Below are 57,671 nucleotides of genomic sequence, written 5' to 3' on the forward strand. Positions count from 1 at the left end.
AAGGAAACTCCAAGTATTGCATTAGCTCCTAGTTTACCTTTATTTTCAGTTCCATCTAGTTTTATTAATGTTTCATCAATGTAAGTTTGTTCAAAAACATTACATCCAATCAATTCTTCAGCTATAGTTTCATTCACATTTTGAACAGCTTTAAGCACGCTCTTCCCTAAATAATTATTCTTGTCACCATCTCTAAGTTCTACAGCCTCATAAATTCCTGTTGAAGCACCTGATGGTACTGCTGCTCTTCCTATTGTTCCATCATCTAAGTACACTTCAACTTCAACTGTTGGAAAGCATCTTGAATCTAATATTTGTCTTCCTACAACATCAACAATTTCAACATAACTTTTCATAAAAGTCCCTCCTTTAATTTCTTCCATTACCTAAAATTATCTAGATATATAACAAGAATAGTATTTGTATAAATTATTTAATCTATTCTTTATTTATAATGAAATTAAGAGACAATCAAAAAATAACAAGTTAATCCGCCAGACTATTTTCCATCATCCTGTATCAACATATAGCCCTAATAGCCCACTATGAGGCCAATCTGCTTCCTTGACTAATGAAAAATATTCATGGCAAATTTGGACTTGTTATTTATTTTCATGTCCCTAAAGAAAGTAATCTTCATTATCCCTTTTATACTTTGTTTTTAACTTTTCTTTAGCCCAATACTTATCAAATTTATATCTCCATTCTTTACCTTTCTTAAGATCTATTTCATACATATAAAGGAAAAACTCATCTAGAACTTCAAGCTTCATAAGACCTTTCATTAAATGCCTAGGAAAATCTACATGCCTTGAAAAACACTTTTTGGGATCAATCATTTTTACAACATTTTTCTCTCCTACCATAACATCTTTACATCTTGTATCAATTTTTGTAAATCCTAATCGCTTAAATTCTTTTATTAATTTATATAAATTAAGAACAAGTTCCTTATTAAGCCCATATTTTTTTATGTATTTATGAAGTTCTAATCCCCCTACTTTTTCTCTAACAATATATAATGATCCTGCCTTATATACCTTCGGGAAATACTTTGAACCATTCGCTTTTAAAAGTGCTTTTGATTCATCTCTACACACTTTTTCTTCAACAAAAAGCTTTATAACCTTATTCTCAGGCAAACTATAAACAAGCCCATTATTCCCTTGTCCTAAAAAAATGGCTTCTCTAAAAAGCTCTTCTGTTTTAATATCAAAAGAAGCTGAATAACAATGATACTTCTTCATATACCTCTACCTAATTATTGCTCTCATATATTTGTATGCTTTGAAAATACAAGCTATGCAGTTATTTTGGTTCATTTTTCTGAATTGAAGAAACTAATAATAAAAGTACTACCTTTTCCCTCTTCGCTAATAAGTTTGATTTCTCCATCCATTTCTTCGACAATGCTTTTAGATAGAGATAATCCAATACCGATACTTTTAGGATTACTACTATTTTCTCCCTTATAAAACCTTTTAAATACTTTTTTCTGTAATTCTTCTGACATACCTATTCCATTGTCTTTAATATATATTTTTGTTATAAGAGGCCCCCTATAAACTTCTACTTTTATCTCTCCACCTTTATCTGTATGCTCTATAGAATTTTTTATTATATTTGACAAGGCTTCTGCTAGCCACTCTTTATCATGTATAACTTTAGCCTGAATTTCACCTTCAACTACAAGATTTTGTTCTTTCTTTCTAGCTTCCTCTAATAATGAAGAAATAGCAAGTTCAATAGTCTCCTCTAAAGGCTGCTTTTCTTTTTCAAACTTAATTGCATTTGCTTCTATTCTTCCAACTTTTAAAAGATTCATTATAAGCCATTCCATCCTTCTTAGTTGTTCTTCTGACTTATCTAAAAACTTAATTTTATCTTCATGAGGCATATTTTCATTTTCCCTTAAAAGATCATTAAACATTACTAATGATGATAATGGTGTTTTTAATTGATGAGATATATCTGATAAAAAGTCTTTTAACTTTTCTTTATCATACCTTAAAAGTTCAATTGAATTGTTTACCCTATCTCCCATATAATTAAGAGACGAAATCAATAAAGCCATTTCACCTTCTTTATAGTCACCATCAATCTCTCTATACTCCCCATTTGACATAGCTCCAGTACTTCTAACTATTTCATCTATTTTTATATAAATTCTTTTCAATTCTTTTGTAAAGCAGAGATATAATATTACTAAAAACACAACTTGGATTGGAATAAACATTAATAACATGTTTTTGAATATTCCTTCCACTATCTCATCTGAGCTTAAAGTAATATTTTCATCATATCCGTAACTACTCAAAATTTCCTTGGACTTATTTATTTCTTCTATACTTCTTTTTCTATAGAAATTTTTTATTATATCATTATCCTTTTTACCTTCTAATATATTAGATAAAATAACAGCATTTTGATTTAAAAGAGTTTTACTTATATTTTTAGTAATAGTAAAGGTTCCTAAACCAATAGAGATTGTCCCAGTAATTAAAATGATTATAAATTTAAAAGTTACCTTTCTAGCTTCTGGATTTCTATAAAATCTTAATGAATCCATTTATATCCTACTCCTCTTACAGTTTCAATGTAAGGATTATTTTTATCCTCCAAAAGCTTCTCTCTTAACCTTTTTACATAAACAGTTAGTGTTTTTTCTTCTATAAAATCCCCTTCTATATCCCAAAGTTTTTCTAAAAGTTGTTTTCTAGTTAAAACATTTCCTCTATTCTCTAATAGCAATAATAATAATTTATACTCTGCTGATGTTAAAAAAATCTTATCCTTATCTTTATAGACTTCATACTTTAAAGGAAATACTGTCAAATCTCTATCTACAATCTTTTCTTGAGGGCTAATGGCTCTTCTTCTTGCCACAGCATTAATTCTTGCAATAAGTTCTCTAACCCTAACTGGTTTAGTTAAGTAATCATCAGCTCCCATATCTAATCCTAAAACTATGTTAACTTCTTCATCACAAGCAGTTAAAAAGATTATAGGTGTTTCTTTATTGGCTCTAACCTCTTTACAGAAATTATACCCGCTTCCATCTGGCAATGTTACATCTAACAATATCATATCTATATTTGAATCATTAAATTCTTTTCTTGCACTTTTTAATGTGGATGCATGAACTACTTGAAATCCTTCATTTTTTAAAGAATATTCAATGCCCATAGCCAATGTCATATCGTCTTCTACTAATAAAATTTTCATTATAAATCCCTCCATAATTATCTAGTAATATTATACATTATTTCCATAACAAAAAAGGACCTTTAAAAAGTCCTTTCTTAATATTTTATTTATTCATCATCACTTATACCTTCAATGATTGTTAATTTTTTTAATCTTCTTAATGGAATTAATGTTGAAAGATATGTTACAGCAATAGCTGCAACTATGGAAGCTACAAAAGGAATTATCCCAAATTTATAATCAAGATCTCCAATGCCTCCTCCAAGTTTTATTAACAATCCAAGTAACAATGCTGAAGCTATTCCACCTACTATAGAAGCTATTATTCCATAGAGAGTCCCTTCAAGTATTACACTCTTTCTAAGTTGTTTTTCCATCATTCCTATAGCTTTAAGAGTTGCAAATTCCTTTTTTCTTAACAATAAATTAGTTGAAATTGTATTAAATATATTAACTATTGAAATAACTGTTATTATAATTATAAAACAATACACAAAAAATTCAGCTTGTTTAAATAATTGATTTATCTGGTTCATACTACTGCCAAGGTCAGTATAATTATACCCTTTACTATCCTTGACTTCATCAAAATATTTTATAGCTTCTTCTCTAGCCTCTTTATCTCCATCAAAGGTAAAAAATAATCCATTCGGTGAAAAATCTTTAAAATATTTATTATATGCATCTTTATGAATCATCAACTCTACTTCATCTTCAGTCAAAAATTGTCCTTGGAAAGGTTCCTTTTGTGCTATTGCTATTATAGGTACTTCATAATACTTGTTGTTTTCTATAGCTTCTTTTATTTTTTCATCACTTGCTTCTTGACTTTTATAATCATAGTTATTCAATTTTGGAATCCTTATTTTATCCCCAACCTTATAATTAGTGAATCTAACGATTTCCTTTGTCCCATCCTTATGTGTTATACTCCTACCATCAATTAGAATTATTCCACCGTTTTTTAAGCCTTCTAAATCGAATTTTCCTTCTGATATATATTTTTCTTCTATTCCAAGTTCCTTATCTCCACCTATATAAGTATTAATTCTAGATAATATATTATAATTATTTACCTCTTCATTTCCTTTATCAAATCCTGTTTTTTCTATAAAATCTTCATTTATATAATCTTTTGAAATAGCTATTTTTGTATTTTTCAAATTGAATTCATAAGTATTTTTAATAAAACTTTTACTTTCTATATCATTCACTTCATTCTTTGTAAATATTTCTTCCCCTGTCTTTCCTAGCTGGGAGTCAAAAAATATATTTCCATAAGATTGATATATATATTGCTTAGCATAATCTAAGAAACCATAAAATACATTAAACATTATAATTGATATGGTTAAAGCTACAACTGTTATTATAAATCTAACTGGTGTTCTTCTAATATTTTTATAAGCTAAGCTTCCTTCTATTCCAAATATCTTCCCTACAAGTTTTCCTCTTCTTCTCTTAACTTTACCAATCTTAATTTCATTTTTATTCCTCATGGCCTCCACTGCTGAAACTTTCCTTGCTTTTCTTGCAGGACCCAATATTGAAATCCATATTGTTACTGAAACTAATGCCACAGTAACTGCTATAATACTTGGATAAAATTGTACTTTAAAATTATCTACAAAAATTAAACTATCTCCTATAAATAACTTAACTCCTATTACAAGAGAAAAATACCCAATTAAACAACCTAATGGCAATGCAATTACTCCCATTATAGCTCCTTCTTTTAAGATAATTCTCTTTATTTGTTTAGGTGTTGCTCCAATAGCTTTAAGTATTCCAAAGTATTTTATTCTCTCTATAACTGATATATTAAATGAGTTATATATTACTGTAATTGTACAAAGCATTATTATAACTATGACAAATACAGCCATCTTATATAAGGATTCAGTAATTCCTTTTGCTGGTCCATTTCCTGTTAAATAAAGCAATTCACTGTTATTTATTTTGGTTCCATCTTTAACTTCTATATTTGCAGTTTTTATTACTTTATCAATTATTTGTTGCTTACTTTTATCTGATTTCAAATTTACATATATATAATAATTCTTACTATTATCAAAATTATCTGTATATCCAGTAAAAACTAATGGTCCATTTGAAGTATAAATCTTTTGTTCTGATATACCAACTATATTAATCTTTGTAATTTTACCTTCCTGATTAGTTAATGTAAATTCATCTCCAACTTTTGTTCTTAAAATATTTTTTACATTAACATCAATTATTACTTCTCCTTCTTTTTCTGGCTCTCTCCCTTCTAAAACTTTATTAGTATATATCTTATCAAAATAATCTTTATTCCCTTTTTCTAAAACAGTTTTTCGGTTAATTGCTGAAAGAGAATATTCTTCTCCAGATTCATATACAGAACTATCCTTAACTTCAGCATTATTTACAACCTTTTCTGCTTGCTCTGAATTTATATTTCTAACTTGAAATTCATAATCACTTTTTGCTCTCTCACTTACAATCATTGAATCTTTAAAACTAAAGAGAAATGTTCCTACTGCAAATATCAAAACTGTTGCCAAAGTAATTCCTAAAATGGTTAATGCAGTCCTCTTTTTATTTTCTTTCATATATCTATTAGATATTTCACTATAACTTTTCATAGCATTAACACCTATTTGACTACCTTTCCATCTTTAATCTTAATAATTCTATCTGTATTTTCTGCTACGGTTAAATCATGAGTTATAACTATTGCTGTTTGATTATATTTTCTAATAGATACCTTTAACATTTCCATAATCTCTTTTGAATTTTCACTATCTAAATTCCCAGTAGGCTCATCAGCCAATATTATTGCTGGTTTGTTAACTAATGCCCTAGCTATTGCAACTCTCTGTTGTTGGCCACCTGAAAGTTCTGATGGAAGATGATTTAGCCTATCCTCTAATCCAAGAGTTTTAATTAAATCTTTGTAATACTCTTCATCAACTTTTTGATGATCTAGAAGTGCAGGCATTCTTATATTTTCATCCACTGATAATACTGGAATTAAGTTAAATGATTGAAATACGAAACCTATTTTTCTTCTTCTAAAAACTGCTAGATTGCTTTCATTTAAACTATATATATCTTTGCCATCTATAATTACCTTTCCATCAGTTGGTCCATCTACTCCTCCAATTTGATGAAGAAGTGTACTTTTTCCTGATCCGCTTGCTCCTATTATGGCTACAAATTCTCCTTTTTCTATTTCTATATTTACATTATTTAATGCAATAACTTTATTATCCTTCTTGCCATAAACCTTACTTAAGTTTTCTGTTTTTATAATTATCATTACTATTTCCCCTCTCACTTCTTGGTTACTATACTTAAATAATAATCATTCAATATTACAAAAGAGTCCAATGAATTATTACAATTCTGTAATAAAACAACATATATTATATTATTTTTAGACAAAAAGAAGCCATCCTCTTTCAAGGACAGCCTCTAAAATTATAAATTATATTCTATTTAGAAATTAAACATTCTCCAGTCATTTCTGCAGGTACTTCTACCCCCATGACATTTAACATTGTTGGGGCAATATCTGCAAGCTTACCAGCTTTTAGACTTCTTCCATTAACATTGTTAGTTACCCAAACAAATGGAACTGGTTCTGTAGTATGTGCAGTAAATGGATTTCCTGTTGAGAAATCAATCATAGTTTCTGCATTTCCATGGTCAGCTGTAATAAATAATGTACCATCTTTTTCAAGAATCTTATCTACTACTTTTCCTACACACTCATCAACAGTTTCTACAGCTTTAATTGCAGCATTAACTATTCCTGTGTGTCCAACCATATCTGGATTAGCATAGTTAAGTATAATCATGTCATACTTATCTTCATCTATTCTATTTAATAACTCTTCTGTAACTTCATAAGCAGACATTTCTGGCTTAAGGTCATAAGTTGCAACCTTAGGTGATGGAATAACTTTTCTATCTTCACCTTCATTTTCCTTTTCAACTCCACCATTGAAAAAGAAAGTAACATGAGCATATTTTTCAGTTTCAGCTATTCTAAGTTGCTTTAATCCCTTTGAAGAAATGTATTCTCCTAAAGTATTAGCAAGTGTTTGTGGTTTAAATGCTACACTTACACCTTCTAAAGTCTTATCATATTGAGTCATAGTTATAAATGTAAGATTTAAAGTTTCTCTCTTAAATCCTTCAAACACCTTATCATTTATGGCTCTGGTTAATTCCCTAGCTCTATCAGGTCTAAAGTTAAAGAATATAACTGAATCTTCATTATTTATAGTTGCTATTGCTTTTCCATCCTTTGTAACTACACATGGTAATACAAATTCGTCTGTCTTGTTATCATTGTATGATTTATCTATAGCTTCAATAGCTGAAGATGCAGTTTCACCCTTACCTAATACTAATGCATTGTAAGCTAATTCAACTCTTTCCCATCTATTATCTCTATCCATTGCATAATATCTACCACTTAGTGTAGCAATTTCACCTATGCCAACTTCTTTCATAATAGCTTCAGTTTTTTCTACAAATTCTCTACCCGATGATGGAGGCACATCTCTACCATCCATAAATGCATGAACATAAACCTTTTGAAGACCCTCTTTCTTAGCAAATTCTAAAAGGCCTTTTAAATGATCAAGATGTGAATGCACTCCACCATCTGATAACAATCCCATTAAATGTAATGATGTATTGTTTTCTTTTGCATTTTTCATAGCTTTTAATAAAGCTTCATTGCTAAAGAAATCTCCCTCTGCAATTGACTTAGTAATTCTAGTAAGTTCTTGATATACTATTCTTCCTGCACCTATATTTAAATGTCCTACTTCTGAATTTCCCATTTGTCCTTCTGGAAGACCAACAGCCATTCCGCTTGCTTGAAGTTCAGAATTTGGATATTCCTTTAATAATCTATCTAAATTTGGTTTCTTTGCTAATGCTACTGCATTTCCTTCTGATTTTGGAGCTAATCCAAAACCATCCATTATCATTAACATAACTGGTTTCTTTGCCATGCCTATACCTCCATTATATTTATCTCTACACTATTATTGTTCAAATTTTAACACATTTTTATTATATTATTTTTTAAATACCTTTGCAACTTTGTAAAGGTATACCTAAATATAAAACATAGCAGAATCTATTGTACCATTTCTATATTCTTCAACTAAATCTGCAAGTGTTGTATTATCAGCTAATTTATTAAAACTTGCATCTAATTTATCCCACATATTGTTCTTTATTACATTAATCGCATTTTGATTACATTTCATACTGTTATCAAAAGTAACATTAAGCAAATTGCTATCTAATGCATTTAATATAGTTGAAAGCTTTAAATATTCTGGTTCAGTAGTTAATGTATATCCCCCTTGAGCTCCCTTTGTTCCATTTATTATTCCAGCTTGACGAAGAGGTGTTAAAATTTGTTCTAAGTAGTTTTTAGAAATTCCTTGTCTTTCTGAAATACTTATTACTGTAACAACATCTCCATTACTAGAATTTGTAGCTATATCTATTAAAGCTACTATTCCATATTCAACCTTTGTAGATATCTTCATAATATTCCTCCATATATCTAAAAGGGTTTTCTCCCTTTGATTTTTTATTAAAGTATAACATAGTTTTACTTGTTATCTCAATGGTAAAGTCTATCTTTCTTATATGAGTACTTCTATGTTTTTATAAAAAAACATGCAAACTCTTAAACATTTAAGAGCTTGCATGTTTAATTACCATAAATTTCTCAATTCTTAGAAATTTACAATTTGAGCAAAATCAGCAGCAACTAAACTTGCACCACCAACTAGAGCTCCATCTATATCAGGCATAGCCATTTGATCTTTTATAGTATTTGGTTTAACTGATCCACCATATTGGATTCTTACCTTGTTAGCAACTTCTGTACCAAACATTTCAGCTAAAACTGCTCTAATAGCAGCTATTGTTTCATTTGCTTGTTCATTAGTAGCAGTTTTACCAGTTCCTATAGCCCAAATTGGTTCATAAGCTATAACTACCTTTTCTGCTAATACTTTATCTAATCCAGCTAAATCAGCTTTAATTTGAGCTGAAATAACATCATTAGTTGTTCCATTTTCTCTTTGTTCTAAAGATTCTCCACAACAAAGCATTGGAATTAAGTTATGTTCAAATGCAGCTTTAACTTTCTTATTTAAAGCTTCATCTGTTTCATTGAAATATTCTCTTCTTTCACTGTGTCCTAAAACAACATAGTCTACACCCATTGTTTCAAGCATTCCTGGAGCAACTTCTCCTGTGAAAGCTCCTTTTTCTTCAAAGTGCATGTTTTGGGCACCAATCTTTATGTTTGATCCTTTAGCAGCTTTTATAGCAGCATCTAAGCAAACAAAAGTTGGGCAGATTACTACTTCACAAGTAGCATCCTTAACTAATGATTTTAATTCATTTATAACTTTAACAGCTTCTTCTGGAGTATAGTGCATCTTCCAGTTTCCAGCAATAACAGGTTTTCTCATTTAATTCACCTCTAAAATTTAAATTTGAATTTATTTCTTATTTATCGTTTAATGCATCGATTCCTGGTAAAACCTTACCTTCTAAGAATTCAAGAGAAGCTCCACCACCAGTTGAAATATGAGTCATCTTATCTCCAAATCCTAATATATTTACAGCAGCTGCAGAGTCTCCTCCTCCGATAACTGTTGTAGCATCTGCATCAGCCATAGCTTTAGCAACTGCAATAGTACCCTTATTGTAGTTTTCAAATTCGAATACTCCCATAGGTCCATTCCATATAACTGTCTTAGCATCCTTTATAGCATCAGCATATAAAGCATCAGTCTTAGGTCCAATATCTAGTCCCATATTTCCTGCTGGAATATTTTGATCAGCTGTAACTGTAGCTTCAACGTCCTTAAATTCAGCAGCAACTCTGTGGTCTACTGGTAGTAAGAACTTAACTCCTTTAGATTCAGCCTTTTCGATCATTTCTTTAGCATAGTCTAATCTATCTTCTTCAACTAATGAAGTTCCAATTTCATATCCTTGAGCCTTTAAGAATGTGTAAGCCATTCCTCCACCAATGATTAATGTATCAACTTTATCTAATAAGTTGTTTATTACAGCAATCTTATCTGAAACCTTAGCTCCTCCAAGTATAGCAACGAAAGGTCTAACTGGAGTATTAACAGCTTCTCCTAAGAACTTTAATTCTTTTTGAATTAAGTATCCACATACAGCTGTATCTAAGAATTCTGTAACACCTACTGTTGAGCAGTGAGCTCTGTGAGCTGTACCAAATGCATCGTTAACAAATATATCAGCTAGTGAAGCTAGTTCTTTAGAGAATTCTTGAACATTCTTAGTTTCTTCTTTTCTGCATCTTGTATTTTCTAATAATACAACATCTCCATCATTCATATCAGCAACAGCTTTTCTAGCATTTTCGCCTACAACTTCTTCATCTCTAGCGAAAACGACTTCTTTACTAAGCATTTCGCTTAATCTTTTAGCAACTGGTGCTAATGACTTAGAAGCATCTTTTCCTAAGTGTGAGCAAAGTATAACTTTAGCTCCATTTTCTATTAAATACTTTATAGTTGGTAATGCGCCGTTCAATCTATTTTCATCTGTTATAACGCCATCTTTTAAAGGTACATTAAAGTCACATCTTACTAGTACTTTTTTTCCTTTAACTTGGATGTCTTCAATACTTTTCTTATTAAAACTCATTATTTTCACCTCATAATATTTCTTTATTTTAAAACAGTCTGGCCTCATAGCCTTATACTACAAAACCAGACTGATTTTTAATGTTTAAATACTTATAACTAAGAGTCTTAAATTACTTTAAGAAGTTAGCGAAGTGCTTTATAGTTCTAACCATTTGGCTAGTATATGAATTTTCGTTGTCATACCATGCAACAGTTTGAACTTGGTATAAATCTTCTCCGATTTTAGATACCATTGTTTGAGTTGCATCGAATAAAGAACCAAATCTGATTCCAACAACATCAGAAGATACTATTTCATCTTCAGTGTAACCAAAAGATTCATTTGAAGCAGCTTTCATAGCAGCATTGATTCCTTCAACTGTAACATCTTTTCCTTTAACTACTGAAGTTAAAATTGTAGTTGATCCAGTTGGAACTGGAACTCTTTGTGCAGAACCGACTAATTTTCCGTTTAATTCTGGAATAACTAATCCAATAGCTTTTGCAGCTCCTGTTGAGTTAGGAACTATGTTTACAGCTGCAGCTCTAGCTCTTCTGAAATCACCTTTTCTATGTGGTCCATCTAATACCATTTGGTCTCCAGTATAAGCATGGATTGTAGACATTATACCAGTTTGGATTGGTGCATAATTATTAAGTGCTTGAGCCATTGGAGCTAAGCAGTTAGTTGTACAAGATGCAGCTGAAATTATGTTATCATCAGCAGTTAATATATCATGGTTTACATTGAATACAACTGTTGGAAGATCGTTACCAGCTGGAGCTGAAATAACAACTTTCTTAGCACCTGCATTGATGTGTGCTTGAGATTTTGCTTTTGATACATAGAAACCAGTACATTCAAGTACTACGTCTACTCCAATTTCTCCCCAAGGAAGTGTAGCTGCATCAGCTTGTGCATAAATTTTTATTTCTTTTCCATTAACAACGATAGAAGATTCTTTTGCTTCTACTGTTCCTTCATATCTACCTTGAGATGAATCATATTTTAATAAGTGAGCTAACATCTTAGGATCTGTTAAGTCGTTGATTGCAACAACATCAAACCCCTCTGCTCCGAACATTTGTCTGAATGCAAGACGTCCAATACGTCCAAATCCATTAATTGCTACTTTAACATTTGCCATTAAAATTACCTCCTAAAAATGTATTTATAAAAATTATTTTTTATAAACTAAATAAAATTATTCATGGTTTTCTTTAAAACATCTAAAATTTCTCGACCCGCAGCTTCATCGGTCACAAGAATCCCATTACTATTATTACGTTGAGTTGAAATTATTGACTCTACTTTATTTTTCCCACCAGCCACTGCAATATGTGTGTTAATTTTTCTTGCTTCTTTAATATTAATTCCAATTGGGGTGGTTTGAGATACAACTTCTGACTTTTTATTAAAATAACAGCCAAAAGCTTCTCCAATTGCTCCTAAATCCATGAGTCTATCAATTTCATCTTGAGATGCTCCTCTTTTTATTGCCATTTCACTAGCATTACCTATACCATACATTAATATATCTGCTTTATGAATATAATCAATTACTTCCTTAATCTCTTTTTCTTTTAGTAAAGTATCTAAAATATCTAAAGAGATATTCTCAGGAATATGGAGCATTTTGTAACTTCCATTTATCTTTTTGGCAAAGGATGCTGCCAAGGTATTTGCTTGTGTTTCTACCTTTCTTCCCATGCCTCCTCTTGCTGGAACTACTAATATATTTGAAAAGTTATTTAGCTTTGGAAAAGCTTCAACAACTTCCTTTAGCGTACTTCCTCCTGTTAAAGCTATTACATTATTATCTTTAATAATACTTTTTAGATAATTCGAACAAGCCTTACCAAGTTCTTTTAATGTTATTGGATTTTCTTCAACATCTCCTGGAACTATAATGACTCTTCTTAAATTTAACATAGATTTAATTTGATTTTCGATTTCAGACAATCCTTTAATCTCATGTATAAAATCTTTAAGTTCATTAACAACTTCTTCACCACTATCAGTCACAGTCATACCTGGAGTATTTATTTCAATAAGTCCCTGTGCTTTTAAAAGGCTGATTTCAGTTCTAACTATTCTCTCCCCAATGCATAACTCATTTGCAAGTATTCGTCTTCCAATAGGTTGATTATAGTATATAGTCCTTAGTATATTGTACCTTTTTTCTAAAACTTCTACAAGTTCAGGAACTATTTTCTTTTGAAGTCTTAATATCTCCTTCAATTCAAACACTCCTTTGGGCTAATATTGTCCCACTCTCTATTTTCTTGTCCCACATGTATTATTATAATGCAATGTCATAAATTTTAAAAGAGTTTCTGCAAACTTTTTAAAAATTCTTCTTTTGATGTATATACATTCATATATGCTTCATTCTTGGAATACTCAGAAAAATTCAGTATATAAGCCTTTTTATGCTAATATACTGAATTTCAAAATTAAATTCTTTTTCTTTTACTAGACGATCTTATTCCTAATTCTTCTCTATATTTTGCTACAGTTCTCCTTGATATATTTATGTTTTCACGATTTAAATAATCGCATATATATTGATCCGAAAATGGCTTTGTTTTATCTTCCCCATCAACAAGTTTCTTTATTCTATTTTTTATATTAGAAACTGCAATTTCATCTTCACTCTTTGATGAAGATACTCCTGTAGTAAATAACTCTTTTATCTTAACTGTTCCATATGAAGTTAAAATATATTTCTCTTTTATAGCTCTACTTACAGTTGATTCATGCATTTCAATTTCTTTAGATATATCTTTCAGTGTCATTGGTTTTAGATAATTTATTCCATATTCAAAATATTCTCTTTGCTTTTCAACTATTTTTTCTAGAACTTTATAAAGTGTACTTCTCCTTTGCTCTATGCTCTTTATTAAAAATAGTGCTTTATCTAATTTTTCTTTTACATACGAATTAACATCATCACCCTGATTTTTATTAATCACTTCCTTGTAGACTCCACTTATTGATAAGTTTGGAACCAACTTATCATTCATTATCACTAAAAACTCATTTTGAACTTTCCTTATTTCAGCATCTGGTAATATGTATTTTACTTCTTCTCCGGTATAAAATCCTCTCGATGGTTTTGGTTCTAATTTTCTTATTATATCTCCATATCTTTGTGCTTCTCTTGGTGATATATTTAATTGTGATGCTATATTTTTATATTTATTATCTGCCAAGTCCTCTAAATAATTCTCTACTATAATTTTTAATTTTTCATCATTATATCCTAGATATTTAAGTTGATTCTTTAAGCATTCTTTTATATTTCTTGCTCCTATTCCATAAGGCTCTAGGCTTTGAACTATTTCTAATCCTTCTTCTATAAGTTTCTCACTTAAATTAAGTTCTTTTGCTATCTCACTAATGCTAATCTCTAAATAACCTCTACTATCAAGATTTTCAATTATATAGTCAGCAACTTCCTTTTTTAAGTCCTCTTCTTCTATTTCCATAACTTGTTCATGTAAGTATTCCTTAAGAGATTTTTTTTGTGAAATAAAGTTAAAAGGAGATACTTCTTCATCATCATAGCTTCCATAACTTTGAGCCCCATAATTATCAAACTCTAAATATTTTATCATCTCTTTATAGTCGTGCTTGTCTAAATCTGTACTTTTTTCATTTGTGTTTGAAATGAATTCATCTTTAATTTCCAATACTGGATTCTCTTCATATTCATTGTTTATATATTCTCTTAAATCATTTGCTGACATTTGTAATACTTTAATAGATAATTGCATTTCTTGAGTTAATGCTAGTCTTTGTTCCTGTGTCAATTTATAAGAATAGTCCATCTTCATTTCCTTAACACCTCAATTTCCTTAAACTTATTTGTCCAACCACCTTATGTATACATTTTCATAATTTATATAAGCAAAGGAGCACTTATTGCTCCTTACTCTAAATTACTTTTCCTCAGAAAAGAAAAATATTCCTGTTACGTTATTCCCTGAATGAATTCCAACTGTACATCCTACATTTGCACTTATAAAATCAATTCCTTGTTCATCAAAATGTTCCTTTATAGGATCATGTACATCTACATTATTTAAGTTTAGTAATATTATTGGCATTCCTTCCAAAGGCTTATATTCTTCAAGATCTTGGAGAATTCTTTTAACAGCTTTTTTACTTCCTCTTACTTTATCTTTTACTGCCATTACGCCTTCTTTTACTTCTAATATTAATTTAATTCCTAAAACTCCAGTTACTACACTTACCGTTTTAGATATCCTTCCACCTCTAACTAAGTTATCCAAAGACTCAAAGCATAAAGAAGAACAAATACATTCTTTCTTTTCTTCTATATCTTCTATTATCTCATTAAATGTTTTTCCTGAATCTCTTAAAATAGCTGCTCTATATGCCAGAAGGGCTACTCCTGCTGTAACTGTTCTAGAATCAACAACATATATATTATCACTTTCTATAATATTCTTAGCTAAACATGCTGATTGATATGTGCCACTCATACTTGATGAAAGATTGATAGAGATTATTTTATAACCTTCACTTAAATATCTTCTATAAACTTCTTCAAATCTATTAGGTGTTACTTGAGCTGTGTTAGGAAAAACATCCCCTTTTTCTATTCTCTCAAATAACTCATCCGTACCTATCTCTACTCCATCAAGATAACTATCTTCTCCAAAATTAATAAGTAACGGTAGAACATCTATGCCTAATTTATCAAATAATTCCTTGGGTAAGTCTGCTGAACTATCAGTAATTATTTTAATTTTATCCATTCTCCTCATTCCCCTCTAACTTACTTCATGTTTGGAAATCCAATTTGTCTTAAAGCTTCATATGCAATTATAGCAACTGTATTTGATAAATTTAAACTTCTTGTGCTACTCTTAACCATAGGTACTCTTATGTTTTCAAGTGCATTATGAACCCCTTCTGGAACCCCAGATGTTTCTCTTCCAAACATAATAAAATCCCCTTTAGAGAATGAAACCTCATCATAATGTTCTCCACCATGAGTTGTTGCTAAAAATATTTTCTTATCCCCATACTTTTCCATAAACGCTTCATAGCTTTCATGTACTTCTAAATCTAGATCTTTCCAATAATCTAATCCTGCTCTTCTTAAATGTTTTTCATCTAATTCAAAACCTAAAGGTTTAATTAAATGCAACTTTGATTCCGTCAATACACAAGTTCTTGCAATATTTCCTGTGTTTTGTGGTATTTCAGGTTGATATAAAACTATATTAAAATTCAATGCTCTATCCTCCATACAACCGTCTATTTAATAATACTCAAATAATACTATATAAATATATAATTAGTCAAAACCTTTTAAATTGTAATAACTAACAAATAAATTCTTTACTTATATCATATATCAAATTCTAATCTAAAACAAACTTTCTTATAGCTTTAGAAACTCCATCATTATAATTTGTATCCGTTATATAATTAGCTATTTCTTTAAGTTTAGGTACTGCATTTCCCATAGCAACTCCAATACCTGCATATTCAATCATAGAAATATCATTTTCATTATCACCAATACACAATATCTCTTCTCTGCTAATTTTTAAATCACTGGCTAATATTTCTACTGCTTTTCCCTTTGAAATTCCATTTGAACTTATTTCAACAGAGTATTTTCCTGCTCCAAAAATAGCTAACTCTCTTTTTTCTTCTACTTCTTTTCTAAATGAAATTATCTTATTTTCATTTTTTGAATAAATAACACACTTCACTATTTCATTGCTGAATTTTTTTAAGTTTCCTATAAACCTATTATAATTAAAGTATTTCTTAACTTTTATTCCATATTGTTTATCTCTATTTGTATGTGCAGATACACTTCCTATAAAAAAGCCTAAAAAATCACTTACTATTATAATATCTTTTGTATAAAAATGTAGGGTTACTTTATGCTTTTTAGCCAACTTTATAATATCTAAACAATTATCATAACCAAGTATGTTGCAAAATATCTCTCTTTCAAATCCTCTATCCATAATTACAGCTCCATTAGCTGCTATTACTGGACAATTTACACCAATCTTTTTTGATATTTGTACCGCATTATTATATATTCTTCCAGTTGTTATTACTATTTCAACTCCTTTTTCGTTAGCTTCTTGTATAGCATTTTTACAATTTTCAGAAATAACTTTTCTTCTGTTACTAAATAAAGTTCCATCTAAATCTATGCATATCATTTTTATATTCATAAGCTATCCTCATCAATATTCTATATAAAGTTAATATTAATAATTACTTTTTCTATGTATTTAATTTTATAACATCAATACTTTACTTTTAATTATATAAGAATTTATAAAAAAATATAAGCTATTACACTTCTTAAATACACTAAATATCTTTAAAATCTAAATAATAATTATTTAAAACTATAGTACTATATCATAATATAAAAAATAGAAAGAAGCTTGTGAAAACTCCTTTCATAAGCTTCTTTATAACACTACCTTTGCTCTTCTTTTAGATGTTTCACCATCATAATCAAAAGCTTCAATACTTATTGATATACTTGTTCCACTTGGAACATTAATTTTATCTCTCTTAATTATAAATTGAGCATCACTTTCGTCTACAGTTCCTACCCATGAATTATTAACAAATAAATTGTATCCTAATAAATCAACATCAGGTACCCTATTCCAAGTCACTACTATATTTCCACCTTCTTTATTAGCTTTTAATCCTGTAACAACACTTGGTTGTATTAATAAATCAATGTTGTTTGGCCCCCAGTTCGCATCAACTGGATTTCCAACTCCCATAACATTTGCATCTTCACTATATTGCCATATTCTCCACCTAGTCCATCCTCCTCCATCATTCGGATATGGTGGATTTCCAGGAATCTTAGTATACATAGCAATCCAAAGAGGCATATTCCTTAATGGAAATCCTCTTCCTGGAACTAAAAAGTTATCATATATCTCTACAAAAGCAGATGATACATAAAGCATTAATCTTCTTCTAGTTTTTCTTTCAAATCTTTTTCTAAACCTGTCTATCCAGTTTATTAAAGCAGTGGTAGAAATTATTTTTTCTTTAGGTTCTTCAACATCAAGAACAGGAAAAAGGTCTCCATAATCTTTACTTCCAAATCCTTGTTGTAATATATTTATAAAATCATCACATTGCATATCTGCTGTATTTACATCATAAGATGGAATTCCATAATGATATGCTCCAACTGGTATTCCAAAATTTCTTGCTTCACGTGCAAACTGTAGAAATTTCTTATCTACCCTAAACCTCCCAGTTCCTGAACCTGAAGATCTTAAGTATATAAAGTCTATTCTTGTTGCTAAAGTTGTAAAGTTAACATTTTGTGAATGCTCATTAATGTCTATGCCAAATAAACTTTTCTCATTTTTATTTTGCATATATCCTCCAAAAAAATAAATTATTCCTCCTTATTAAGATATTTATTTTTTTTTAAAAGTTACCTAATTTGTATAATATTTTTCACATTCTAACTTTACATAAAAGCTTATGTCTTCACCATAACATTCAGCCCAAATTTGACCACCATGTAAATTCACTATATTTTTTGATATTGCAAGACCAAGTCCTGATCCTCCACTTTTTTCATTTCTAGATTCATCTATTCTATAAAATCTTTCAAATAATTTAGATATCTTTTCTGATGATATATTCGCCCCCTTATTTCCTATAGACACAGTAACATATCCATCTTTCTCATATACTCCAATAACAATATTACCTGGCTTATATGAATATTTTATTGCATTAGTTAATAAATTTTCAAATACCCTTAACATCTTATCTGGATCTAATTCTACTAATATCTTTTCATCTACTATACTTTTAATTATAGATAAATTATTCTCCTCAAATAATGGAGTTAATTCATCTATTAATTGAAATAGAAATTCTGTTATATTTACTCTACTTTTATTAATTTTTATTCCATCATTGTTCAATTTAGTATATTCAAATAAATCTTCAATCAAAACTTTTAATTTTTCTGCTTTATTAAATGCTATATCTAAATACTCATCTCTAGTCTTTTCATTTTCATATCTACCATCCTTAACTAGCCCTATATATCCCATAATTGAAGTTAACGGAGTTCTTAAATCGTGGGAAACATTGGTTATAAGATCCGCTTTTGTTTTCTCAGATCGTCTTTCTGATTCCATTTTCTTATTTATTTCCTTAGACATATAATTTATATTTGTTGCAATATTTCGTATTTCATCATTACCCTTTTCCTTAATTAAATAATCTAAATTTCCTCCTGCAATTTGCTTTAGACCAAGACTTATCTCATCTAAATATTTCATTTTTTTATTTGTAACAATAATAAATATAACTACAAAAACTATACAAGAAAGAATTAATGCCAAAAATGAGTTACTAGATTCATGATATTCATATCTAATATAAGATTTTGGAGCTTCTTCATATACAAAATAACATCTATCTCCACCTATATTTACTGGATATACAAACTTAAGGGATTTCCCAGAATTATCATTATAATTTACATTACTAACTCCAGACATTAGTAAAAATATATCTATTTTATCTTCTATGGCAGCAGAAGATTTTTTTAGAACATTTCCATCTAAATCTGTTAAATACGCTTTAATTCCATCACTATAATTAACTGAATAAAAAAGTTCCTTAAAAAATTCATCATTTTTCAATGTAATATTTCCATCAGATTTTTGTATCCTTTCAACATAGCTTCTAGCTGAATTCTCTACTGCTTGACAGTCATAACTAATTATTGGAACTTTACTATCACTTTTCATCATGTTATTTAGGAATCCATAAAAAATAAATGATATAAGAAAGCATATAGCTACAACCATCATAACCTCAAATCTTATACTTTTCTCTATTTTTTCTTTTAATAAATCTAAATATTTTCTTATAGGATTAAAAATTCTATTTTTATATATTTTTTTCCCAAGTTTTTTAAGAAATCCTTCCTTATACTTTTTATCATTTATCAATTTTATACCCAACTCCCCATACTGTTTTTATAAATCTAGGTTTTCTTGGATTTTCCTCTGTTTTCTCTCTAATTTTTCTTATATGAACCATAACTGTATTATCTGATTCCATAAATTCCTGATTCCAAACACTTTCATATATATTTGAAATTGAAAATACTTTACCACGATTTTTTGCTAATAATACTAAAATATCAAATTCAGTTGGAGTTAACTTAATTTCATTGCCATCTATAAATGCTTCATGAGTTTCTAAATTAATTTCTAAATCTTCTATTTGAATAGAATTATTTGCACCTTCTTGTTTTGCTAAATTAGCACTTGGGTTTAATCTATAAAATCTTCTTAGTTGTGATTTAACTCTAGCTACAAGTTCTAATGGATTAAATGGTTTAGTTAAATAATCATCAGCTCCCATATTTAATCCTAAGATTTTATCTACATCTTCTGACTTTGCAGATAACATTATTATTGGCATTTCTCTTTCTTCTCTTATTCTCAAACATGCTTCAATACCGTTTAACCTTGGCATCATTACATCTAGAATTATTAAATCAATATCTTTTTCATACTTAATAATTTCTAAAGCTTCTTCTCCATCACCACATTTTATTGTTTCATATCCTTCACTTTTTAAATATATCTCAACTAAATCTCTTATTTCTTTTTCGTCATCTACAATTAAAATTTTTTTCACTTTATATGCACTCCATTCCCCTTTTATATTCATATCATAAATATTATCAGATTGGATAATTTTATTCTACTTACAACATCTTAATATAAAGTTCTATAACTTCTTAATTTTTTCTTAACAAAAAAAGATAAGTGCTATTAAACACCTATCTTTATTTTAAAGTTATTATCTCTTTTCTTTTAATGATTCTTCTATTATTAAATCTAATAATCCACTGAATTGAATATTTCTTCCTGCAGCACTCTTTGGGAAAAGACTATTCTTAGTCATTCCTGGCAATGTGTTCACTTCAAGTATATACGGAACACCTTCTTCAGTTATTATCATATCAACTCTTGAATAAACTACACACTTTAAAGCTTTATATGTGTCTAATGCCATTTTTTCAACTTCATTATGAAGCTTTTCTTCTAATTCTATAACAAACTCACTGGCTCCATCATCTTGATATTTTGCTGTAAAGTCAAAGAATTCCGCATTAGGCTTTATTGCAAGAACTGGAAACATCTCATCTCCTAATATAGGACAAGTTATTTCATCCCCTTTAATAAATTTTTCAATCATAACTTCTGTATCCCATAAAAAAGCTTCATTCACTGATTTTTTTATTTCTTTCTCTTCTTTTACAATAAATGTTGCAACACTTGATCCTCCATGAGTTGGCTTTACAACGACAGGATATCCAAGTTTATTAATTTCTTCATAGTTTATATCGTCACCTTTTCTTAGGTTAATCCATGGTGCTGTTCTAATCCCAGCTGCCTTTAACAAATTCTTAGTCATATCCTTATCCATGCAAGCTGCACTACTTAAAGGACCGCATCCTGAATAAGGTATATCTAATGTTTGAAGAACTGATTGCACTGTACCATCTTCGCCAAACTGACCATGAAGTGCAAGTAAAGCAAAATCTATTCCCTTCACCTTTTCTACAATATCTATTTTACTATCTATAACTATAGGTACTATTTCATATTTACTTCTATCTATATTTTCAATTATTGATTCTCCACTCTTTAACGAAATTTCTCTTTCTGAAGAAATTCCTCCCATTATTACTCCAACTTTCATACTGTATCGTGCCTCCTAATTAATATCACATTTATTATTCTATATAATTATATTCAATATTTTTTAGTTAATTAAGTACCACTCTTTTATTAAATAATCTATAAGGTGGTTTACTATTTCAATTTCTTGTTATATTTACACAAATCAGCTACTGGACATAATTCACACTTTGGTTTTCTAGCTATACAGCATCTTCTACCATGAAATATTAGCAAATGATGTGCAAGGGACCATTCCTTCTTCGGAAGCTCCTTTTGAAGCTGTTTCTCTACTTCAAGTACATTTTCTGAATCTGCAAGTCCTAACCTATTTGATACCCTAAATACATGAGTATCTACAGCTATAGATGGTACTCCAAAAGCATTGGATAATACAACATTAGCTGTCTTTCTTCCAGCTCCAGCTAAAGAAGTTATACCTTCCATAGTATCTGGGACTACCCCATTGAAATTTTCTTTTAATTGATTAAACATCATTATTAAATTCTTTGCCTTGCTCCTATAAAGTCCAATTTGCTTAATACGTGCTTCTAATTCATCGCTTTCAATTTTTAGAAATGCTTCTAAATCTGGATAATCATGAAAAAGTGTTTCAGTTACTTCATTAACCTTCTTATCTGTAGTTTGAGCAGATAAAATAGTTGCAACCAATAACTGAAATGGTGTTTCATAATTTAATTCACACTTTGCATCTGGATATGTTTCTTTCAGTGTTTCTAGTATTTTTTTTGTCTTCTGTTTCATTTACTTATATACACCTCTGTAACTTTCAGGCAATAATTCCGCAATTGATTTCATAATTTTGTTTAAGCACTTCTCATCATAAAGATGCTTATCTTCATCTTTATCTCTCTTATCAAGTACAACAGGCTTTCCAAATTTGATATTTACATCTGCAGTATGCCATTTTTCACTTCCCATATTTCCTGATTCGTTAATTGGTAAAAGCTTATCTGTTCCACTCATTCCTATAGGAATAATTTTTGCTTTTGTCATTCTTGCTAATAATAGTATTCCTTTTTTTCCTTCTATCATTGCACCTGTTCTACTTCTAGTTCCTTCAGGAAATATTAAAAGATTATTTCCTGCCTTCACCGTCTTAACCATATTGGTTATAGCTTCTTTATCTGCTGAATTAGGTTTAACAGCTATATGTTTAACTATCTTTGTTCCTAAATTAGTTATAGGATCATCTGTTAATTTAATTCCTGCAACAAAAAATGGATCAAAATCTTTCTTTAAAATTTTGTTTAAAATCAATCCATCTGAATTACTAAGATGATTACAGATAAATATAATAGGCTCTTTACTAGATTTTATTTCTTCATATCCTTCTATATTTAACCTTCCATATTTCTTTATATAGTCATTCGCAATTTTTTTTGCCAATGCAATTACCAAACTTTCTGGCATCATTTTTATTAACTTAATAGCTAATGGAGATAACATCTTACACCGTCCCTTTCCATTTTAACTATTAATATTATATTCTACTTGAAAATAAAAGTCTATGGATGAACTTCGAGATATATGTCGATTGCATCTCATTTTTTTAAATTTATGGAAATTAAAGTTCGCTTAATTATATTTTTACTGTACAATTTACTCAAATAAGTTTATTTCAAAACGACTAATAAATGAATAAAAAAAACAGCAACCTCTTAAGAAGCTGCTGTTTTTTCCATTTAAATTATCATATCATTGTAAAGCTTTTGTTTTTTACCTTTTTTAGACTTAATTTCAATTATAGTGGCATCTGTCTTTACTATATTTTTAGCCGGAGCTCCAACTGCTGTGGATTTTGAAACTACATCTTTTAAAACTACAGAATTAGCTCCTATCTTTGCCCCATCTCCTACATAAATAGGACCTAACACTTTAGCTCCTGCCCCTATAACAACCTTATTTCCTATAGTGGGATGTCTCTTTCCTTTATCTTTTCCTGTCCCCCCTAAGGTTACCCCATGATATATTGTAACATCATTTCCAATCTCAGCTGTCTCACCTATTACAACTCCCATTCCATGGTCTATAAATAAACCTCTTCCAATGGTTGCTCCTGGATGTATTTCTATTCCTGTAAAAAATCTTGAAGTTTGCGAAATAATCCTAGCCAATAAAAATATCTTATGCTTATAGAAAAAATGAGAAATTCTATATGCAATTAATGCATGAATTGTTGGATATAATAAAAATACTTCTAATTTACTTCGTGCTGCTGGGTCATCTTCCAATACTCTATTTAAGTCATAGTTCAAATTTTTAAACAATGCCTACAACCCCTTTGTATCTGTATTTACTAGTCATATAGTCCCATTGATATATACTTTTCTCCACCATCTGGCGCTATTGCTAATACCTTTTTTCCTTTTCCTATCTTTTTAGCTATTTCCATTGCTGCATAAATTGCTGCTCCTGAAGAAATTCCAACTAAAATTCCTTCTTTCTCTGCAAATTCTCTAGCTACCTTAAATGCTTTTGAATCTTCTACTTGTACTACTTTATCAATATATTCACTTTCATAATTTCCTGGAATAAACCCAGCTCCAATACCTTGAATTTTATGAGCTCCTGGATTACCACCACTTAATACTGGTGATGCCGCAGGTTCAACAGCTACAGCTTTAATTTTGGATATTTTCTTTTTTAAATTCTTTGATATCCCAGTTATTGTTCCACCTGAACCCACTCCAGCAACTACATAATCAAGATCACTTATATCTTTATATATTTCTTCTGCTGTTGTTTCATAATGTTTTTCAGGATTTGCTATATTCTCAAACTGTTGTGGTATAAAATATCCTGGTTTATCTTCATATTCTAAAGCTTTATCTATAGCTCCCTTCATTCCTTTGCTTCCCTCTGTTAATATAAGTTCAGCCCCATAAGCTTTAATTAAATCTCTTCTCTCTTTACTCATAGTTTCTGGCATAACAATTATTACTTTATATCCTTTTAATCTTCCTATTAAAGCTAATCCAACTCCTGTATTTCCACTAGTAGGTTCTACAATTGTCATACCTTTTTTTAGAATCCCATCTCTCTCTGCTTTTTCTATCATCCCAAGTGCAGCTCTATCTTTCACACTACCTCCTGGATTCCACTTTTCAAGCTTTACATAAACTTCTGCACTATTTTCATCTAATAAATTCTTAATTTTTATTATTGGTGTATTTCCTACAAGTTCTAACACATCATTATATATCATTTCAATTCCTCCTAAAACTTTATTACAATTCACAATTAAGTTTGAATTTCATTCAAAACTATCAGTAATATTTAACAAAAAAACTTCCCCTCTATAAATAATTATAGAGACGAAGTGATATCCGTGGTTCCACTCTAATTGGATTATACAATAATCCCACTTTCTTCAAGTACTAAAAATACTCTTCCACTATAACGGGCGGTACCGAAAAACCTTACTTTTTAGTTCAGGCCTCAACTCCAAAGGGCACTTCACATAAATTATAGATAAAAAGTTTCCAGCTGCCTTTTCTCTCTGAAATCTTAATTAATGTTACTTTCCTTTTTCATAGTTTTTAATTTTGAGTAATTTACTATTCTTTATATATTATTATATTCTTTGTTCTTTAAATGTCAACACTTTTAATTTAAATTTAAAACTGTATTATAACACTAATTATTATTACTTTTTCTATTCTTCTTTTTCCATAGAGGGTATAATGTTTCATCAACTAAATCATGTAACTGTATTATTCCTATAATCTTATTATTGTCATCAACTACTGGTGTTAATAACAAATCATATTTTGCTGCTTGTTCTATAGCTTCTCCTATAGGTTCATCATATTTTACTGTAGTTATATTCTCCTCCATAACATCTTTAAGCTTTAATGATCCTTCGCTTAAAATCAAATCCCTTAATGTTACAAGTCCCTCTATTTTATCTTCCTCATCTGTTACATAAATATAATATAAAACATCTTCATCTGGTTTCATTTCTTTTAATATCTCTATTGTCTCTTCAACAGTTAAATTTAATCCAAAAGATATAAAATCTTTAGACATAATACTTCCAACTGTTTCATCTTCATATTTTAAAAGTTCTTCAACTTCTTCAGCATCTTCTTTTTCTAGATTGAAAAGTACTTTATCTCTTTCTTCTTCTTCTAAATCATCTAAAAGGTCAACTATTTCATCATTATCCATATTTTCTAAAAGTTCAGCAGTTTTTGTTACTGATAGATCTTTTATTATACTTCCTCTATATTCATCTTCTATTTCTTCAAAAGTATCTGCTGCCAAATCTTCATCTAAAGATTCAAATACCTGTTTTCTTGATTTATCATCAAGTTCTTCTAATATATCTGCTAAATCTGCTGGATGTAACGTTGATAACTTTTTATATGGAACAGATAATTGAAGATTATTATTAACCATTTCTACCGATTCAACATCATCCCACATTAATACTTTATCTTCATAATCCTTCTTAATAGCCTTATATATGAATTTTCCAAGCTTTGGAGTTCCCATTCTTCTAAACATAGCTGCTGGACCTGTTTCTACTGCAACAACCCTATATTCTCCTGCAAGTTCTGCTATTCTTAAATCATTAACCCTAACTACTTTTTTTCCGTTTATATCCACTATTTTTCTATCTAATAAATGTTCAGATAAAAGGTATGAGTAAGTTCTTGGAAGTATTTCTCTACTTCCAGTTGTTTTTATCTTAACCCTATTTTTATCTTCATAAAAATTTATATTTTTAAATTCATAATGAAAGGTTACACCTTCCCTTTTTACTTTATATCCTATAACCCTTGGATATCCATCATCTGTAGTTACATAAATATCCTTCAGTTCGCCAAGTACATCATTAAACTCATCATAAATCTTATTCCCCAAAATTTGAGTATAAAGAAAAACTAATAATCTTTTCATCCAAGCGTCCTCCTCTTTCCTTTTGAGGGAAGCACTTATTGTTCTACACTAAATAATGTATGGTTCCCTCTAAGAAATGTTCTATTCAAATTTTCATTCTTCAGTTTATGAGGTCCCTCATCCATTATCTACACCACCTTTTAAATTTAACCATAAAATTAGCAGACCAAGGTCTGCTTTATAAAACTTCTATATACTTACATTATATATTTATCTATAACAAAAGGCAAAGGAATTTTCATTTAGAGACATGAAAATAAATAACAAGTCCAAATTTACCATCAATATTTTTCATCATGCAAGGAAACAGATTGGTCTCATAGCAAGCTATTAGATCAATCTGCTGACACAGGGTGATAGAAAATAGTCTGACGAATTGACTTGTTATTTTTTTGATTGTCCCTTATTATATATCAAAATGCTAATAGATTTGAATATACCCCTCTTGTATGATACTATAAGATGAAACTTTCAGAATATAATATGAATGGGAGTATAAGAAAATGATTTTAGCTAAAGAATTTTTACCAATTAGTAAAGAAGATATGAAAAAACGTAATATAGATGTTCTAGACTTTATTATTGTTACTGGTGATGCATATGTAGACCATCCATCATTTGGGACTGCTATTATAGGAAGAACTTTAGAATCTCAAGGATTTACAGTTGGAATTATAGCACAACCAGATTGGCAAAGCACTGATGATTTCAAGAAATTAGGTACACCTAAATATGGATTTCTAGTTAATTCTGGAAATATTGATTCTATGGTTAACCATTATACAGCTGCAAAGAAAAAGAGACATGATGATTTATATTCACCAGGTGGCAAATCTGGATATAGACCAGATAGAGCTGTTATTGTGTATTGTAATAAAATTAGAGAAGCTTTTAAAGATATCCCAATAATAATTGGAGGGATTGAAGCTAGTCTTAGAAGATTTGCTCATTATGATTATTGGAGTAATAAAGTTCGAAGAAGTATCTTACTTGATTCAAAAGCTGACCTTTTGATATATGGAATGGGTGAAAAAACTATAATTCAAATTGCAGAATTTTTTAAGTATGGTGGTAGCATTTCAAAGATGACTTCAATTAAAGGTACATGTTTCTTAACTAAGGATATTGAAAACCTTGATAAATATATAATATGCCCATCATATGAAGATGTAGCTAACAATAAAGATGCTTATGGAGAAGCATTTAAAACTCAATATTATGAACAAGATAATATCCGTGGAAGAGGAATTATCCAAAAGCATGGAGATAGGTACTTAGTTCAAAACCCACCTCAAGATTCACTTACAAACGAAGAGATGGATTTTACATATGATATGCCATTTATGAGAACTTATCATCCGATATATGATTCTCAAGGAGGAATTCCAGCAATACAAGAAGTTAAGTTTTCTATAACTAGCCATAGAGGTTGTTATGGATCTTGTTCTTTTTGTGCTTTAACATTCCACCAAGGAAGAGTTATTCAAACAAGAAATGCTGATTCTATAGTAGATGAAGCCAGGCTTTTAACCACTTTTTCTGATTTTAAAGGTTATATTCATGATGTTGGTGGTCCTACAGCTAACTTTAGACATAGAGCTTGCAAAACTCAAGCTGAACATGGAACATGTAGAAATAAACAATGTATGTTTCCTAAACCTTGTAAAAATTTAATAATTGATCATAAAGAATATCTCTCAGTTTTAAAAAGAATTAGATCAATTAAAGGCATAAAGAAAGTATTTATTAGATCTGGTATTAGATATGATTACTTAATTCATGATAAAAACGAAGCTTTCTTCAAAGAATTATGTGAACATCATATAAGTGGTCAATTAAAAGTTGCTCCTGAGCATGTTTCTCCTAGAGTTTTAGCCCAAATGGGAAAACCTACAAGAGAAGTATATGATAGATTTGTAAATAAGTACTTTGAAATAAACAGAAAATTAGATAAGAAACAATTTTTAGTTCCTTATTTAATGTCATCTCACCCTGGTTCAGATTTAAATGCTGCAATAGAACTTGCACAATATGTAAAACATATGGGTTATACCCCAGAGCAAGTTCAAGATTTTTATCCAACACCAGGTAGTTTATCTACAACAATCTATTATATTGGTTTTAACCCTTTAACTGGTGAAAAAGTCTATACTCCTAAAACACAAGAAGAAAAAAATATGCAAAGAGCACTAATACAATTTTCAGTGCCAAAGAATTATGAAAAGGTAAAAAAAGCTTTAATTATAGCTGGAAGAGAAGACTTAATAGGAAATGGTAAAGACTGCTTAATCCAAGCTACTACTCCTAGACATAACAAAAATAAAAAGAGTTCAAATACTTCTAATTCTTCTAGTAAGACTAATAAAAATTCAAATTATAGAAAAAATTCTAGAGGAAAGAAGAGAAACTAATAAAAGCTGTTTCAAGTCAATTGCTTGAAACAGCTTTTATAGATTGTCTTTTAAAAGTATTAACTGCTAGATTCATTATTATTATAAAAATTCCATCTCCAATTATAGGATATGGAAAAAATCTAATTCCACCTAAATACAATATATTCTCAACTATTACCATAGTCAGGGCTGTGATTAAATATATCATTCCATGTCTATTATTATTAGGTTTATCAAAAAAATAGACACAAAAAACAAGTAAAAATCCTACTAAAACTAAGGATATTAAATATAACATAGCCTCATTATTTACATTAATTATATACCCATATGTAGGATTAAATATAATTTTTCCCTTAAAGAAAATCATACCTATACAATAAAAACATAAAAGTATAGTTGCAATTATATAATTAAAATTAAAATTAAGTTTATCCCATCTTAAATATACATATGATAGAGCTAGTACCATTAATGGTATTGCTAAATGGTTTAGAAATAATAAAGGTTTTAAAAGATGAACAAATGTTCCACCTTTTATCACAGATAACAAAAATAGTCCTATATATCTTAATATAAATAAAATACTAACAAATGTCATATATAATCTTATTTTTTTAGGTGATAATCTCATATTCTTTAGTATTAATAGATAAAGAAAAAAAATAATAAGTAACAAAAAAATGTAATATGCAAAATTCACAAGGAGTCCTCCAAACATACTTTATTGTTACTTATTATTATTATTATCTATTTTATTTTATTCCTAAAACTTTAATTCCACCCTTTATACATTGTATATGAAGAGGAAAATCTGGTCCTTTTTCTCCATCAATATCAGTTAAAATGTCTTCATTAGATTCAATAATTACATCATCTGTTTTAAAGTAAATTACTTTTTCAGAATCTAAGTGGTCACCTTTAAGTATTTTTATAAACAAAGGAAGTATATCACGAATTGCTACTGCCTTAATTACTATAACATCAAGATATCCATCCATTAAGTCTGCCCTATTAGCAAGTTTAAAGCTACCAGCTGTTTGTCCGTTAAACACAAGAAATAAATACATTTCACCTTCATATTCTAATTCTTTAGCCTTAAGCCTTACCTTTAATTTTCTAAAATTAGGTATTTCTTCTAGTCCCTTTAAATAATATGCTAATTTTCCTATTGTATTTTTTAAATTCACATCAGTTTTTTGAGATATATCTGTAAACAAGCCAGAACTAGCTACATTTACAAAATACTTATTATTTATTTTCCCTATATCTACTGGAGTCGGTTCTGTAGATAATATTCGTTCACAAGCTTCTGTTACATCTTGAGGTATATTTAAAAAAGTTCCGAAATCATTTGCAGTTCCAACTGGTAAAATAGCAATAGGTAAATCTAATCCCTTATTTTTCATGGCATTAACTACAGAATCTACCGTTCCATCCCCACCTGCAACTAACACATATTTATAAGATTCATCTACAATATCAAATGCCTCTAAAATATCTTTATTCTTTTGTATTCTATATGGTACTACTTGATATCCTTTTTCTTGATGTAGTCTAAAAACATTATCTAATTCATGTAAAATTATATTTTCCCCTGAATATGGGTTATATATAAATCTAACTTTTTGCATAAATTACCTCCATTATTTAATCCCTAATAAGGATTATAACATCAATATAATGTAATGTCGAGAATCTCGCTTACAACTTTATCCCAAGGTTATCCTAAAATAACATTAAGTTTATCTTAATATATATTGTAACTCTTATATTATACTAATTTCTGTGCTATAATAATTCATTGTAATAATGTTTTTAGGAGTGATTATATGAGAAAAAGTTGTATTCCTAATATCTTTACCTTTATAAATCTTTCATGTGGAGTTATATCTTTATTATATACACATCTAGGTAATTATATTTTAGCAAGTATCTTTATACTTATTGCCGGTTTAGTTGATAGATATGATGGAAGAGTGGCTAGATTTTTACAAGTATCAAGTGAATTAGGAAAAGAGCTAGATTCTTTAGCAGACTTGGTATCCTTTGGAGTTGCCCCATCACTATTATTATATTTACTTTTTGGATTAGACAAACTTGGTCCTTATGGGATATTTGGTCTTATATTATTAATAACTTTACCAATATGTGGCGCCTTTAGATTGGCTAGATTTAATACTTCATCTTTTGATGGTGTATTTACTGGTGTTCCTATAACTATTATTGGTTGCTTTTTAGCACTATTTGCACTCATATGTAGTTCTATTAATAATATTTTTGTTCCAAATCTTGTAACTGCTATTTTAATGCTTATTGGATCTTATCTAATGGTAAGTAATTTACATTTTAAAAAATTATAAAACTATATTTGAAGAAGAACTGCCTTAATCATTAGACAGTTCTTTTCTAATTAATTATGATATTCTAATTCATTATGTATTTCAGTCTTAATACTTTCCTTTTCAGTATTTTCAGAAATAACTTCATTCTTTAAGAAACAATACTTAATATATGATTCTTCACATTTTTCAATTACCTTTAATAAATCATCAATTAATTCGCCAATTTCATGAATTCTATCTACAGCATCCTTAATTTCACTCTTTTTAGCTAATTGTACAGTATTTAGCTCTGCAGCACTGCTAACTAATAATCTATACATATCAACATAATTTCTAAGAAGAGTATTTAAATTATTTAAATCTTCATAGTGACGATGTATAACTTTATCATATCCCAAATTTAATTCACCTCTTTTAATTATCTAAATTGGCACTTTGGAAAGAAAGGAGCTGCTAAATACAGCTCCTTTCAAATTAACCAATTTCATTTTTTAAATACTCATCATCAGCTTCTTTAAAAACATCTTTCTCATCTGCATCTTTTTTAAGATTATCTTCTTCCTCCATGTTATCAAAAAAATTTGATTCATGAACCTTTACTACAGGAAAGAAAAATTCTTCTGGTATTCTATAAAACATACTAGCCTCCTTAGAAATTATTCTTTACTTTCTAAAGGTTTAAAATATGCTCTTGGATATTTACATAGAGGACACGATATTGGAGCTTCTTTTCCTTCATGGATATAACCACAATTCATACATTGCCATAAAGAAACTTCATCACTTTTAAAAACAGTATCATCCTTTATTTCATTTGCTAATTTCAAAAATCTCTCTCCATGAAACTCTTCAACTTCTTGTAGTTCCTTGTAAAAATCAGCTATCTCTATAAAACCTTCATCTCTTGCTATCTCTTCAAATTCTTTATAGATTTTTTTACTTTCATCATTCTCACCCATTACAGCATCTATTAAATTTTTTTCTGTTGATGAAACTTTTTTCAAAAACCTATTATACACTTCTCTTGCATGAGCTTTTTCATTTTCTGCAGTTTCATCAAAAATTTCTCCTATCCATCTATAACCCTCACATCGCGCACGATCAGCATAGAATGAATATTTATTTCTTGCTCTTGATTCTCCTGCAAAAGTTTTATAAAGACATCTTTCTGTTTTACTTCCTTTTAGATCCATTACATTTCTCCTAAGTATTCCTTCTATCAATAAATTATTCATATATCCTATTATTTGTTACTATCTAAAATTGTTATTTTTCCCTCCTCACAATTTATTGTGAATCCCTTACCATCCTTTGATTTGCTGATTAACTTTACAGTATGCCCCCACAAACCTTGTATATGTTTTAAAGTTTCTTTTGCATAAACAAGTTCAAGTTCACGACCATCATATACATGCTCTAAAACTAGAGTATTATTTTTCTTATTTAAATCTATCACTCTAATATAAGGAATCATTCCTAATCCACTATTAAAAGATAGATTATCTCTAATTTCTTCCCATCCGTATTCATCTGAAACTTCTTGTATTACATAATCAAAGCTTCTCTTTCCATATTGAAATAGATTTAAATCTTCACACAATTCTCTTGTTAAATATCTTCTAATAAATGAAGCATCTCTTTCTATTTCTCTAACTTCAAATATCTTTTTCCTACCATATCTCTTTTCTAAATCTTGAAAAATTTTAAATCCAATATAATAAGGATTAAGACCTCCAATCATTGGAGCAACTACATCATTATGTCTTTTTAAAAATTCAATGTGCAAGTCATCAGACAAGTTTAATTCTTTTAATATAGTATAGTGCCAAAAGCTAGCCCATCCCTCATTCATAGTTTTAGTCTCAATTTGTGGTAAGAAATATTCAGCTTCTCTTTTAACTATCTTTAAAATATTTCTTTCCCAATCTTCTAAATCTCCATGCTCAATTATAAATCCTACCAGATCATCATACGGTTCAAGTGGAACCTTATCTAAATCAGGCAAATCTATAACTTTATTGGAATCCAATATTCCTCTATTATCTACTTTCCTTTTATATTCATCAATTATATCTCTTCTAATTTCAGCATCAGTTCTTTGCTTTTGTCCAATTACACGTCCAACATTCAACTTTATAGCATGAGCTGAATCTAAAATTCTCTCAACTTTCTCATATCCAATACCTGGAGTATTTATATAATTTCTTATTGTGTCTGCATCTAATTTAAATAGTTCTAATGAATATTTAGCTCTTGTTCCCTCTTTGAACAATCTATTATTCTTAAAAAAATCATTATGTCCATAAACATGCGCCATAGTTAATATCTGTAAAAGCAAAGTATTTTCTCTCATCAAATATGCCAGACATGGATCAGAATTTATTACCATCTCATAAGGCAACCCTGTTAAATTTAAAGAATATAAAGTTTTATTTTTTTCATACGATTTTCCGAAACTCCAGTGTGGATATCTAGAAGGCATACCTACGTATGCCTCATATCCTAACATTTCATTAAATCCTATTATCTCAAATTCTTGAGGGTAAAAGTCTAATCCAAGTTCAGTAGCTTTCTTTTCTATTTTTTCATTCCATTTCATCAAATCCTTAAGATTATAATCCACCTTTACTCCTCCTTTAACTCTTTGCTTAGCATAAGTTTTAATGCATCCCACAGATCTTTTTTCTCTTTTACTATAACAGGAACAAAATTATTTAACTTTATTTCCTTAGAAAATCTATAATACATAGTAGTTGAATAAGTTGATGGTAATAACTCCGCATACCCAAACATATTACTTATTTTACTTAATTCCTTTACAGCAATCATAGCTTTCTCATTATCTTCAGTCCAGTTATCACCATCTGAAGCATATACAGGATAAATATTCCACACAGTTGGAGGATACTTTTCCTTTATTAACTGTAAAGCTAAATTTAAACCACTTGAAATATAAGTTCCACCTGATTCTGCCTTATGGAAAAATTCATACTCATCTACTTTTTTTGCAATTGTTGTATGAGATATAAATTCAAATGCAATATTGTTATATTTTCTTCTTAAAAACTTGGATAATACAAAGAAGAACGATCTAGCTAAAAACTTTTTAGAACTATCCATAGAGCCTGATACATCCATGATGAAAATCATAACAGCATTACTTTCACGTTTTGGCTTTTTCTTAACTCTATAATATCTTAAATCTTCTTCTCTAAAAGGAAATCTTCCAATATCCTCTTCAACATCTTCTTCTTTTAAAGCTCTAATTTTCCCTTGTTTTCTTGCAATCTTAGACATTACAGTCTTCTTTTTAGCTAGTCTTGGATTTATCCCATATCTTTGATACCCTTGTTTTTTGCCTGCTGATTCTGTTACTATTTCAGAATATTTCTTTCTATCTAAGTTAGGCAAATCTAAATCTTCAGTGATATAGTCTAGTAATTCTTCTAAAGTGATTTCTGTTTCATAAATATCCTCACCTTCATTATTGCCAGCTCCTACACCACCTTTTCCTGCTCTCGAATCTTCTGATCCAATTTTTTCTCCTCGTTTTTCTTCACCAGTTCCAGAAGCAACACCTTTTGTGTTTTTTCCATAAACAAACTGATATTCTTTAATTCCCCTTATTGGTATCTTAAACTTTTTATTCTTACCTTCTCCTATAATGCTTTCTTCTGATAAAATATCACCTAAATTTTCTTTGATTGATTTATCCACTAACTGCCTATGTCTTCTTCTATCTTCAATGGATCTATCGTGATCAACTATATTTTCACTATTATCCCTAAAGATGGCCATTATTCTATTAATCCTTCCATAAATTATTAGCGGCATATTTTAATATAACATCACAACAATGTAAGCAGTAGCCTTTACTCTTCATTTCATCAACCATAGCATTATATTTCTCAGTTTGTTCTTTATCTCTTACTCGAGATTTTGTTACTATTCTTGAAAGATCCTTAACTGAAGCTATAAGCTTCTTTTCAATTGCTTCCTTTAATGGTTCATATGAAGTATAATCAATTTTTCCACCATTTCTAACTAGATAAAACATATAAGAAGTAACATCAGCTCTAAAACCTTTACTAGAGGATTCTGATACCCCTATTTGTTCTTCTATATTTCTCATAAATTCTTCATCTGGATTTAATTCTTCTCCAGTTGAATTATCTTTAATCTTACTCTTATTAACAAAAGCTTCTGCATTATCAATGTAGTTATTAAATAAACTTTCAGCCTGTTCTCTAAATGAATGTATAAATGCCTTAGTAATTTCTTTTTCAAGAACCTTATTATATTCTTTTCTAATGGTATCTTGTATAAAACCTAAATACTTCTTCTTATCATCAGAACCTATATCCATTTCTTTAATAGATTTTATTATACTTTCCATAATACTTAATGGATTTATACAATCATATTCAGAATTAGATAATGCATTATCTATTGCCTTAACAATAAACCGTGTAGATATTCCCTTCATGCCTTCATAAGAACCTGCTTCTTCCTTAAGTTCTATGATATCTATCCTCTTAGTTGTCCCTTTTTCAACTATTTCTTCCCCATTATATATTTTAAGCTTTGTCATAGGGTCAGCTTTAGCTGATGGGCTAAGTCTAGAAAGAATAGCAAACATTGCAGCAACTTCAATAGTATGTGGTGCTATATGAGCTTTGAAATTACTCTTTTTGAGTATTTTTTCATATATCTTTTTCTCTTCATCAAGTTCTAAACAATATGGAACCTCAACCTTAACTATTCTATCTAAAATTGCTTCATTAGTATGATCAGACTTAAACTTATTCCACTCTGCCTCATTTGAATGGGCAACTATAACTCCATCAAAATAAATCATTGAGCCTTTACCTGGTGAAGGAACAGATTTTTCTTGAGTTGCAGTAATTATTGTATGAAGATACTCAACATCATTCTTAAATACCTCTATAAACTCAACAAGCCCTCTATTACCTACATTAAATGCTCCATTTAATGAAAATATTCTAGGATCATCTTCTGAATACATATCCATCTTTGAGATATCTACAGATCCAGTAAGTATGGATGTATCTTGATTATTTGGATCTACAGGTGGAACTACCCCAATGCCTTTCCTAGACCTAATAGAAAAAGTATTTGTTACAATTGGAAATTCTTCATACCTACCTCCATATTCATGTGTCAACTTATATCTGCAAACAGGGCATAAATCTCCTTCAATTTGCACTCCAAGTAACTCTTCAAACTGAGGCCTTAAATGTTTAGGTATAAGATGTAAAGGTTCTTCATGCATTGGGCATCCTTTAATTGAGTAAATTGGTGAGCAATCCTCTAATGCCTTTTTTAAGCTTTCAACCAAAGACGATTTACCTGCACCAACTGGTCCAACTAAATATAAAACTTGTCTTGCTTCCTCACCTTTCATAGCAGCAGAATTGAAATAATTAACTAATTTCATAATAACTTTATCAATACCATAAAAATCATCTTTGAAAAATCCATATTTTCTTATAGTTTCATTACCATATATTTTTTTTACTCTTGGATTTTCTTCCCCCTTTAAGACTTCAACTCCTCTACTTTTAATAATTTCATGCATCCTCTTATGTGCAAGCATTGCTACATCTGGATTTTGTTTTACAATTTCTAGGTAATCTAAGAAAGTTCCCTCAAACCTCTCCTTGTTTCTATTTTCTCTATCATTTTCTATAAATTCTTTAAAGTTCATATACACTCCCTCCTTATAGTAAAATATATTCATAAAAAGACTGAATGTATGACTTTTAAATGTAAGTTTGTTATATTTCATTTAATTTTTAATAATTTGTTCTCCTTAATCTTTTTTAATTGCATAGTTAAAAGAGATTTGAACACTTCCTTATAATAACTAAAATTCCTCTATTGAGAGTCCAATATATATTTTTTATTAAATCTAATTTAGAACATATAGATTTTTATGAAGATATTAATTTATATCATTTCAAGTAAACTCTAACAATTGAAATATAATACAAATAATTATATAATCATACTTATGTGCTGCCTACTTTTTCAAAATTATAATATTTCATACATAGGAGGTTAAATAATGAAATTTATTTATAGTACTTTAAAAAATCCAAAACTTTATTTATATGTATTAATATTTACTATTATGTTTTTATTAACAAGTAATATGTACTTTACTCCTGATGAATATAATTATAGTCATATCCCTTGGACTGATATTAAAATTTCATCATTAAGTGATATACTTTATTCACAAAAAATTCTTTATTTAAATTGGACTGGAAGAATAATAGTTCATTCTCTTATTCAGTTATTTCTTTTTATAGGTAATTATTCTTTTCCTATTATAAATTCATTGATATTTTGTATTTTTATTTACTTAATTTCAAATTTCATTTCCATAAAAAAAACACCTTACATTGTACTTTTAACTTTTGCTCTTATTTGGATTTTAACTCCAGTATTTGGTGAAACAACAATATGGCTTTCTGGAGCAATCAATTACTTATGGCCTAGTACATTGTTATTATTTTTATTAAATATTTACTCTAAAAACAAAATAAAAACACCTTGGTTAATGCTAATTGCTTTTATTACTGGCGCTACCCATGAAATGATATTTATATGTGGTGGAACATACCTATTATTAGATTTATGTATTAACAAATTTAACCGTAAAAAGTTTTTAATATTTTCATGTTTTTTAGTTGGAGGTCTGTTTTTAATATTAGCTCCTGGTAATTTTATAAGAGCCTCTCACACTTCATCTATTTTAAGAAAAGTTAATATTATAAAAATTTTAATTGGACTAATCTTATTTTCAATAGCAGTCTTTATAAATACAAAGCTTAAAGATATCTTTATTAGATATGTCTATATACTTAAGAAAGGAAATAGAATAAATATATTCTCTTATTTATTTATTTTATTTTTTTTCATCTTATTAATATGTAACATATCAAACAACAATTATATAAATAGCATTTTATTTAAAATATATAACTTAAAATTTATACTAATATTAATACCTCTATTTACTTTTCTAATTTTAAAATGTATAAAAAATGATATACCAATTGAAAGGTTGTTATTTAATATTAATTTACTTTTTGTTGGATTAATAAGTTCGCTGGCTATGAATGTTATGCCTGAATGTCCTAGTAGAAGTTTCTTTTTAAGTTGTACTATTATTAATATTGCTATAATAAATTTATTTTGCTATTTAGGACTTAAGAAATTATATTTTTTAAATTCAGCAATTTTTATACTTTGTTTTATAACTTTATCATTAACATTGCATTACTACATTATTTCCTTGGGATCTTGGATTAAAGAGTTTAACACTCAAATTTCTAATGATATTTCTTCTCAAATAATATTACAAGTTCAACCTAATCCTGTATCTTTAATAAATAATTACTATACTTCATCACCATTTTCTATCAATCCAAACTCAGTAACAAACTGTTATGCAGCTAGATATTATAAACTTAAAGAGATTATTGGAATCCAAGAAAATACTAATACTATAAAAATTGAAAAAGATAATCTTGATAAAAATTCTATTTATTTTGAATTTACAAATTCAGATGGAATCACCGAAAAAAGTTATCCAGAAAATGTTTTAGTGGACTCTTCAAAATCTGAATTAGATTCAAGACAAGCTTATATACTTATTCCTTCTGATGCCACAAATGTAAAATTAATAAATAATAGCAATTTATTAATTATAGATAATGATATTACTACTTATTCATTAAATTAAAATAATAGCTGAAAAGTAATTAACTACTTTTCAGCTATTATTTTATATCAACTCTTATTTATAATTTTTAATAATTCATCTCCATACCTTTGGACTTTCTTTTCTCCAACACCTCTAATCTCAAATAACTCATCCTTATTCTTAGGAAGTTTGTTAACTATTTCAATTAAAGTAGCATCTGAAAATATTATATATGGCTTAATTCCATCTTTATTTGCTCTATCTCTTCTCCAGGTTTTAATTACATTAAATAACTCTTTATTAATTGCAGTATCTTCTTCCTTAACCCTTAAGAATACACCTCTATCTCCTGTTAAAATCTCCATAGACTTTTTATTTAGCCTAAGCATAGAATATGTTCCTTCTTTAAGATTTACAAAACCTTGACTTAACATTTCCTTTATCAAGCCTCTAATAAAAGATGTACTATAGTCTTTCATTAATCCAAAAGTGGTTATTTCATCTAGGCTGTTTTGAATTATTTTTGGACCTTTAATTCCTCTTAATATATCTATTAAAACTGATATTCCATAACTTTCTCTAGTTCTATAAACTGTAGCAAGTATCATTTGTGCTTCTTTTTTTAATTCTCTCAGGTTATCATCTGCTAAACAATTGCTACAATTTCCACAGTAATCTTTACTCCATTCACTATTAAAGTAACTTAAAAGACTAGTTCTATAACATCCTGCCTCTTCACAAAAATCTATTAATGATTGTAGCTTTCTAAGGGCAATCTCTCTTCTATTTAAATTGCTACTATTATTAATAATAAATTCTACTCTTCTTATATCTTCTCTGTTATAAAACATATGACAATCACAATGAGCTCCATCTCTACCACCTCTACCTATTTCTTGGTAGTAACTTTCTAAATTTTTAGGTATAGTACAATGAATAACATATCTTATATTTGATTTATCTATCCCCATTCCAAAGGCATTTGTAGCTATCATAGTATCAAATCTTTCATATAGAAATTCCTCTTGATTTCTTTTCTTATCTTCATCACTTAGACCACCATGATAAATTCCCACACTATACCCTAAATCTCTTAGATAATAATGTAAACTTTCTGCTTCTTTTCTAGATAAACAATATACTATCCCAGACTCTCCTGAATGTTCTCTTAAAATATCTTTTATTCCTTCTAACTTATCCTCTTCCTTATATATATTAATAGCTAAATTCTCTCTATTAATATTCCCAATAAAAGTATAAGGATTATTTAATGATAATAATTTCATTGAATCTTCTTTAACTTCTTCAGTTGCTGTTCCAGTAAAGGCTGATAAAACTGGTTTATTATCTAAGCTTTCTATAAAAGGTTTTATATATCTATAACTAATTCTAAAATCATGTCCCCACTCTGATACACAGTGAGCTTCATCCACTGCTACCTGAGATATTTTTAGAGATTTAATCATTTGTATAAATACCTTAGATTCAAGTCTTTCTGGGGCTATGTAAATTAATTTATATAAACCTAATGAAGCATCTTTAAGTATCTCTTTTATATCATCTATACTTTGTGTACTATTTATATATGCTGCTTCTATTCCACTATCTTTTAATCCATCCACTTGATCTTTCATTAGAGATATAAGAGGGGATATAACTATAGTAATACCATCTAGAATAAGAGCTGGTATTTGATAGCATATAGATTTTCCTGCACCAGTAGGCATTATACAAAACACATCTCTTTTGGATAGAATACTCATTATTATATTTAATTGTCCTACTCTAAAATTATCATAGCCAAAAAACTTCTTTAATGCATATTGTGCTTTTTCTCTATCATTCATATATTTATCTCCTTATCTCCTTTTATAACTCTTATCTATTTTACAATATTTTAGTCTTATAATCATAATTTTTATTTTTCAAAATTAAAATTCTATCAAAATATAAAAAGGTAATAAGAATAAATTTTCATCTAATTCTTATTACCTAATACTAAATACTATTTTTCCTCACTTAATTCCCCATATGCAATTAATGAGTTTCCTTTTTTTATTGCTAAAGATACAGTCATATACAAAACAACTCCATTTACTTGAGATATATAAGTATTAATTTCCTTTCCAAAACAATCTTGAATCACTCCAAGTACTTGTCCCTTTTTGATTACTTCTCCTGGCTTTACATCTGGATACCAACACCCATTGAATTCTGAATCAACATATATTACATTTGTAATTTCTTTTTGCTTAATATCCTCATTTAAATAGCTATTTTCTATAATATTATAATATGCAAGTACACTATAAACATCTTTCTCATATTCACTTACATCCTTCTTATTCCATAATCCAGCTCCACCTCTCTCAATTAATACGGATGGTACTCCTAAAATAGCTGCTGAATTATATGCTCCTGTGGTTGCACTAGATTTTACTCTATAGTTTACATTTAACTTTTTAGCTACTTCACATGAAGCCTTAATAACCTCATCACTTCCCTTTCCTGGATAATATACATATGGCATGACTATTTCATTTAAATCACCTCCATGAAGGTCTATATAGAAATCAACTTTCTTTTGAAATTCATTAGTTAATGTATATGCTATTTTTTCTGAAACACTTCCATTCATATCTCCTGGAAAAACTCTATTTAAGTTTTCACCATCTTCAGGCACTATAGCAGGAACTCTTGAATAAAATCCTGAAATATTTGCTACATGTACCAAAATTATTTTCCCTGATATTTTTTTAGGATCAATTTTTTTCGCTAATTTATTAACTACTTCTATTCCGAGGTACTCACAACCATGTATTCCTGCAGTTATTAAAATGCTCTTTCCTTCATTTTGCCCATTAATTAAAGTTACTGGAATTTTTAAATTTTTATCTTCTATATTTATAAATCCACTCACCTTTTCACCTTTTTTTGCTTCTAAATCTCTAATTATTAAACTCATAAAAATCCTCCTTATACTTAAATTACATCTATTGTTCTTTTCAAACTGGGAATTAAAAATATTGTTCTTCCAAAATAAAAAACTAATAATGAAATCCATAATCCATGATTTCCGTATATTGGAATAGTTACTTTGCAACATGATAAAAATGCTAATAATGATAAAAATGTTGATATAAATATTGGTCTAGTAACAGCTGCACCAGTAAACACTCCATAAAAAATTAATCCCCCACAAGCTAGTAAAGGATATAGACTTGTCCACAAACCATACTTCTCTGCAAGATTTGCTACCTCATTAACATTAGTAAATACACTTATTAAATCTTTATATACAATTAAATATAAGACACTCATAAGCATAGCTAATATAGCTCCCCATTTAATTGACATGTTCCAAGTTGCCCTCATAAGAACTTTATTTTTTTCACCAACTGCTTTTCCTGAAAAAACACTAGATGCATTGGCTATTCCATCTAATATATATGAAATTATACTTTGTACATTTAAAAGTATTGCATTTGCTGCTAAAATTTCTGTTCCAAAAGCTGTACTCATTGCAGTAAAAACATTTGATTGTATTAATAAGCATGATGTTCTAAGCATTAAATTAGAATTAACTAAAAATATATCTTTAATATTTGCTTTATTAAACAACTCTTTAATTTCTATTTTCTTAAAATGTTCATTTTTTAATATTAAATATATCCCTATTAAGGTTGAAATAATTTGAGCAACTAATGTTGCATAAGCTACTCCTTTAATATCAAAATTAAAATAATATACTAATATAATATTTAAAAGTATATTTATAGAATTGCCACCTACTTGCATAAATAATGCCCCTGCTATTTTCATCTGTCCCATTAGCCATCCTAGTATTACATAATTTATTAAAACAAAAGGAGCTCCCCAAATAACTATATTATAATAAGTAAATGCTACATTTCTAACTTCTTCTTCTGGATTAATAAAATATATAAAACTATTAAAAATTAACTCTCTAAATATTAAAAATAAAACACTTACTCCTATAGCAATAAACATTGGTTGAGTAAAAGAAATTGTTTTTTCCTTTACAGAACTTCTTCCTTTTACTTGTGCACTAAAAGCTGTTGTACTTACTCTTAAAAATCCAAGCAGCCAATATAAAGTATTAAAAATAACTACTCCTATAGAAATCCCTCCAATGTATGTAGAATTTCCAAGTCTACCAACAACTGCAGTATCTACAGCTCCAAGTAATGGTTGAGTTACTGTTGATAACATAAATGGAATTGCAATTTTTAAATATTCTTTATTAGTTAAAATATTACTTTTCATATTTATTACCAACTTTTCTTAATAATCAATTATCATAACTGAATTTAAAAGTTTTTTTGCATATTCATTTGAAACTAAAGCTAATTTTGAAATATCATCAACTTTTTCAACAACTCTACCATTATTCAAAAATAAAACTTTATCACACATATATGTAACCGCTGTTAAATCATGAGTAATAAAAATATATGATAAATTATATTTCCTCTTTAATTCTAATAAGAGATCCATTATTTGAGTTTGTATTGAAGCATCTAATGAACTAATCGCTTCATCTAAAAGAATTATCTGTGGTTCTATTGCAATAGCTCTTGCTATGCATACCCTTTGAAGCTGTCCTCCACTTAATTCATGAGGGTATCTATTAATTATATTTTCACTTAATCCAACCTGCTTTAGTAATTCTTTTATATTTTCTTCCTTATTTATTTTTTTTCTTGAATTTCTTTCCTTAATAATTAATGCTTCATTAATTACATCCTTAACTTTAAATCTAGGATTTACAGATGAAGTATAATCTTGAAATACAATACTAATAGTCTGTTTTAAGTTTATTTTATTTTCTTTGTTATTTTTTCCATATGTATCTATACCATTTATTAAAACTTTACCTGAATTAGGTTTTAAAAGCCCTACCAAAACTTTCCCAAATGTACTCTTTCCACTTCCACTTTCTCCTATAATTCCAACACATTCACCTTTATTTAAATCTATATATGCATCTTTTAATATTTCTTGCTTTTCATTTCCAAATAACTTTTTTTGATTTTCTTTTTTTAATTTAACTCCAATTCCTTCTGCTTTTAAAAGCATAAATTTAGCCCTCCTTCCTTATTATTTCTTTAAATTTATTCATAACAGCCATCTTTTTATCTATTAAATTTTTTGTATATATATTTTTTGCTTGTTTAAATATATATTCTGGTGTACCTCTATCAACTATTTTTCCTTTATCCATGACAAAAATTTTATCAGCAATTTTACCTATAACACCTAAATCATGAGATATAAATATAATTCCCATATTATTTTTTTCTTTTATTTTTATAAATTCATTAACCACTTCATATTGTGTTATAGCATCAATGGCTGTAGTTGGCTCATCTGCAATAATTAAATCTGGTTCCATAATCAAAGCTAATCCTATCATAATTCTTTGAAGCATACCTCCACTAAGTTGATGTGGATACTTCTTTAATACATCTTTAGGATTTCTTATTTGCATCATTTTTAATATTTCTAAGCTTGTCTTATTTATTTCATCCTTTACCAAATTGGTATGTTCAATTAAAGTTTCTTTTATTTGTTCATCTATTCTATATAAAGGATCAAATGATGTCATAGGATTTTGTAAAATCATACAAATCTTTTTACCTCTCAATTTTCTAAGTTTCTCCCCTTTTTCACTAAGTAAGTTTTTTCCCCTGTATTCAACACTTCCAGTAACTTCAAAATTTTTATCTAAAATCCCCATAATAGCTTTGCAAGTCAAACTCTTTCCACTACCTGATTCTCCTAATATACCAATACACTTTCCTAATTCAACTATAAATGATACATCATCTACTATTGTTACTTGATTTTCTATATGTTTCACTGTTAGATTCTCTACCTTTAATAGTTCTTTCATTATTTTACCTCCTTTGGATCTAGTGCATCTCTAATGCAGTCTCCTAACATATTAAATGATGCGACTAAAATAACTATAGAAATTCCTGGAACTAACATCTGATATGGATTAGTAGTCATAACATTCTTTGCTTCATTTAGCATTGCTCCCCATTCTGGTATAGGAGCCTGAACTCCAAGTCCTAAGAATGACAAAGTAGATATATTTAAAATTGCCCACCCTATATCTAATGTTGCAAATATTGCCATTTCTGATCCAATGCTAGGTAACACATGTTTAAATAAAATAAAGCTTTCACTGGAACCTATGCTCTTTGAAAATAAAATAAAGTTTTTATCTCTATACTTTAATACACTTGTTCTGATCATTCTTGCATACCATGCCCACTTTATAAAAATATTAGCTATAATTACATTTCTTATGTCAACTCCAAGCAGTGCTACTACTGCTAATATCATGATTTGACTTGGAAAAGACAACATTACATCTACAATACGCATTATAATTTCATCTACTATCCCTTTAAAATAACCTGCTAATATTCCCATAATTGTTCCTAATCCAATAGTTCCAATCATTGTAAGCAAGGATAGAAATAATGTTGGTCTTATTCCATAAATCATTCTTGAAAGTATACAACGTCCTAAGTGATCTGTTCCTAATGGATGCTCATAAGAAATTATTGTAAACTTTTTCACTATATTACTTTCATAAGGATCATTTGGTGCAAATATTGGTGCAAATATTCCTAAAATTGAAATTGTAATTATTATCCCCAAACTTAATAAAGCTATTTTATTTTTCATAAGTTGTTTTATCATATCAGTTCACATCCTTTCTTAATCTAGGATCAGTGATGTACTGTATAATATCAAAAATCAGATTAAATATAATAAATAAAGTACCTATCATTAATACATAAGCTTGAATTATTGGATAATCTCTATTAAAAATAGCTGCAATACATAACTTTCCTACTCCTGGCCAAGCAAAAACATTTTCTACAACAATTGTTCCTGCAATTAATTGAGGAATACTCATTCCAATAGCCACAATACATGTATGTAAAGAATTTTTTAAAACATGATTAATAAGAATTTTTCTTTCTTTTAATCCTCTTACTTTCTCATACAATACATAATCTTCTTTCATATTTTCTAAAATGTTGTTTCTAATTAACCTAATATATGTTGATATATATGTTAAAGCTACTGTAATAGAAGGAAGAATTAAATGTTTAAAAGATCCACTCCCACTAGTAGGTAATAAATTCAATTTTATACTCACCACCCAAATTAGCAAAAGTCCTATCCAATAAGCTGGCATTGCTGTTGTTATAAATACAATACTTCTTATAGCTCTATCAAAAATGCTATCCTTATATACTGCACAAAAAAAACCAATTGGTAAACTTAAAATTATTACAAAGACAAGAGATAATCCTGCTAACTGTATTGTTGCAGGAAGAGATCTTCCTATCTCTCCTATAACTGTTCTAGATGGATTTACATAACTTACTCCAAAATCAAATCTCAAGCAATCCCCTAGCCATCTTATATATCTAATAAAGAATGGATCATTTAACCCAAGCTCTGTTCTTATTTGCCTTATAGCTTCATCTGTAATTACTGGTGTTTGTCTAACCCTTAGTGCTACTTCTGCTGGATCAGATGGAATTAAATTTATAAAAACAAAACACACAAAAGATATACTTATCAATAAGGGAATTGACATTAAACTCCTTTTCAAAATATAGTTTTTCACTTTCTATTTCTCCTTTATAAAAAGAGCTGCTAATATTGAAATTTCTCAACACTAGCAGACTTTTATTATTTTTATTCTAAATACATTTTTGAAAATGGGACTTCATATTGAGTTTGAGTAAATTTAACATCTTTAAGTCCTTTTCTAAATATTGCTTTATTACATTCATATGTAAGTGGGATATATACTGCATCTTCATGTAATCTTGTTAAAACAAATTTATATAATTCTTGTCTTTCATCTTCATTAGTAGAAGTTAATATATTAGTAATTGCATCATCAATTTCTTTTTTATCTGCCAATCCTTGTTGTGCAGCATAATCTCCATATACGGGCTTTCTCATAGCTGCTAAAGATGATTGTGGATCATATGGAGTCCCCCAACAAATATTAAATACCATATCAAAATTACCAGATTTCATATTATCACGATATGATTGTTCTTCTTCACCTTTTATTGTCAAGTTAACCCCTACCTTTTTGTATTCACCTTGAATATATTCAGCTATAGATTTTTCCGTAACACTATCACTATTATAAAGTAATGATAACTCTAACTTTCTACCATCTTTCTCACGTATACCATCACTTCCAAGCTTCCATCCAGATTTCTCAAGCATAGAATTTGCTTTGTCTTTATCATATTCATATGGAATTAAATTAATATCACAATATCTTGTAGTCTCTGAAAACAAAGTATCTGCTGGCTTCTCTATTCCATAAAATACTCCATCTGAAATTGACTTTTTATCAGTTGCATGTTGAAGTGCTTTTCTTACATTTGTATCTTTTAAAATTTCATCAGTAGTATTTAATACAATTTGTCTTGTAGATGTTGCCTCAGATAATTCAACTTCAAATGCATCATTATCTTTATATTTATTAACTGCATCAGCATCTATCATATTTTTCCCATAGATTAGATCTATTTCTCCTTTTTCAAGAGCTAATATACGTGTTTGATTGTCTGGTATTACCTTCACAGTAATCTTCTTAATCTTTGGTTTTTCTCCCCAGTAATTTTCATTCACTTCAAAAATTGCATATTGATCAGTAACAAATTCTTTAAGTACATATGGACCTGTTCCTATATATTCTTTAACTCCATCCTTAGTTGAACCATTCTTCATTGCAGCTGGTGAAATCATTGCAAATGGTCTTGTAACTCCTAATTCTGTAAGCATTGGATAATATGGTTTACTCATTTTTATTTCTAATGTATAGTCATCTTTAACTGTAACACTTTCAAGTAATTCCATCATTTCTAACCAAGTATGACGACTTTTATTTTCAGCTATAGCATCAAAATTAGCCTTTATAGCATTAGCATCACATACATTTCCATCTGAAAATTTTACGCCTTGTCTAATTTTGAAAGTGTATACTTTCCCATCTTCACTAATATCCCAGTTTTCTGCTAAGCAAGGCTCGTATCCATCTTCTGTTACATTAACTAATGATTCATATAGCATTTCCTGAGCATACATTTCTCCTGCATATAAATGCGGATTTAAATCTCTGATATCTCTAAAGTTAACAAAAACTACCTCTTCTTGTTTTGAATTTATATTATTCTCTGTCAATTCTTTTTTATTAGAACAACCTGATAGTGTTCCTATCATAATTCCAAAAGCAAGTAACACTGAACTAAACTTTTTTAATTTCATAATTTTCCTCCCCTAATTGATTTTCATTATCACTCATGATTCATACTTTATCATAGGGGATAGAATTTGAATAATATCATTTATTCATACCCAGTAATAACTATTTGTTATAACTAAATAGATTTACTTTCTTTTAAAGTCTTTTTTATATAATTTATAAATTCTGTAGCTTCTTTTGTTAATTCAGTATCCTTATGCTTTACATATCCTATTAACAAACACTTTGTACACCCTTTAATGCTTAATGGTTTGATTTTATACTGCTCATAATTCTCATTCATAAAATCTATTCCAAAACTACAAACATCTGTATTTAGTAACAAATCTATAGTAAGATTATCACTATTTGTCTGAATTATATTATTGAAATTCTCCATATTTATTGCTCCCACACTAATACTCTCTAAGTGATGTTCTAATGAGAATAAATCTTTTATAGGCTGAACAAACTTCAATTTATGTAACTCCTCAAATTTAACCATATCTTTTTTGAATAAAGGATTATTTTCTCCTACATAAATACATGCTTCTCTTTTATCAAGAATATTAAATTCTAATTTTTTATGTCCCATTATATGATTAAAACATTTAAGCTGATTTTCAGAAAAATATACAATTCCAATTTCAGAAAGATAATGAGCTACATGGTCTGTAATTTCTTCTACTGTTCCTTCATAAAATTCTAAGTTAATATTTTCATTATTCCTTGAATTGTAAAATTCAATAAAGACTCTTGAAATCATATGACTAGGGTAACATGAAACACTAAATTTTCTAGTAATTTCTTTTTTAATTGCTGAAGTCATCATATTAGCATTTTTTAAAACAATTTTAGCATATTCATAAATTTTTTTGCCTTGTTCTGTTAACCTTACTCCTTTATTTGTTCTATAAAAAAATGAAACTCCCATTTCTTTTTCAAATGCATTTATTACTTTACTAACATTGGGTTGAGAAGTATATAAAATTTCAGCTGCTTTATTTATACTCCCACAATCTGCTGTGGCTACAAAATATTCTAATTGTTTTATTTCCATATTTCCTCCTTAGTTTTACAACAAAACAACACTTCATTTCAATTGATATTACTTATCATTAACACTCATCATATCATGTTAATACTTGTCAATCAAATTTTATAAAAATAAAAAGTGACAATTATTAAAGAAAGTCTCTTTTTACTTACCTTAATAATTATCACTTAATTAACAAATTATTTTAATCCTTATCTAATTCATGCATATTAGGAAAAAATCCTTTAGTAGATTTAATGAATTCTTGCATATTACAATTTCCAGCCCTTTCTCCTATACCATCTAATGTACAATTAACATATTTGGCTCCACATTTAGCCCCTTCAATTGATATAGCTGTTGCCATTCCAAAATCATTATGAGCATGTATCTCAATTTCCATACTAGTATTTTCGACTAAAGTAGTTATTGCTTTTTTAGTTGTTGATGGACTTAATATCCCCACAGTATCTGCATACCTTACTCTATGAACATCTAACTTTTCAAGAATATCACATAAGTGTATAAGATACTTAATATCTGCTCTTGATGCATCTTCAAAACCAATAGTCACTTCATAAGCTTGTTCTTTTGCAAAATACACACAATCTTTCAAATTATTTTCTACCCAAGTTTTATCTTTTCTTAAATTTGAATATATCTGAATTTCAGAGCTTGGAACACTTAAATGAATAATGTCAGGATTGCACTCAATAGAATGTTTTATATCATTCTTATTAATCCTGTTCCAAGTTGAAACAAAAGAATTCTCCATAGCATCTACAATTTGAATTATACAATCTTTTTCTACGCTTCCCATTGCAGGGGTCCCTGCTTCTATTTGATAGATTCCATTTAAATCTAAATACCTTGCAATTTCAACCTTTTGATTTACTGTAAATGCTTTTCCTGGAGCTTGCTCTCCATCCCTTAATGTTGTATCTACTATATATACTTCTCTATTCATTTTCAACCCCTACTTTACTATATATTCCTTCTATTTCATCGTCTAGAAGTCCTCTCCCTATTTGAGTGCTCTTTTTTCTTATAACTTCTAAAACCTCTTCTAATTTTTCTTCTTCATATGCTATATTTAATTCTTCAAGTTTAATTTTTAAAGATTTTATTCCTGAATGTTTGCCAATTACTATTTTTCTTTCTCTACCTATCTCTTTTGGATCATAAGGCTCATAGGTATTAACATTCTTTGAAATTCCATTAACATGAACTCCTGATTCAACATTAAATATATTTTTCCCTATGAAAGGCATATTATATGGCAGTTCTTCACCTATTATTTCTTCATAAATCTGTAATACTGTAGGAAATAGAACATGATTACCCCTAAGATTAATTTTTTGTATAAACTCAACTGACCCTAAAAGTTCCTCTAATGGGGCATATCCTCCAATGCCTGCAAAACTAGTTACAACTTTATGACCTCCTAGTTTAATCCATTCTAATGTTAAAGCAGTTGCACATCCAAATTCATTACCAATACATAATTCCATACCTTTCCCAAAGGAATCCATAAGCTTTAATAATTTTTCCTCATAGTCATAAAGCATTAAATCATCTAACCCTGCTATTCTTATATTGTTGAGATTGTTTATATTTTTATTAATTTTATTGCTTGAATCTATATACTTTCCCCTTGGTATATAGAGCTCTTTAACTACATTTACCCTGAATTCTACATCTACTGGAAGTGGAAATAATTCTTCATATATCTCTGGCGTAATTTCAATATAATCACTACCAATTAAATATATTAATTTAATTAATTCCTTAACTTTTTCTTTTTTTTCTTTGACCTTTTCTTCATATAAGCTCCAAAGTGCAACTAGAGTTTTATCTACAATCTCAACTTGTCTCTCCTTCATGATATCCTACCTTTCTAATTGGAAATTTTAAATGTTATTTTACATTAAGAATGACTTTATTCTTTTTCCTATTTAAAATATCTTCTGCTGCAAAAGCTACAGCCACTTCAACTCTTTCATAAGTCATAAATATTTCTATCCCTGACTTTTTTAGTTTCTTTGTTGGTTCTTCACCAATTCTAAGACAAATTATGCCATCACAATCCTCTAGCATATTAGATATCTTTGTAAATTTATCAACGTCTTCTTCACATACTTCTTTTCCGTTACAATACTTATCTACACTTCTTTTTTCTAAAAACATTGCCATATTATCTTTATATTCATAAATATAAAACTCCGTTGCATGTCCAAAATGTTGATCTACAACCATTCCACTCTTTGATGCAACTGCAAATTTTAATGAAGTATGATTTTTCTCTTCTTCTATTTCTTCTTTCCTATACTTCAAAGATTGATCATCTCCTAGTAGTCCTATAGCATCAGCTCTACATTGCTTACAGTGATACATCTGACTTATATGCTCTCCACACTTATCTCTTAAGTCTTTTATTTCTTTATTACTAACTAAAGGCATATTTTCAAACACACTACCTTTAACAGGTATCATCTGCATAATGTTTGTAATGCTTGCTCCATGTTCTTTTACTTTTTTAGTGACCTCTTCAATATGATGATCATTAATACCTTTAAGCATAACTATATTTACTTTACAAATAATTCCTCTATCAGTTAAATACTTAAGTCCTGATAATTGATTATTAAGTAATATTTGTGCACCTTCAACTCCAGTGTAAGTAATACCTAAATAATTTATATATTTATATACCTTAGCTGTTATAGTTGAATCTACAGCATTTATTGTTATTGTCACATGTGTAACTCCAAGATCAATTAACTGCTGTGCATAAAATGGAAGCATTAATCCATTTGTTGATAAGCAAAAAGTCACTTCATCATCATATTCTTTTATTAATGTTAATGTCTTTTTTACTTCATCAAAATTAGCCAAAGCATCCCCTGGTCCTGCTATTCCTACAACCTTAAGATTATCCATCTTACTCTTAACATACTTATACTTTTCAAATGCTTCTTTAGGAGATAAAACTTCTGTTGTAACTCCTGGTCTACTTTCATTTGGACAATCATATTTCCTTAAGCAATAATTGCAACTTACATTACACTTTGGGGCTATTGGTAGATGCATTCTTGCATATTTATGAGCTGAACTACAACTGAAACATGGATGAGTTTTTGTTTTTTCTTCTATACTAATTTTTTTATTATCCAATTTTGACACCTTCTCTCCCTTATAAAGTTCATCATATAAATTTTCCCTAAAACTGCTTTCTTTTCTCCCTAAAATCACATTTGCTATTTCATCTCCTAAATTTAAAGATCCTTCATATCCTATAGACATAATTCTTTGACCACCTACCCTATCATGTATTGGAAATGATGCTCTTACTAGTGATATTTTGTGTTTTTCTTCTATTCTTCTACCATCTGAATTTCCAATCATAACATTAGCTTCAAAATCTAATGCATACTTCTCTATATCTTTAAAATCTGCTTCATCTATGATTTTATATTTGTGAACAAATAATCTACTTCCAATTTCTCTAACTTCTTCTTCAAGTTTTTCTTTTAAGCTAGGACATTTTTCCCCAGATGCTATCAATACTGGCATAACTCCATTCTCTAAACACATCCTAGATGTAGAATATACAAAATCAGGTTCTCCATAAATAACCGCTCTACCTTCACTATTATATTTATGAGAATCTATCATGGCATCTAAGTATCTTCCTCTTTGCTTCTTATATTTTTCAGGTATAGGATTTCCTGAAATTTTAGATAACACTTCTAAAAATTTATCTGTATCTCTAAGTCCCCTTGGTATATTCACTCTATAATTTTCAACACCAAATTTATCTTCTAAATATTTTCCAACAGAATTTTCATCATTAACAAAACTAACAATTTCAATTGTTGCTTTTGCTCCAGCCATCATTCTTATTTCTTCTATACTTGTTCCATTAGATGGTAATCTTTCATAATTTACTTTATGAATTCCATCAAGATTTTCACTTATATCAGGAAGTAAAATAAAATCAATATCAAAACTGCCTATTATTTCTTTAAGTTCCCTAACATCTGCTGGACTTATCAAACTAGTTACAATATTAATCTTTTCATTTTTTTCACTATTTAACTTTAAGTTTTCTACTACTGCTTTAAGGGCTCTACAGAACCCATCATATTGAGTTCCTCCATACCCTGGAGTTGAAATAGGTATTATCTCTACATTAGAATCTATATGAGTTTCTTTGAAAGTTTTTAATATACGTACTATGTCTTCCCCTATTGTTTCTGCTAAACAAGTTGTTGATATTCCAATAACTTTTGGATTATATAGCTTAATTAAATTTTCTAATCCAGTTATTAAATTTTTTTCTCCACCATAAACAGTTCCTTGTTCTGTTAAAGAAGAAGAAGCTATGTCTATTGGCTCATTATAATGTGTTGCCATATGTCTTCTTATGTATGTACTACACCCTTGAGACCCATGCAATATTGTCATTGCCCCTTTTATTCCATATAAAGCATTTACAGCCCCCATAGGCATACACATCTTACATGGATTTACTGTTAAATCTACATAATCTTCTTTCATACTTCTACTTTCCTTCCCTAACATATTTCCAAACTGGACTATTAACTGACTCATTCACTTCTTTTGCAAAATTAATTGCTCCTATAAATCCTCCAAGAGGATGTTTTCTCTCATGATTATGATCACAAAATGCAACTCCTAACTTATACGCAAGAGGTCTTTCCTTTACCCCTGCAGCTAATATATCTGCACCTTTTTCTATGATAAACTTTTCTAATTCAGCTGGATTGGCATCATCTAAAACTACTGTCCCATTATCAACTAAGTTATTTATTACTTCATAATCTTCCTTTTTACCTGTTTGTGTTCCAACTAAAACTGTATTCATCCCTAACTCTTTAAATTGTTTTATTAATGAAATAGCTTTAAAACCTCCACCTACGTAGATTGCAGCTTTTTTACCTTTAAGATTTTCTCTATAAGAGTTTAATATAGGAATAATTCTCTTCTCTTCCTCACTAATAAGATCTTTTGCTCTCTCTATGGTTTCTCTATCTCCAAAAAGGCTTGCTATTTTTAATAGAGAATTCTTAGAATCTTCTAGTCCAACAAAACTTATTTTGATAAATGGAATATCCATTTCAGCCTCCATTTTCTTAGCAAGCGCTGTCATAGATCCAGCACATTGAACTACATTATAACTTGCACTACTTGCTTTTTTCAGTTTCTCATAACTTGCATCCCCTGTTATTGTAGATATAACATTAATCCCAATCTTCTCTAAGTATTCTTTTATTATCCATATTTCCCCAGCTAAATTAAAATCTCCAAGTATATTAATCCCTTTAACTTTTGGATAGATATTTCTTCTAAATAAATTCATTAGAGCATCACCTGCTGCTCTATATCCTTTAGATTTATTACCTGAAAACCCTGGAGCCTTTACAGGTATAACAGGTATAGAATATTTCTCTTCTGTTTTTCTACAAACAGCTTCAACATCATCTCCTATTACCCCTACTATGCAAGTTACATATATAAATATTATTTTAGGACTATGATTTTTCATAATCCCTTCTATTGCAGAAGTTAATTTCTTTTCTCCACCAAATATTATGTCCTCTTCACTTAAGTCAGTTGAAAAACTGTTTCTATAAAGCTCTTCCCCACTTGAAAGACTCCCTCTTATATCCCATGTATAACTTGCACATCCAATTGGACCATGAACTATGTGATAAGCATCTGTTATAGGGTTTAGGACAACTCTTGCTCCACAATATACACAAGCTCTTTGACTTACTGCACCTGATAAACTATCACTATCACATTTCATTTCTCCATTACAACTATCATCTTTGCAAAAAATAAAGTCCTCTCTTTCTTTGAGCAAAGATCCTGATACCATCTCTTCCAAAAAAAATCACACCTTTCATTTATTAATTGGATGAAACTTCAACGAAGTCTCTTAAAAATTAGGAAACTTCGTTGGGGCATATGTAATAGAATAACAAGTTATAAATGCCATATACTTTCTGTCAATCAAGTTCATATATTTTTCTAATGGTAAGCTATTAGAAAAGCATGTAAATAAAACAGAACAACATATTAACTAATTATTTTTGAGAATATGCCTAAGTTTATCCATGATTATTACATTACTAACTCCATATCTTTTTCTTCACAATCCCTATCTTTTCTGTCCATCAATGCATTTAGGATAAGCTCAAGTAATCTCATTGCTCCTCTATAGCCAACTAATGGCATATATGAATGTACATATCTGTCCATTATTGGAAAACCAGCTCTTACTAAAGGAATATCTTCAGCTCTAGCAATATATTTTCCATGAGTTCCTCCAAGTAATAAATCAACCTTATCATTCTTAATCCATTGATGTAGTTCAAATAAATCACTAGCTTGTTTACAAATACAACCTTCTATCCCAAATTGCTCAAATAAGGATTTTACTTCTACTTCAAATGCATTTCCTGGAGTACCTGTAATTACATACTTAGGAATCATTCCAAGTTCAAGTACAAATTTAGTTAATCCTATAACTATATCTGGATCTCCATATATAGCTACAGTTTTTCCACTATAATAAGGATGAGAATCAACCATTATATCAACTAATTGTCCTCTTTCCTCTTCTATTTCATAAGGTACTTGTTCTTTACTAAATTTACTTAATTCCATTACAAAATCATCAGTTGATCCAATTCCTATTGGCATATATAACTTTTTATAAGGAATTTTAAATGAATTTTCTAATTCAATTGCTCCTGCTTCTGAGGCAAATCCTCCAACAGCTAAAGTTTTTTCGCAATCTCCAAGGGCTATGATATCTTCTACCTTTGTTCCACCTTTAGGGTATAATTCATACTTTCCAGTCATAGGTGCATCTACTACACCACTTGTATCAGGAATCATTGTAAAATCTACTCCCATAAGCTTTAATAATCTCTTCATTTCTCTCATATCTCCAGGATTAACGAAACCAGGTATAACGCACATCTTTCCATTTGATGTTCCTGTAGATTTAGATAAATATTTTATAAAACCTGTTACCATATTAGAAAATCCATTAATATGAGACCCAACATAACTTGGTGTATTTGTATGAACCATATATTTCCCTTCTGGTATATCTATAGATTCTAAAATAGATCCAATATCATCTCCTATTGTTTCTGAAAGACAAGTTGTGTGTACTGCTATTATCTCTGGGTCATATATATCAAATATATTTTTAGCTGCAGTTCTTAAATTACTTCCTCCACCAAATACACAAGCACCTTCACTAAATGCTGAAGTTGAAGCAATTGCGGGATCTTTGAAATGTCTTGTTAAAAAAGTTCTGTGATATGAACAACATCCTTGTGACCCATGACTATGTGGCATACAATTGTGAACTCCAAGAGCTGCATACATTGCTCCAACTGGTTGACATGTCTTACTTGGATTTATTTTAAGTGCTTTTCTTTCTTTTATTTCTTGTGGTGTCAAATTAAGCATTATACCTCACCTCCAAAAGTTCCTTCTAATATAGATTCCTTTTTCCATGGTGGACATGTATATCCCCATGCTGGAGTATATAGCCCCATAGTTAAATCTCTACCAAAATTAACAGCTCCTCTAAATCCAGCATATGGTCCACTATAATCATAAGAGTGTAATTGCCTTGATAAAACACCACCCTTTTGAATTACAAATTTATCTTTTATACCTGAAAAGAATACATCTGGTTTAAGTTTCTTAATAAATTCCTCTGTTTCATAGTGATTTAAGTCATCAACTACAACAGAACCTTTATTCATGTCCTTCATCATTCCAGGATAATCTTCTAACTCCTTAAGCTGTTTCTTTAATTCTTCTATCTCTTCCTGACTCTTCACAACTTTGAATTTATCTTCAATTTTTTCTACTTTTAATACTTCAATATTTTTTAAATCTGCATCTTCTATTATTGTTGGTATAACTTCTCTACCTTCATAATCATCTCTATGTGCAAATTCATAAGCTGCAAGTACTGTTTCTACACCAAAATCCTTTAATAGCATTTGATAATGATGAGATCTTGAACCACCTACAAATAATGCTGCTTTTTTACCAGTTAACTTTTCTCTATATATAGCCATATCATCTTGTATATTTTCAAGTTCTTGTGCTATTACCTCTTCTGTTCTAGCTGTTAACTCTGGATCATTAAAGAATGTTGCCATATCTCT

At 29.0% G+C, this 57,671-nt stretch carries 50 protein-coding genes, 1 pseudogene and 1 other annotated feature (1 of these 52 running past the window's edge); of the genes and pseudogenes, 3 read left to right on the forward strand and 48 right to left on the reverse strand.

Annotated elements, in window-relative coordinates; translation table 11 throughout:
- The 25 genes and pseudogenes from eno to NNC19_RS14400 form a co-directional block, all read right to left on the reverse strand.
- Positions 1–356, reverse strand: a pseudogene (gene eno, locus NNC19_RS14280) (phosphopyruvate hydratase); the annotation flags it as partial.
- Positions 357–620: 264 nt separating this feature from the next.
- Positions 621–1,247: a protein kinase gene (locus tag NNC19_RS14285; protein WP_310939337.1), complete on the reverse strand. Its 627-nt coding sequence runs from the start codon at positions 1,245–1,247 to the stop codon at positions 621–623.
- A gap of 71 nt (positions 1,248–1,318) precedes the next feature.
- Complete coding sequence (locus NNC19_RS14290; protein WP_310939338.1) at positions 1,319–2,569, reverse strand: HAMP domain-containing sensor histidine kinase; 1,251 nt, start codon at positions 2,567–2,569, stop codon at positions 1,319–1,321.
- Positions 2,557–3,228 carry a response regulator transcription factor gene (locus NNC19_RS14295; protein WP_310939391.1) on the reverse strand — a complete coding sequence of 224 codons (672 nt, stop codon included), beginning with the start codon at positions 3,226–3,228 and terminating at the stop codon, positions 2,557–2,559. Before NNC19_RS14295 ends, NNC19_RS14290 begins: the two co-directional genes overlap by 13 nt.
- A gap of 86 nt (positions 3,229–3,314) precedes the next feature.
- On the reverse strand, positions 3,315–5,834 hold the full coding sequence (locus NNC19_RS14300) for an FtsX-like permease family protein (protein ID WP_310939339.1): 2,520 nt from the start codon (positions 5,832–5,834) through the stop codon (positions 3,315–3,317).
- 11 nt (positions 5,835–5,845) lie between these two features.
- Positions 5,846–6,511 carry an ABC transporter ATP-binding protein gene (locus tag NNC19_RS14305; protein WP_310939340.1) on the reverse strand — a complete coding sequence of 222 codons (666 nt, stop codon included), beginning with the start codon at positions 6,509–6,511 and terminating at the stop codon, positions 5,846–5,848.
- Between the two features lie 175 nt (positions 6,512–6,686).
- Complete coding sequence (gene gpmI / locus NNC19_RS14310) at positions 6,687–8,222, reverse strand: 2,3-bisphosphoglycerate-independent phosphoglycerate mutase (RefSeq protein WP_310939341.1); 1,536 nt, start codon at positions 8,220–8,222, stop codon at positions 6,687–6,689.
- A gap of 105 nt (positions 8,223–8,327) precedes the next feature.
- The gene (locus tag NNC19_RS14315) at positions 8,328–8,771 is read right to left on the reverse strand and encodes an Rrf2 family transcriptional regulator (protein WP_310939342.1); all 444 of its coding nucleotides are present in this window, start codon (positions 8,769–8,771) and stop codon (positions 8,328–8,330) included.
- A 192-nt stretch (positions 8,772–8,963) separates the two neighbouring features.
- Positions 8,964–9,710 (reverse strand): triose-phosphate isomerase, encoded by a 747-nt coding sequence (tpiA, locus tag NNC19_RS14320; RefSeq protein WP_310939343.1) that lies wholly within the window; start codon positions 9,708–9,710, stop codon positions 8,964–8,966.
- Between the two features lie 37 nt (positions 9,711–9,747).
- A complete protein-coding gene (locus tag NNC19_RS14325; protein WP_310939344.1) occupies positions 9,748–10,926 on the reverse strand; it encodes a phosphoglycerate kinase in 1,179 nt (392 codons plus the stop codon).
- Between the two features lie 112 nt (positions 10,927–11,038).
- Positions 11,039–12,055 (reverse strand): type I glyceraldehyde-3-phosphate dehydrogenase, encoded by a 1,017-nt coding sequence (gene gap, locus NNC19_RS14330; protein ID WP_310939345.1) that lies wholly within the window; start codon positions 12,053–12,055, stop codon positions 11,039–11,041.
- Between the two features lie 47 nt (positions 12,056–12,102).
- On the reverse strand, positions 12,103–13,149 hold the full coding sequence (locus tag NNC19_RS14335; protein ID WP_310939346.1) for a sugar-binding domain-containing protein: 1,047 nt from the start codon (positions 13,147–13,149) through the stop codon (positions 12,103–12,105).
- 215 nt (positions 13,150–13,364) lie between these two features.
- Entirely contained in the window at positions 13,365–14,741 is a 1,377-nt protein-coding gene (gene rpoN / locus NNC19_RS14340; RefSeq protein ID WP_310939392.1) for an RNA polymerase factor sigma-54, read from the reverse strand.
- 111 nt (positions 14,742–14,852) lie between these two features.
- Positions 14,853–15,695, reverse strand: coding sequence for a DegV family protein (locus NNC19_RS14345; protein WP_310939347.1), 843 nt, complete (start codon positions 15,693–15,695; stop codon positions 14,853–14,855).
- A gap of 20 nt (positions 15,696–15,715) precedes the next feature.
- A complete protein-coding gene (locus NNC19_RS14350) occupies positions 15,716–16,177 on the reverse strand; it encodes a tRNA (cytidine(34)-2'-O)-methyltransferase (RefSeq protein ID WP_310939348.1) in 462 nt (153 codons plus the stop codon).
- Between the two features lie 130 nt (positions 16,178–16,307).
- A complete protein-coding gene (locus tag NNC19_RS14355) occupies positions 16,308–17,144 on the reverse strand; it encodes a Cof-type HAD-IIB family hydrolase (protein ID WP_310939349.1) in 837 nt (278 codons plus the stop codon).
- A 246-nt stretch (positions 17,145–17,390) separates the two neighbouring features.
- The gene (locus NNC19_RS14360; protein ID WP_310939350.1) at positions 17,391–18,332 is read right to left on the reverse strand and encodes a glycoside hydrolase family 25 protein; all 942 of its coding nucleotides are present in this window, start codon (positions 18,330–18,332) and stop codon (positions 17,391–17,393) included.
- 63 nt (positions 18,333–18,395) lie between these two features.
- Positions 18,396–19,934: an ATP-binding protein gene (locus tag NNC19_RS14365; RefSeq protein ID WP_310939351.1), complete on the reverse strand. Its 1,539-nt coding sequence runs from the start codon at positions 19,932–19,934 to the stop codon at positions 18,396–18,398.
- Positions 19,924–20,631, reverse strand: coding sequence for a response regulator transcription factor (locus tag NNC19_RS14370; RefSeq protein WP_396136434.1), 708 nt, complete (start codon positions 20,629–20,631; stop codon positions 19,924–19,926). The genes NNC19_RS14365 and NNC19_RS14370 overlap by 11 nt, the downstream gene beginning before the upstream one ends.
- 165 nt (positions 20,632–20,796) lie before the next feature.
- Positions 20,797–21,702: a D-alanine--D-alanine ligase gene (locus NNC19_RS14375; RefSeq protein WP_310939353.1), complete on the reverse strand. Its 906-nt coding sequence runs from the start codon at positions 21,700–21,702 to the stop codon at positions 20,797–20,799.
- 113 nt (positions 21,703–21,815) lie between these two features.
- Entirely contained in the window at positions 21,816–22,445 is a 630-nt protein-coding gene (gene nth / locus NNC19_RS14380; RefSeq protein ID WP_310939354.1) for an endonuclease III, read from the reverse strand.
- On the reverse strand, positions 22,446–23,150 hold the full coding sequence (locus NNC19_RS14385) for a lysophospholipid acyltransferase family protein (RefSeq protein ID WP_310939355.1): 705 nt from the start codon (positions 23,148–23,150) through the stop codon (positions 22,446–22,448).
- 236 nt (positions 23,151–23,386) lie between these two features.
- Entirely contained in the window at positions 23,387–23,971 is a 585-nt protein-coding gene (epsC, locus tag NNC19_RS14390; RefSeq protein WP_310939356.1) for a serine O-acetyltransferase EpsC, read from the reverse strand.
- A 29-nt stretch (positions 23,972–24,000) separates the two neighbouring features.
- Positions 24,001–24,909: a cysteine synthase A gene (gene cysK / locus NNC19_RS14395; protein ID WP_310939357.1), complete on the reverse strand. Its 909-nt coding sequence runs from the start codon at positions 24,907–24,909 to the stop codon at positions 24,001–24,003.
- Between the two features lie 102 nt (positions 24,910–25,011).
- Positions 25,012–25,247 (reverse strand) — a binding site (T-box leader).
- Positions 25,248–25,340: 93 nt separating this feature from the next.
- Positions 25,341–26,609, reverse strand: a complete 1,269-nt coding sequence (locus tag NNC19_RS14400) for a magnesium transporter MgtE N-terminal domain-containing protein (RefSeq protein WP_310939358.1) — start codon at positions 26,607–26,609, stop codon at positions 25,341–25,343.
- Positions 26,610–27,112: 503 nt separating this feature from the next.
- Here NNC19_RS14400 and NNC19_RS14405 point away from each other — a divergent pair.
- Positions 27,113–29,020, forward strand: coding sequence for a YgiQ family radical SAM protein (locus tag NNC19_RS14405; protein WP_310939359.1), 1,908 nt, complete (start codon positions 27,113–27,115; stop codon positions 29,018–29,020).
- 16 nt (positions 29,021–29,036) lie between these two features.
- Here the strand turns inward: NNC19_RS14405 and NNC19_RS14410 are convergent, their stop codons facing one another.
- Both NNC19_RS14410 and NNC19_RS14415 read right to left on the reverse strand, forming a co-directional pair.
- Positions 29,037–29,705, reverse strand: coding sequence for a hypothetical protein (locus NNC19_RS14410; protein WP_310939360.1), 669 nt, complete (start codon positions 29,703–29,705; stop codon positions 29,037–29,039).
- Positions 29,706–29,757: 52 nt separating this feature from the next.
- The gene (locus NNC19_RS14415; protein ID WP_310939361.1) at positions 29,758–30,636 is read right to left on the reverse strand and encodes a YegS/Rv2252/BmrU family lipid kinase; all 879 of its coding nucleotides are present in this window, start codon (positions 30,634–30,636) and stop codon (positions 29,758–29,760) included.
- A 198-nt stretch (positions 30,637–30,834) separates the two neighbouring features.
- Between NNC19_RS14415 and pssA the strand changes: the two genes are divergently transcribed.
- Positions 30,835–31,365, forward strand: a complete 531-nt coding sequence (gene pssA / locus NNC19_RS14420) for a CDP-diacylglycerol--serine O-phosphatidyltransferase (protein ID WP_310939362.1) — start codon at positions 30,835–30,837, stop codon at positions 31,363–31,365.
- Positions 31,366–31,415: 50 nt separating this feature from the next.
- On the opposite strand, the gene NNC19_RS14425 is transcribed toward pssA, so the two are convergent.
- The 6 genes from NNC19_RS14425 to NNC19_RS14450 form a co-directional block, all read right to left on the reverse strand.
- Positions 31,416–31,745, reverse strand: coding sequence for a hypothetical protein (locus tag NNC19_RS14425; RefSeq protein WP_310939363.1), 330 nt, complete (start codon positions 31,743–31,745; stop codon positions 31,416–31,418).
- Positions 31,746–31,821: 76 nt separating this feature from the next.
- Complete coding sequence (locus NNC19_RS14430; RefSeq protein ID WP_310939364.1) at positions 31,822–31,986, reverse strand: hypothetical protein; 165 nt, start codon at positions 31,984–31,986, stop codon at positions 31,822–31,824.
- Between the two features lie 17 nt (positions 31,987–32,003).
- Positions 32,004–32,540 (reverse strand): rubrerythrin, encoded by a 537-nt coding sequence (rbr, locus tag NNC19_RS14435; RefSeq protein WP_310939365.1) that lies wholly within the window; start codon positions 32,538–32,540, stop codon positions 32,004–32,006.
- A gap of 50 nt (positions 32,541–32,590) precedes the next feature.
- Positions 32,591–33,970: a SpoVR family protein gene (locus tag NNC19_RS14440; protein ID WP_310939366.1), complete on the reverse strand. Its 1,380-nt coding sequence runs from the start codon at positions 33,968–33,970 to the stop codon at positions 32,591–32,593.
- A 2-nt stretch (positions 33,971–33,972) separates the two neighbouring features.
- Positions 33,973–35,145 carry a sporulation protein YhbH gene (yhbH, locus tag NNC19_RS14445; RefSeq protein WP_310939393.1) on the reverse strand — a complete coding sequence of 391 codons (1,173 nt, stop codon included), beginning with the start codon at positions 35,143–35,145 and terminating at the stop codon, positions 33,973–33,975.
- Between the two features lie 7 nt (positions 35,146–35,152).
- On the reverse strand, positions 35,153–37,075 hold the full coding sequence (locus tag NNC19_RS14450) for a PrkA family serine protein kinase (RefSeq protein WP_310939367.1): 1,923 nt from the start codon (positions 37,073–37,075) through the stop codon (positions 35,153–35,155).
- Positions 37,076–37,435: 360 nt separating this feature from the next.
- Between NNC19_RS14450 and NNC19_RS14455 the strand changes: the two genes are divergently transcribed.
- The gene (locus tag NNC19_RS14455) at positions 37,436–39,121 is read left to right on the forward strand and encodes a DUF6056 family protein (protein WP_310939368.1); all 1,686 of its coding nucleotides are present in this window, start codon (positions 37,436–37,438) and stop codon (positions 39,119–39,121) included.
- A gap of 47 nt (positions 39,122–39,168) precedes the next feature.
- Here NNC19_RS14455 and recQ read toward each other — a convergent pair whose 3' ends face one another.
- From recQ to NNC19_RS14530, 15 genes are all read right to left on the reverse strand, one after another.
- The gene (gene recQ / locus NNC19_RS14460; RefSeq protein WP_310939369.1) at positions 39,169–40,929 is read right to left on the reverse strand and encodes a DNA helicase RecQ; all 1,761 of its coding nucleotides are present in this window, start codon (positions 40,927–40,929) and stop codon (positions 39,169–39,171) included.
- Between the two features lie 158 nt (positions 40,930–41,087).
- Positions 41,088–42,047 (reverse strand): M14 family metallopeptidase, encoded by a 960-nt coding sequence (locus NNC19_RS14465; protein WP_310939370.1) that lies wholly within the window; start codon positions 42,045–42,047, stop codon positions 41,088–41,090.
- 17 nt (positions 42,048–42,064) lie between these two features.
- The gene (locus tag NNC19_RS14470) at positions 42,065–43,369 is read right to left on the reverse strand and encodes an MATE family efflux transporter (protein WP_310939371.1); all 1,305 of its coding nucleotides are present in this window, start codon (positions 43,367–43,369) and stop codon (positions 42,065–42,067) included.
- Between the two features lie 18 nt (positions 43,370–43,387).
- Entirely contained in the window at positions 43,388–44,182 is a 795-nt protein-coding gene (locus tag NNC19_RS14475) for a dipeptide/oligopeptide/nickel ABC transporter ATP-binding protein (protein ID WP_310939372.1), read from the reverse strand.
- Positions 44,183–44,186: 4 nt separating this feature from the next.
- On the reverse strand, positions 44,187–44,999 hold the full coding sequence (locus tag NNC19_RS14480; RefSeq protein ID WP_310939373.1) for an ABC transporter ATP-binding protein: 813 nt from the start codon (positions 44,997–44,999) through the stop codon (positions 44,187–44,189).
- Positions 44,999–45,820 carry a nickel/cobalt ABC transporter permease gene (gene opp1C, locus NNC19_RS14485; RefSeq protein WP_310939374.1) on the reverse strand — a complete coding sequence of 274 codons (822 nt, stop codon included), beginning with the start codon at positions 45,818–45,820 and terminating at the stop codon, positions 44,999–45,001. Before opp1C ends, NNC19_RS14480 begins: the two co-directional genes overlap by 1 nt.
- Before the next feature lies 1 nt (position 45,821).
- On the reverse strand, positions 45,822–46,763 hold the full coding sequence (gene opp1B, locus NNC19_RS14490; protein ID WP_310939375.1) for a nickel/cobalt ABC transporter permease: 942 nt from the start codon (positions 46,761–46,763) through the stop codon (positions 45,822–45,824).
- Positions 46,764–46,834: 71 nt separating this feature from the next.
- A complete protein-coding gene (nikA, locus tag NNC19_RS14495; protein ID WP_310939376.1) occupies positions 46,835–48,430 on the reverse strand; it encodes a nickel ABC transporter substrate-binding protein in 1,596 nt (531 codons plus the stop codon).
- Between the two features lie 113 nt (positions 48,431–48,543).
- Complete coding sequence (locus NNC19_RS14500; protein WP_310939377.1) at positions 48,544–49,467, reverse strand: LysR family transcriptional regulator; 924 nt, start codon at positions 49,465–49,467, stop codon at positions 48,544–48,546.
- Positions 49,468–49,648: 181 nt separating this feature from the next.
- Positions 49,649–50,410 carry a homocitrate synthase gene (locus NNC19_RS14505; RefSeq protein WP_310939378.1) on the reverse strand — a complete coding sequence of 254 codons (762 nt, stop codon included), beginning with the start codon at positions 50,408–50,410 and terminating at the stop codon, positions 49,649–49,651.
- A complete protein-coding gene (locus tag NNC19_RS14510; protein ID WP_310939379.1) occupies positions 50,403–51,326 on the reverse strand; it encodes an isopropylmalate synthase in 924 nt (307 codons plus the stop codon). Before NNC19_RS14510 ends, NNC19_RS14505 begins: the two co-directional genes overlap by 8 nt.
- Positions 51,327–51,360: 34 nt before the next feature.
- Positions 51,361–54,057 carry a nitrogenase cofactor biosynthesis protein NifB gene (gene nifB / locus NNC19_RS14515; protein ID WP_396136436.1) on the reverse strand — a complete coding sequence of 899 codons (2,697 nt, stop codon included), beginning with the start codon at positions 54,055–54,057 and terminating at the stop codon, positions 51,361–51,363.
- Complete coding sequence (gene nifE / locus NNC19_RS14520; protein WP_396136437.1) at positions 54,008–55,348, reverse strand: nitrogenase iron-molybdenum cofactor biosynthesis protein NifE; 1,341 nt, start codon at positions 55,346–55,348, stop codon at positions 54,008–54,010. Before nifE ends, nifB begins: the two co-directional genes overlap by 50 nt.
- Positions 55,349–55,593: 245 nt before the next feature.
- The gene (nifK, locus tag NNC19_RS14525) at positions 55,594–56,958 is read right to left on the reverse strand and encodes a nitrogenase molybdenum-iron protein subunit beta (RefSeq protein ID WP_310939381.1); all 1,365 of its coding nucleotides are present in this window, start codon (positions 56,956–56,958) and stop codon (positions 55,594–55,596) included.
- Positions 56,958–57,671: the 3' portion of a nitrogenase component I subunit alpha gene (locus NNC19_RS14530; protein WP_310939382.1), read on the reverse strand. It continues 873 nt past the right edge of the window; 714 of the gene's 1,587 nt are visible here — the last part of the coding sequence; its start codon lies beyond the right edge, outside the window; its stop codon occupies positions 56,958–56,960. Before NNC19_RS14530 ends, nifK begins: the two co-directional genes overlap by 1 nt.

It is taken from the genome of Clostridium sp. SHJSY1, assembly GCF_031626875.1.
Classification (GTDB): Bacteria; Bacillota; Clostridia; order Clostridiales; family Clostridiaceae; genus Clostridium.

Excerpts from the sequence above, each read along its gene's own strand:
- NNC19_RS14285 (WP_310939337.1), bottom strand. The coding sequence starts at position 1,247 with ATGAAGAAGTATCATTGTTATTCAGCTTCTTTTGATATTAAAACAGAA.
- NNC19_RS14290 (WP_310939338.1), bottom strand. The coding sequence starts at position 2,569 with ATGGATTCATTAAGATTTTATAGAAATCCAGAAGCTAGAAAGGTAACT.
- NNC19_RS14300 (WP_310939339.1), bottom strand. The coding sequence starts at position 5,834 with ATGAAAAGTTATAGTGAAATATCTAATAGATATATGAAAGAAAATAAA.
- NNC19_RS14305 (WP_310939340.1), bottom strand. The coding sequence starts at position 6,511 with ATGATAATTATAAAAACAGAAAACTTAAGTAAGGTTTATGGCAAGAAG.
- gpmI (WP_310939341.1), bottom strand. The coding sequence starts at position 8,222 with ATGGCAAAGAAACCAGTTATGTTAATGATAATGGATGGTTTTGGATTA.
- NNC19_RS14315 (WP_310939342.1), bottom strand. The coding sequence starts at position 8,771 with ATGAAGATATCTACAAAGGTTGAATATGGAATAGTAGCTTTAATAGAT.
- tpiA (WP_310939343.1), bottom strand. The coding sequence starts at position 9,710 with ATGAGAAAACCTGTTATTGCTGGAAACTGGAAGATGCACTATACTCCA.
- NNC19_RS14325 (WP_310939344.1), bottom strand. The coding sequence starts at position 10,926 with ATGAGTTTTAATAAGAAAAGTATTGAAGACATCCAAGTTAAAGGAAAA.
- gap (WP_310939345.1), bottom strand. The coding sequence starts at position 12,055 with ATGGCAAATGTTAAAGTAGCAATTAATGGATTTGGACGTATTGGACGT.
- rpoN (WP_310939392.1), bottom strand. The coding sequence starts at position 14,741 with ATGGACTATTCTTATAAATTGACACAGGAACAAAGACTAGCATTAACT.
- NNC19_RS14345 (WP_310939347.1), bottom strand. The coding sequence starts at position 15,695 with ATGGATAAAATTAAAATAATTACTGATAGTTCAGCAGACTTACCCAAG.
- NNC19_RS14355 (WP_310939349.1), bottom strand. The coding sequence starts at position 17,144 with ATGAATATAAAAATGATATGCATAGATTTAGATGGAACTTTATTTAGT.
- NNC19_RS14360 (WP_310939350.1), bottom strand. The coding sequence starts at position 18,332 with ATGCAAAATAAAAATGAGAAAAGTTTATTTGGCATAGACATTAATGAG.
- NNC19_RS14375 (WP_310939353.1), bottom strand. The coding sequence starts at position 21,702 with ATGAAAGTTGGAGTAATAATGGGAGGAATTTCTTCAGAAAGAGAAATT.
- nth (WP_310939354.1), bottom strand. The coding sequence starts at position 22,445 with ATGAAACAGAAGACAAAAAAAATACTAGAAACACTGAAAGAAACATAT.
- NNC19_RS14385 (WP_310939355.1), bottom strand. The coding sequence starts at position 23,150 with ATGTTATCTCCATTAGCTATTAAGTTAATAAAAATGATGCCAGAAAGT.
- cysK (WP_310939357.1), bottom strand. The coding sequence starts at position 24,909 with ATGATATATAATGATGTGTTAGAACTTGTAGGAAATACACCAATAATA.
- NNC19_RS14400 (WP_310939358.1), bottom strand. The coding sequence starts at position 26,609 with ATGAAAAGATTATTAGTTTTTCTTTATACTCAAATTTTGGGGAATAAG.
- NNC19_RS14405 (WP_310939359.1), top strand. The coding sequence starts at position 27,113 with ATGATTTTAGCTAAAGAATTTTTACCAATTAGTAAAGAAGATATGAAA.
- NNC19_RS14415 (WP_310939361.1), bottom strand. The coding sequence starts at position 30,636 with ATGCAAAAAGTTAGATTTATATATAACCCATATTCAGGGGAAAATATA.
- pssA (WP_310939362.1), top strand. The coding sequence starts at position 30,835 with ATGAGAAAAAGTTGTATTCCTAATATCTTTACCTTTATAAATCTTTCA.
- NNC19_RS14430 (WP_310939364.1), bottom strand. The coding sequence starts at position 31,986 with ATGTTTTATAGAATACCAGAAGAATTTTTCTTTCCTGTAGTAAAGGTT.
- rbr (WP_310939365.1), bottom strand. The coding sequence starts at position 32,540 with ATGGATCTAAAAGGAAGTAAAACAGAAAGATGTCTTTATAAAACTTTT.
- yhbH (WP_310939393.1), bottom strand. The coding sequence starts at position 35,145 with ATGGCCATCTTTAGGGATAATAGTGAAAATATAGTTGATCACGATAGA.
- NNC19_RS14450 (WP_310939367.1), bottom strand. The coding sequence starts at position 37,075 with ATGAACTTTAAAGAATTTATAGAAAATGATAGAGAAAATAGAAACAAG.
- NNC19_RS14455 (WP_310939368.1), top strand. The coding sequence starts at position 37,436 with ATGAAATTTATTTATAGTACTTTAAAAAATCCAAAACTTTATTTATAT.
- recQ (WP_310939369.1), bottom strand. The coding sequence starts at position 40,929 with ATGAATGATAGAGAAAAAGCACAATATGCATTAAAGAAGTTTTTTGGC.
- NNC19_RS14465 (WP_310939370.1), bottom strand. The coding sequence starts at position 42,047 with ATGAGTTTAATAATTAGAGATTTAGAAGCAAAAAAAGGTGAAAAGGTG.
- NNC19_RS14470 (WP_310939371.1), bottom strand. The coding sequence starts at position 43,369 with ATGAAAAGTAATATTTTAACTAATAAAGAATATTTAAAAATTGCAATT.
- NNC19_RS14475 (WP_310939372.1), bottom strand. The coding sequence starts at position 44,182 with ATGCTTTTAAAAGCAGAAGGAATTGGAGTTAAATTAAAAAAAGAAAAT.
- NNC19_RS14480 (WP_310939373.1), bottom strand. The coding sequence starts at position 44,999 with ATGAAAGAACTATTAAAGGTAGAGAATCTAACAGTGAAACATATAGAA.
- opp1C (WP_310939374.1), bottom strand. The coding sequence starts at position 45,820 with ATGATAAAACAACTTATGAAAAATAAAATAGCTTTATTAAGTTTGGGG.
- nikA (WP_310939376.1), bottom strand. The coding sequence starts at position 48,430 with ATGAAATTAAAAAAGTTTAGTTCAGTGTTACTTGCTTTTGGAATTATG.
- NNC19_RS14500 (WP_310939377.1), bottom strand. The coding sequence starts at position 49,467 with ATGGAAATAAAACAATTAGAATATTTTGTAGCCACAGCAGATTGTGGG.
- NNC19_RS14505 (WP_310939378.1), bottom strand. The coding sequence starts at position 50,410 with ATGAATAGAGAAGTATATATAGTAGATACAACATTAAGGGATGGAGAG.
- NNC19_RS14510 (WP_310939379.1), bottom strand. The coding sequence starts at position 51,326 with ATGAAGGAGAGACAAGTTGAGATTGTAGATAAAACTCTAGTTGCACTT.
- nifB (WP_396136436.1), bottom strand. The coding sequence starts at position 54,057 with ATGAGTCAGTTAATAGTCCAGTTTGGAAATATGTTAGGGAAGGAAAGT.
- nifE (WP_396136437.1), bottom strand. The coding sequence starts at position 55,348 with ATGGTATCAGGATCTTTGCTCAAAGAAAGAGAGGACTTTATTTTTTGC.
- nifK (WP_310939381.1), bottom strand. The coding sequence starts at position 56,958 with ATGCTTAATTTGACACCACAAGAAATAAAAGAAAGAAAAGCACTTAAA.